This window comes from Cellulomonas wangleii (assembly GCF_018388445.1).
In the GTDB taxonomy this organism is placed as follows: Bacteria; Actinomycetota; Actinomycetes; order Actinomycetales; family Cellulomonadaceae; genus Cellulomonas; species Cellulomonas wangleii.
Genome location: NZ_CP074405.1, coordinates 2,235,860 through 2,292,035, shown reverse-complemented (window position 1 = coordinate 2,292,035; position 56,176 = coordinate 2,235,860). Strand labels below are relative to the sequence as shown.

Genomic DNA, 56,176 nt, shown 5'->3' with positions numbered 1-56,176 from the left:
TGGTCTCGATGCGGTTCGGCCTCACCGACGGTCAGCCCAAGACGCTCGACGAGATCGGCAAGGTCTACGGCGTCACGCGTGAGCGCATCCGCCAGATCGAGTCCAAGACGATGTCGAAGCTGCGCCACCCGTCGCGCTCGCAGGTGCTGCGCGACTACCTCGACTGAGACGCCTCAGGCACCACCGACGAGAGCCCGGCCCGCGAGGGCCGGGCTCTCGTCGTTCTGATCCCGTCATCCGTCAGCCTTGACCAACCGTTAGTCGTCGCTGACCGTTGCCATGTGACCGGGGCCGAGCAGGGGCGGACCGACGAGGCGTTGCGCGCCCTGGCCGAGCCGCGCCGTCGGGCGATCGTGCGGGTCCTGGCGGCCGGGGAGCTGCCCGTCGGCAGGCTGGCCGAGCAGTTCGACGTCACGCGCAGCGCGGTCAGCCAACACCTGCGCGTGCTCGAGGACGCCGGGCTCGTGACGCACCGCAGGGACGGGACCCGGAACCTGTACCGCACGCGCCCGGACGGGCTCGTGCCGCTGCGCAGGTTCCTCGAGGAGACATGGGCGGCCTCGCTGGACGCGGCGCGACGGGTCGTCGAGCAGGGGGCCGGGACGTCCGACGAGGAGGAGCACCATGAGCGACCTACGGGGTGAGGACACGCGCGGCGCGACTGGGCCTGTGAGGGAGGCACCCGAGCCGGTCCGGCAGGCCGTGACCGTCCGCGCCGACCAGGCCGCGACGTTCGACGTGCTCGTGAACGAGATCGGGGCGTGGTGGCCGGTGACCGGCTTCTCGCTCGGAGGCCCACGGGTCCGGGACGTCCACCTCGACGGCCGCGCAGGTGGGCTGCTCGTCGAGCGCTGGGACGACGGGACGCAGCACCCGTGGGGTGAGGTGCTCGTCTGGGACCCACCGCGCCGCCTCGTGACGTCGTGGCTGGTGACGGCGACCTCGACCGAGGTCGAGCTGCGTGTCCTCGCGCTGGGACCGGGGCTGTGCCGGGTCGAGGTCGAGCACCGCGGGTGGGAGGCGCTGGAACCGTCGCAGGCGCAAGCGGGACGTGCGTCCTACCGTGACGGCTGGCCGGTGGTGCTGGGTCGGCTGCGGGACCACGTCCAGGCCGGGTGACGTGGACCGTCGCGGACGGACGACGAGGGCCCCGGACCGTGCGGTCCGGGGCCCTCGTGGCTCGTACGGTGCTGAGCGGTCAGCCGGCCGCACCGGCGCCGGCGCCGTGCTCGGCGAGCAGGCGGTCGGTCTCGTCCTGGACGTGCGTCGCGACCGAGGCGAACTTCGGCGCGTGCTCACGCGCGTGGTGGGCACAGAACAGCAGCTCACCGACCGGGAGCACCACGCGGACGTACGCCTGCGCGTTGCAGCGGTCGCAGCGGTCGGCTGCCGTCAGCGGGGTCGTGGGTTCCGTCGTCGTCCCTGTCACATCTCCATACAACCATCCGGGCCGCAGATCCATCCCCTCACGGCCCCCCGGTTCGCTGTCTGCGTACAAGATCGTGACATCCAGGCGGTCCCGGCACGGCGGCACGGGGGCGCGGGCCGGGCGCGACTACGATCGGCGCCGTGACGACGACCTCCGCCCAGGCCGGCTACACCGCCCGCCACCTCTCGGTGCTCGAGGGTCTCGAGGCCGTGCGCAAGCGCCCCGGCATGTACATCGGCACCACCGACAGCCGCGGCCTGATGCACTGCCTCTGGGAGATCATCGACAACTCCGTCGACGAGGCCCTCGGGGGCCACGGCGACCGGATCGAGGTCGTGCTGCACGCCGACAGCTCGGTGGAGGTGCGGGACAACGGCCGCGGCATCCCGGTGGACGTCGAGCCCAAGACCGGCCTGACGGGCGTCGAGGTGGTGCTCACCAAGCTGCACGCGGGCGGCAAGTTCGGCGGCGGGTCCTACGCGGCCTCGGGTGGTCTGCACGGTGTCGGTGCCTCCGTGGTCAACGCGCTCTCGGCGCGTCTCGACGTCGAGGTCGACCGCGGCGGACGCACACACCGCATGACGTTCCACCGCGGCGAGCCGGGCGTCTTCGACGACCGCGGCGGCGTGGGCCCGGACTCGCCGTTCGAGCCGTTCGTGCAGGGCTCGGAGCTCGCGGTCGTGGGCAAGGTCGCCAAGGGGGTGTCCGGGACGCGGGTCCGGTACTGGGCCGACCGCCAGATCTTCCCCAAGTCCGCCGCCTTCTCCTACGACGAGCTGGTGACGCGTGCCCGGCAGACGAGCTTCCTGGTGCCCGGGCTCGCCATCACGGTGCGTGACGAGCGCGGGCTGGCCGGCACGCCCGGCGAGCACGGGCCCCACGAGGAGACGTTCCTGCACACCGGGGGGGTCGTCGACTTCGCCGACCACCTGGCGCCCGACGCACCCGTCACGGACACCTGGCACCTGACGGGCCAGGGCACGTTCACGGAGACGGTCCCCGTGCTCGACGACCGGGGCCACATGACGCCGCAGGAGGTCTCGCGCACCTGCGAGGTCGACGTCGCCGTGCGGTGGGGGACCGGGTACGCGACCGAGGTGCGCAGCTTCGTCAACATCATCGCGACGCCCAAGGGCGGTACGCACCTCGCCGGCTTCGAGGCCGGGCTGCTCAAGACGCTGCGCGCCCAGGTGGCCGCCAACGCCCGCCGGCTGAAGATCTCGGCGAAGGACTCGTCGTCCGAGCGCATCGAGAAGGAGGACGTGCTCGCCGGTCTGACGGCCGTCGTCACGGTCCGGCTGGCGGAGCCGCAGTTCGAGGGCCAGACCAAGGAGGTGCTCGGCACCGGCCCCGTGCGCGGCATCGTCGCGCGCGTCGTGGAGAAGGAGCTCGCGGCGCTGTTCGCCTCGTCCAAGCGGGAGCACAAGGCGCACTCGGCGCTGCTGCTCGACAAGGTCGTCGGCGAGATGCGGGCGCGGATCTCGGCGCGCAAGCAGAAGGAGATCTCGCGGCGCAAGAACGCGCTGGAGTCCTCCTCGCTGCCGGCCAAGCTCGCCGACTGCCGGATCGACGACGTCTCGCGCAGCGAGCTGTTCATCGTCGAGGGGGACAGCGCGCTCGGGACCGCGAAGCTCGCCCGCAGCTCGGACTTCCAGGCGCTGCTGCCGATCCGCGGCAAGATCCTCAACGTCCAGAAGGCGTCGATCAGCGACATGCTGAAGAACGCCGAGTGCGCCTCGATCATCCAGGTCATCGGCGCCGGGTCGGGCCGGACCTTCGACCTCGAGGCGGCGCGCTACGGCAAGATCGTGCTGATGACCGACGCCGACGTCGACGGTGCGCACATCCGCACGCTGCTGCTGACGCTCTTCTTCCGGTACATGCGCCCGCTGGTCGAGGACGGGCGGGTCTACGCGGCCGTCCCGCCGCTGCACCGCATCGAGGTCATCGGGTCGGGCTCGCGCAAGAACGAGTACGTCTACACGTACTCGGAGGCGGAGCTGGCGGCGACCCTCAAGAAGCTGGACCGCTCGGGGCGCCGGTACAAGGACGACATCCAGCGCTACAAGGGTCTCGGCGAGATGGACGCCGACCAGCTGGCGGAGACGACCATGGACCCGCGGTACCGCACGCTGCGGCGGGTGCGCATCGGCGAGGCCGAGCAGGCGGCGGCCCAGGTGGAGAAGGTCTTCGAGCTGCTCATGGGCTCCGACGTCGCCCCCCGCAAGGACTTCATCGTGGCCAACGCGCACGCCCTGGACCAGTCGCGCATCGACGCCTGAGCGTGCCGGCGGCCGGACGGCCCGGGACCGGAGGACGTGCCGCGCACATGACGTGCCGCGCACATTTCGCTGGACCCGTCGCAGGCGGCCCGCGAGGGTAGGTGCATGACCGACACGATCGCGCCCCTGGCGACCCGCGTGGCGGCGCCCGCGCAGGTCCCGCTCCCGGCACCTGGCCTCGGCCTGACCTGGCGTCCGGCGACGGTCGGCGACGCGGCCGCGATCACCGCGCTGCGCGTGCGCTCGCAGGAGGCGGACGGGCTGCCGTACCGGGCCTCGGTGCCCGAGACGACCGAGGAGCTCGCCCCACCCTGGCGCGACCTGGGGCGCGACACGCTCCTCGGTCTCGACGCCGACGGGACGCCGCGGGCGTGGGCGCACGCCGACTCCGCACCGGGTGACCAGCGCGTGGTGCGCGCGTTCGTCGAGGGCACGGTGGACCCGGCGTGGCGCGGGCGCGGCATCGGCACGGCGCTGGTGGCGTGGTCGCAGGCGCGCGCGCGGCAGCTGCTCGCCGCGTCCGGCAAGGAGCTGCCGGCGCGGATCGTGACGTTCGTCGACGGCGCGACCCCGGCCGTCGCGGTGCTGTACGAGGCCGCCGGCTTCCGGCCCGTCCGCTACTACACCGGGATGCGCCGTCCGCTCGACGTCCCGCTGCCGGACGTCCCCCGCGTCGAGGGTGCCCGCGTGGTGCCCTGGGACCCCCGTCTCGACGACGCGGTACGGGTCGCCCACAACGACGTGTTCGCCGACCACTGGGGGTCCGAGCCCCGGACGCCGGAGCAGTGGAGCCAGGGGCGGGCGATGTTCGCGCCCGAGTGGTCGTTCGTCGCGCTCGACGACGCGGACCGTGTCGTCGGCTACGCCGTCTCCGGGCGCTACGAGCAGGACTGGCCGGTCGCGGGGTTCACCTCCGGGTACACCGAGCTCCTGGGCGTCCGGCGGGAGTGGCGCGGACGTCGTCTGGCGGTGGCGCTGCTCGGCACGGTGATGCGGGCGTACGCCGCCGACGGCATGCAGTACGCCGAGCTGGACGTCGACACGGAGAACCCGTCGGGGGCCTACGGCCTGTACGCCGCGCTCGGCTACGACGTGGCCCACTCCTCGACGATGCTGACGATCGAGCTGTGAGATCCGCCGCCCCGGGGTCCGCCGGGGCCACCGCGTGGGCCGGGGGCCGTTAGGGTCAGTGCCCATGACCGACGTGCTCGACCTGCAGGACGTGACGATCCGCCGAGGGACGACGACGATCCTGGAGGAGCTGTCGTGGCGCGTGCGCGACGACGAGCGCTGGGTCGTCCTGGGACGCAACGGCGCGGGCAAGACCACGCTGCTGCAGGTGGCCTCCGGCCGCATGCACCCGACGTCCGGCACGGCGACGCTGCTGGGCGCGCGGATGGGTGCCACCGACGTCTTCGAGCTGCGTCCGCGCATCGGGCTGGCCAGCGCCGCCCTGGCCGACCGGATCCCGTCGGGGGAGACGGTGCGCGACGTCGTCCTCACCGCCGCCTACGGCATGACTGCGCGCTGGCGCGAGTCCTACGAGGCCGTCGACGAGTCGCGCGCCACGGACCTGCTGGCCGCCTTCGGGGTCGCGCACCTGGCCGAGCGCTGGTTCGGGACCCTGTCCGAGGGTGAGCGCAAGCGCGTGCAGATCGCCCGGTCCCTCATGAGCGACCCGGAGCTGCTCCTGCTCGACGAGCCGGCCGCCGGTCTCGACCTGGGCGGCCGCGAGGAGCTGGTCAGCGCCCTCGCCGAGCTCGCCCGCGACCGCCGCTCGCCCGCGCTGGTGCTGGTGACGCACCACGTCGAGGAGATCCCGCCGGGCTTCACCCACCTGCTGCTGCTGCGCGCGGGGCGCGTCTTCGCGGCCGGCCCGATCGCCGAGGTGCTGACGGCCGAGAACCTGTCGGGCACGTTCGACATCCCGCTGCGGCTCGACCACGTCGACGGCCGGTGGGCCGCACACGCCACGGACCGCCCGGCCGGGTGATCGTCACCCTTCCGTGACCCCTGGACCACGTCGTCGCAAAGCGATCGCCTAGGATCGGTCCCAGGACGACGGCGACCAGCGGAGGTGGCGGGCATGGGATGGCTCTGGTGGGTCGGGGGAGCGCTGACGCTCGGGATCCTCGAGATGATCTCGCTGGACCTCGTGCTCGTGATGTTCGCGGGCGGTGCGCTCGCCGGTGGCCTGGCGTACGCGCTGGGGGCACCGGTCGCCGTGCAGATCCTGGTGGCCGCCGTGACGTCGACGGTGCTCCTCCTCACGCTGCGCCCGTACCTGCTGCGTCACCTCAGGAGCCGCGTCGACCTGCCGGAGACCAACGCCGCCGCGCTCGTCGGCCGGCCGGCCGTGGTCGTCGCGACCGTCGACGGCACCGCGGGCCGCGTCAAGCTGGTCGGTGAGGTCTGGAGCGCGCGGACGGCCGACGGTGGGTCGCTGCCGCCCGGCACGGCCGTGACCGTCACCAAGATCGACGGCGCCACGGCCGTCGTCACCCCTGCGGCGGCGACCGCAGCCGGCGACACTGCCGCGCCCGGCGTGGCCCCCGCCTGACACCCGTTCCCGTCATCGGCCCGGGTCCCCGGGTCACCGTGGTCGTCCCGGTACGGGCGACATCACCTGCGGAGGTCCCATGAACGACGGCCCCGGCGCCGGTCAGATCGCGCTCATCGTCGTCCTGCTGCTCGTCCTCGTCTTCGTCGTCGTCGCGCTGGTGCGCGCGGTGCGGATCGTGCCCCAGGCGGTCGCGATCATCGTCGAGCGCCTCGGGCGGTACAACAAGACCCTGGACGCAGGCCTGCACCTGCTCATCCCGTTCGTCGACCGCGTGCGCGCGAGCGTCGACCTGCGCGAGCAGGTCGTCTCGTTCCCGCCGCAGCCCGTCATCACGTCGGACAACCTCGTGGTGAGCATCGACACGGTCATCTACTTCCAGGTGACGTCCCCCAAGGACGCGGTCTACGAGATCGCGAACTACATCACCGGTATCGAGCAGCTCACGGTGACCACGCTGCGCAACGTCATCGGGTCGATGGACCTCGAGCAGACGCTGACCAGCCGTGACCAGATCAACGGCCAGCTGCGCGGCGTCCTCGACGAGGCGACCGGCAAGTGGGGCATCCGCGTCAACCGTGTCGAGCTCAAGGCGATCGACCCGCCCGCCTCGGTGCAGGGCTCGATGGAGCAGCAGATGCGCGCCGAGCGGGACCGCCGCGCCGCGATCCTCACGGCCGAGGGCGTCAAGCAGTCGGCGATCCTCACGGCCGAGGGCGAGAAGCAGTCGGCGATCCTGCGGGCCGAGGGTGAGGCCCAGTCGGCGATCCTGCGGGCCGAGGGTGAGGCGCGCGCGATCCTCCAGGTGTTCGACGCCGTGCACCGTGGCGACGCGGACCCCAAGCTGCTGGCGTACCAGTACCTGCAGACGCTGCCGAAGATCGCGTCGAGCCCGTCCAACAAGATGTGGTTCCTGCCGGCCGAGCTCAGCGGGGCCCTGGGATGGCTGTCCAAGGGCTTCCAGGGCGGCGGCCCGAGCAGCGACGAGGACTACCCCTCGCGTCCGGCGGGCAGCTCACCGCTCTCGCAGGACGACCTGCCGCCCGTGTCGCTGACCGACCCGGGCGAGGCGCTGGCAGAAGCGCGACGCGAGTCGGCGGCCGCCACGGCCGACGCCACGAGCGCGGGCACGCTGTCGGGCGTCCCGTTCGACCCGGCGGCCGAGCGCGGTCAGCGCCCCGGCGCCGGACCTGCCGCGCCGCAGCAGCCGTCGTACGGCACGCCCGTGCCGCGCCCGGAGCAGCAGGACGTCCCGCCGCAGGGCGAGCAGCCGCCCGCTCCCTGACGACGCGCACCCGGTGACGCCGGCGCCCTCGACCGTTGGGGGCGCCGGCGTTGTCGTTCCGCCCACCGCGGAATGGTGGTGCGCACCCGCGGCGGGCGAGGCATCGTGTACCTGCTGCTGCACGGCCTGCTCCCGCCGAGCCGACCGCTGGTTCCGGTGGGCCCCGCCGCCCGCCGTCACGGAAGGGCGCCGCCCCCCCATGCTCATGCGACTGCTCCGCGAGCACCTGCGTCCGTACCAGGGTGCCGTGACCGCGGTCCTCGCCCTGCAGCTCGTGCAGGTGATCGCGACGCTCTGGCTGCCCAGCCTCAACGCGGACATCATCGACGACGGCGTCGCGCGCGGTGACACGGCCACGATCTGGCGCCTGGGCGGGGTGATGCTCGGGGTCAGCCTGGTGCAGGTCGTCGCGTCGATCGGCGCGGTGTGGTTCGGTGCGCGGACCGCGATGGCGTTCGGACGCGACGTGCGGGCGCGCCTGTTCGACCAGGTGCAGTCGTTCTCCCAGCAGGAGATGGGCCGGTTCGGCGCCCCGACGCTCATCACGCGGACCACCAACGACGTCCAGCAGGTCCAGATGGTCGTCTTCATGACCTTCGTGTTCCTCGTCATGGCACCGCTCATGCTCATCGGCGGCGTGGTGATGTCGCTGCGGGAGGACGTCGCGCTGTCCGGTCTGCTGATCGTCATCGTGCCGGTCCTGGTCGTCGTCATCGGCCTGATCGTGCGGCGCATGGTGCCGTGGTTCCGGCAGATGCAGCGGCGCATCGACGCGGTCAACCGGGTCATGCGCGAGCAGCTGTCCGGCGTGCGCGTGATCCGGGCGTTCGTGCGGGAGCGGCAGGAGCAGGCGCGCTTCGAGGTCGCCAGCACGAACCTGTACACCGCCTCCCTGCGGGCCGGGATGCTGCTGGCGCTGATGTTCCCCGTCGTCATGCTCGTGATGAACCTGTCGAGCGTCTCGGTGCTCTGGTTCGGCGCCCAGCGGGTCGACGCCGGCCAGATGCAGATCGGGTCGCTCATCGCGTTCCTCAGCTACATCATGTTCGTGCTCATGGCCGTGATGATGAGCTCGATGATGGTCGTCATGGTCCCGCGGGCCATCGTCTCGGCCGACCGCATCGGTGAGGTGATCGACACCCCGACGACCGTCGTGCCGCCCGTGCAGCCCGTCGCCTTCCCCACCGGCGCCGACGCGCGGCCGGGCCTGCTGGAGCTGCGCGACGTGGAGTTCCGGTACCCCGGTGCCGAGCACCCCGTGCTGCAGGCGGTGTCGTTCGTCGCGGAGCCGGGCCGCACGACCGCGGTGATCGGCTCCACGGGCTCCGGCAAGACGACCCTGCTGAACCTGGTGCCGCGGCTGTACGACGTCACCGGCGGTGCCGTCCTGGTCGACGGGGTCGACGTGCGCGACGCCGACCCGATCGCGCTCGGTGACCGGATCGGCCTGGTCCCGCAGCGCCCGTACCTGTTCACCGGCACCGTGCGCAGCAACCTGGAGTTCGGCCGGCCGGACGCGACCGACGAAGAGCTGTGGCACGCGCTCGAGGTGGCGCAGGCGCGGCAGTTCGTCGAGGAGCTGGCCGAGGGCCTGGACGCGCCGATCGCGCAGGGCGGGACCAACCTGTCCGGCGGGCAGCGGCAGCGGCTGGCCATCGCGCGGGCCCTGGTCCGGCGGCCCAGCATCTACCTGTTCGACGACTCCTTCTCGGCGCTGGACTACGCGACCGACGCCGCGCTGCGCGCCGCGCTCGCACCGGAGACGCGCGCGGTGACGGTCCTCGTCGTCGCGCAGCGGGTCGCGACGATCCGCCACGCCGACCGCATCCTCGTGCTCGACGAGGGCCAGGTGGTCGGCGACGGCACGCACGACGAGCTGCTGGCGACGAACGAGACGTACCAGGAGATCGTGTACTCGCAGCTGAGCGCGCAGGAGGCGGCGTGAGCACCACCACGAAGGACGACAGCTCCGCCGGTGCGCCGCAGCGTCCGCCCGGTCGGCCGCACGGCGGCCCCATGGGTATGGGGCTGGGCGTGCCGGGGCAGAAGTCCATGGACTTCCGCGGTTCGCTGCGGCGGCTGCTCACGGTGCTGCGGCCGGAGCGGGCCCGCCTCGCGGCCGTCCTGGTGCTCGGTGCGCTCTCGGTGGCCGCGGCCGTGGCCGGTCCCAAGCTGCTCGGCAACGCCACCGACGTGCTCTTCGAGGGCGTCGTGTCGCGGCAGCTGGAGCAGGTGGTGCCGCCGGGCACGACGCAGCAGCAGGCCGAGGACGCCCTGCGGGCCGCGGACCAGGGCACCCTGGCCGACCTGGTCGGCGGCATGCGCGACCTGACGGTCGGCGCCGGTGTCGACTTCGAGCGGCTGTGGTCGATCCTCCTGCTCGTCCTCGGGGTCTACGTCGCGGCGTTCCTGTTCGGCTGGTGGCAGGGGCGGCTGACGACGCGGGCGGTGCAGAACACCGTGCTGCGCCTGCGCTCGCAGGTCGAGGAGAAGCTCACGCGCGTCCCGCTGTCGTACTTCGACCGCCAGCCCCGCGGCGAGCTGCTGTCCCGGGTCACCAACGACATCGACAACGTCGCGCAGACCGTCCAGCAGACGCTGTCCCAGCTGGTCACGTCGGTGCTGACGGTCATCGGGGTGCTGGGCGTGATGTTCTGGATCTCGCCGCTGCTCGCGGTGGTGGCGCTGGTCACGGTGCCGTTGTCCGTGGTGATCGCCGCGGCCATCGCCAAGCGCTCGCAGCCGCAGTTCGTGCAGCAGTGGGCGTGGACCGGCAAGCTCAACGCGCACATCGAGGAGATGTTCACCGGCCACGCGCTGGTCACGGTGTTCGGTCGTCAGCAGCAGGCGGCGGCCACGTTCGCCGAGCGCAACGAGAAGCTGTACGAGTCGTCGTTCCGCGCCCAGTTCATCTCGGGCATCATCCAGCCCGCGCTCGGGTTCGTCGCCAACCTCAACTACCTGGTGATCGCCGTGGTCGGGGGCCTGCGGGTCGCGTCGGGCACCATGACGCTGGGCGACGTGCAGGCGTTCATCCAGTACAGCCGGCAGTTCACGCAGCCCATCACCCAGATCGCCTCGATGGCGAACCTGCTGCAGTCCGGCGTGGCGTCGGCCGAGCGGGTGTTCGAGCTGCTCGACGCCGACGAGCAGAGCCCCGACCCGGCGCAGCCGGCCGTGCTGCCGGAGCGCGTCCGCGGGCGCGTCGCCTTCGAGGACGTCTCCTTCCGCTACGAGCCGGACACCCCGCTCATCGAGCACCTGTCGGTCGTCGCGGAGCCCGGCCAGACGATCGCGATCGTGGGTCCCACCGGTGCCGGCAAGACGACCCTGGTGAACCTCGTCATGCGGTTCTACGAGGTCGACTCCGGGCGGATCACGCTGGACGGCGTGGACACCCGCGACCTGACGCGCGACGCGCTGCGCTCGCAGATGGGCATGGTCCTGCAGGACACGTGGCTCTACGAGGGGACGATCGCGGAGAACATCGCGTACGGCGTGGACGACGCGACGCAGGAGCAGATCGTCGAGGCGGCCGTCGCCACCCACGTGGACCGGTTCGTGCGGACCCTGCCGGACGGGTACGACACGGTGCTCGACGACGAGGGCGGCGCCGTGTCGGCGGGGGAGAAGCAGCTGCTGACGATCGCGCGCGCGTTCCTCGCGGACCCCGCGATCCTGATCCTCGACGAGGCGACGTCGTCCGTGGACACGCGCACCGAGGTGCTGGTCCAGCACGCCATGAACGCGCTGCGCGCGGGGCGCACGTCGTTCGTCATCGCGCACCGGCTGTCCACGATCCGTGACGCCGACGTCATCCTGGTGATGGAGCACGGGCAGATCGTCGAGAAGGGCAGCCACGAGGAGCTCCTCGCCGCGCACGGCGCGTACGCCCGGCTGTACGAGAGCCAGTTCGCGGCGGCGGTCGCACCGGTCGACTGACCGACCTGCACGACGTCCCCGAGCGCGCGTCGTGCAGGTCACACCCGTCGGGGGTGAGCCTCCCCGAAGGTCCCAGGCCCGCAGGAGGCCTGCGCCGTAGCGTCGAGGAGGACGACACCCGCGCCCCACGAGAGGGTCGACCCATCAGCTCCGCCACCGCCTCCGCCCCCACGCACCCGTCCCGCGGACGGGAGCGGCCCGACAGGCCGCCGCGCGCGGAGCGGCTGCGCCGGCCCAGCCGCCCCACGGTCGGGCTGGTCGTCGGCCCCGTGCTCGCACTCCTCGTCGGCTGGGTGGTGCCGGACATGCCGGCCGAGGTGGCCGGTGTGCCCGCCTACGCCGGTGCGGTGACCGCGGCGACGCTCGTGCTCATGGGCGTGTGGTGGATGACCGAGGCGCTGCCCCTGGCGGTGACGGCGCTGCTGCCGCTGGTGGTGCTCCCCGTCGCGGGCGTCGCACCCGTCTCCGACGTCGCCGCGCCGTACGCCAACAAGGTGATCTTCCTGTTCCTCGGCGGGTTCGTGCTCGCCGTCGCGCTGCAGCGGTGGGACGTGCACCTGCGGATCGCGCTCGGGGTGGTGCGCCTGGTCGGCACGGCGCCGCGGCGGCTCGTGCTCGGCATGATGGTCGCCACGGCGCTGCTGAGCATGTGGGTCTCCAACACGGCGACGGCCGTGATGATGCTGCCCATCGGCGTGTCGGTCCTCGCGCTGCTCGGACGTGAGCGCGGCGGCGTCGACGCGCGCCTGTCGGCTGCCCTCATGCTGGGCATCGCGTACGCGGCGACCATCGGCTCGTTCGGCACGATCATCGCCAGCCCGCCCAACGCGCTGCTCGTCGGGTACGTCTCGGAGACCTACGGCATCGAGATCAGCTTCGGCCAGTGGATGGCCGTCGGCCTGCCGCTGTCGATCGTGTTCCTGCTGCTGGCCTGGGTGATGCTGACCCGGGTGGTCTTCCGCGTCGACCCGGCGCCGCTGTGCGAGGACGACTCGGTGGTCCGTGCCGAGCTCGACCGGCTCGGGCCGATGGGCGCCCCGCAGCGGCGGGTCGTCGCGGTGTTCGCCCTCGCGGCCGTGTCCTGGATCGCGCTGCCGCTGGTCTGGCCCGGCACGCCCGTCACGGACGAGGTGGTGGCGGTGATCGTGGCGATCCTGCTGTTCCTGCTGCCGTCCGGCGACGACTGCGGCGGGCGGCTGCTCGACTGGTCGGACACGCGCGAGCTGCCGTGGGGCATCCTGCTGCTGTTCGGCGGCGGTCTGGCGCTCGCGTCGCAGATCACGGCCTCGGGGCTGTCGGTGTGGATCGGTGAGCGCGCGCACGGGCTGGACGGGCTTCCGACGTTCGTGGTCGTCGCCGCGGTGTGCGTGCTGACGGTCGCGATGACGGAGTTCATGTCGAACACCGCCACCGCCGCGACGCTGCTGCCGATCATGAGCACCGTGGGTGACGCCCTGGGCTACGGACCGCTGCTGCTCGCGGTGCCGGTGGCGCTCGCCGCCGGGTGCACGTTCATGATGCCGGCGGCGACCCCGCCCAACGCGATCGCGTACTCCTCGGGCTACGTGCGGGTGCCGGACATGATCCGGGCCGGGGCGCCCCTGAGCGTCGCGTCGGTGCTGCTCGTGACCATCACGGTCACGACGCTGGCGTCGTGGGTGCTCGGCATCCCGGCGTGAGGATGAGAGCCTGATCACCCTTGCCGTCGCCGGTGGTCCGTCCGACGTGGCCCGGCAGGGTGATGTGTTCGTCCAGCCCGTCCTGAGGAGCCGCATGACCGTCCAGCCGAGCTCGCCCACCGCCGTCGCGAGCGCCGCCGTCACCGACCCCGACGTCGCCCACCGCACCCGGACCCGCACCGTCCAGGTGATGGACGCCGCAGGACGGCCGGCGGCCGGTGCGCAGGTCACCGTGGAGCAGGTGGGGCACGGCATCGCGTTCGGCTGCATCGGGTTCGACGAGACCGAGCGCGCGTGGCGCCGGCTGACGGGCGCGACGCCGGACCCGGCGCAGGAGGCGCTGCTCGACCGGCTCGACGAGCTGTGGTTCGGCCTGTTCGACACCGCGACGCTGCCGTTCTACTGGGGCACGTTCGAGCCGCGGCAGGGCGCCGTGCGCACCGCTGCGCTGCGGGAGGCCGCCGAGCACTACGTGTCGCGTGGCGCCCGGGTCAAGGGCCACCCGCTGGTGTGGCACACGGTGGCGCCGCGGTGGCTCGAGCCCTACCCGGACGACGAGGTGCTGCGGCTGCTGCGCGAGCGCGTGCGGCGCGACGCGGGGGAGTTCGCCGGCCTGGTCGACACGTGGGACGCCATCAACGAGGTCGTCATCATGCCCGTGTTCACCAAGGACACGAACGCGGTCACCCGGGTCGCCAAGAGCGTCGGGCGCGTCGGCATGGTGCAGCTCGCGTTCGACGAGGCGCGCGCCGCGAACCCCGCGGCCACGCTGCTGCTGAACGACTTCGACATGTCCGCCGACTACGAGCACCTGGTCGAGGACTGCCTGGCCGCCGGTGTGCGCATCGACGCGCTGGGTCTGCAGAGCCACATGCACCAGGGCGCGTGGGGCCGTGACAAGACGCTCGACGTGCTCGAGCGGTTCGGCCGGTTCGGCCTGCCGCTGCACTTCACCGAGACGACGATGCTGTCCGGCGAGCTCATGCCGAAGCACCTCGACGACCTCAACGACCACCGGGTCGACGTGTGGCCCAGCACGCCCGACGGCCTGGACCGGCAGGCGGAGGAGATGGTGGCGCACTACCGCACGCTCGTCGCCGACGCGCGTGTGCAGGCCATCACCTACTGGGGCCTGTCGGACCACGGGATGTGGCTCAACGCGCCCGGTGGCCTGGTGTTCGCCGACGGCACCCCCAAGCCGGCGTACGACGCGCTGCGCGGGCTCGTGCGCGGGCAGTGGTGGCTCGCGCCGACGCGGGTGACGACCGACGAGCAGGGTCGCGTCGGGATCAGCGGGCTGCCGGGGCGGTACGTCGTCGAGGTCGACGGCACCCGGCACGAGGTCACGCTCGACGACGACGGGACGGACGTCGTCGTGCGATGAGCACGCCGGACGCGCCGGTCCGCCCTCGTCTGGTGCGCGACCGCACCACGGTCGGTCTCTACACGCCGTACGTCGCGTGGGGGTGGGTCCTCTACTCGTTCAACCCGTCGGTCCCGCTGCTCGCCGACGAGCTCGACATCAGCGGCGCGCAGGCGGGGCTGCACGGGACGGCGATGGCGGTCGGGTCACTGCTCGCCTCCGTGGCCGTGCCGCGGTCGGTGCGTGCTGTCGGACGTCGCGGCACGATCGTCGTGCTCGCCCTGCTCGTGGCGCTGGGCGTGGCCGGCCTGGTGCTCGCGCCGTCGCTGCCGTGGACGCTGACCTCGATCCTCGTGGCGGCGCTCGGCGGGTCGGGTGCCATCGCCGCCGTGCAGGTCGGGCTGGCCGACCACACCGGGCCCGCCGCGTCGGCGGCGATCACGGAGGCGAACGGCGTGGGCTCGTCCGTGGGGCTGATCGGCCCGCTCGCGGTCGGGGCGTGCGTGACCGCCGGCTGGGGCTGGCGTCCCGGGGTCGCGGTGGCGATCGTGCTCGGGGTGGTCGCCGCGGTCGTCGTCGCCCGGCTGCCGGTCTCCGCGGCGCTGCCCGCCGTGCGCCGGCGGGCGCACCCTGCGGCGTCCGAGCAGGCCACCGACGAGCAGGCCACCGACGAGCAGGCGCCCGACCAGGCGCCCGCCCCGGTGGCACCGGCGGAGCGCACCGCCACGGGCCCGCCCCGGCGTGCCGGTGCCCGGCGTCGGCTGCGTCCGTCGGCGCTGTTCCTCGTGGCGCTCGTCGCCGCCGTCGCGCTCGAGAACGCGACCACCTACTGGGCGGCCGACCTCGTCGTCACGCGGACGGACGCCGGCCCCGGCATCGCGACGGCCACCACCGCCGGCCTCGTGGCCGGCATGTCCGCGATCCGCTTCGTCACCGGGCCGCTGTCGCTGCGGGTCGCGCCGGTCCACGTGCTCGCGGCGTCGTTCGTCGTCGCCATCGGTGGGTGGGCCGTGCTGTGGACGGCGACGGACGCCCGGGTCGCCCTCGCCGGGCTCGTGCTCGCCGGCATCGGCTACGGCGCGCAGTACCCGCTGTCCATCGCCCTGCTGCTCGCGGTCACCCCGGGACACCGTGACCGCGCCCAGGCGCACGCGACGCTCGCCGGCGCGCTCGCGCTCGGCGTGGCGCCGTTCCTGCTCGGGGCGCTCGGCGACGCCGTGGGGCCGCACCTCGCGTTCCTCGTCGTCCCGGTGCTCGCGGTCATGGGCGCCGTGACGGCCGCCGCGGGTGGACGGCTCGCGCGCCGGGACGGGCCCCCGAGCGTCCTGACCCGTGCCTGACCTGCCGCCCGTGCGGACCCCTCGGGCGGCGGTGCGACGAACGTCACCGACGTCGGTCGTCCAGCCGGGGCCCTCGTCCGACGATGCTCCTCTCATGTCCTCCGTCACGTCCCTCGCGCGGCCGCGGCTCGTCCGCGACCGCCTCACGGTCGGCCTCTACACCCCGTTCATGGTGTGGGGCTGGCTGCTGTACTCGTTCAACCCGTCGGTCCCGCTGCTCGCCGACGAGCTCGGGGTGAGCGCGGCGCAGGCAGGGCTGCACGGCACGGCGATGGCCGTGGGCGGGCTGGTGGCCGCGCCGGTGACGCCGCGCGCCGTGCGGTGGGCGGGACGTCGCGGGGCCGTCGTGGGTGCCACGCTGCTGCTGGCGCTCGGGGTCGCGGCGCTGCTGCTCGGTCCGTCGCTGCCCTGGACGCTCGCGGGGATGTTCGTCACCGCGCTGGGCGGCAACGTCATGATCGCCTCCGCGCAGGTGGGCCTGTCGGAGCACACCGGCCCCGCGGCCTCCGCGGCGATCACCGAGGCCAACGGCGTCGGGTCGTCCGTCGGACTGCTGGGCCCGCTCGCCGTCGGGGCCTGCGTCTCCGCGGGGTGGGGGTGGCGCGCGGGCGTCGCCGTCACGATCGTGCTGGCCGTGGCAGCGGCGGTGGTCGTCGCCCGCAGCCCGCACACGACGGCGCTGCCGGCCCGCCGCCGGGCGCGCGCGGCGGAGCTCGCCCCCGTGGACGGCGCGACGACCGCGGCCACGACGGCCGACACGGTCGCGGGTGACGCCGTGGACGGCACGGGGAGGCGGACCGCGCGGCTGGCGGCCGGGCTGTTCCTCACGTCGATCGTGGCGGCCACGGCGCTGGAGAACGCCACGACGTACTGGGCCACCGACCTCGTGCTCTCCCGCACCGACGCCGGCCCGGGCATCGCCGCGGCGACCACCGCCGGGCTCGTCGCCGGCATGTCCGCCATGCGCTTCGTCGTCGGCCCGCTGTCGCTGCGGGTGCACCCCGCGCACCTGCTCGCGGCGTCGTTCGGCATCGCGCTCGTCGGGTGGGCCGTGCTGTGGACGGCCACGGACGTCGGCGTCGCGCTCGCCGGCCTCGTCGTCGCCGGGTTCGGGTACGGCGCGCAGTACCCGCTGTCGATCTCGCTGCTGCTCGCGGCGTCCCCGGGGCAGGGTGACCGTGTCCAGGCACGGGCGACGCTCGCGGGCGCGCTCGCCATCGGCGTCGCGCCCTTCCTGCTCGGCGCGCTCGCGGACGCCTTCGGCACGCACCTCGCGTTCCTCGTGGTGCCGGTGCTCGCGGTGCTCGGCGGCGTCGTCGCGTTCCTCGGGGCGCGCGTGGTGCGGTCGCCCGCCGCCCTCTGACCGTGCGCCGGCACCGGTGCCGCCTGGGAGGATGACGGCGTGTCCCACCCCGACGTGCAGCCCGTCACCGACCGCGACGACCCCCGGCTGACCGACTACGTCGGCCTCACCGACGTCGCCCTGCGCACCCGGGTCGAGGCAGCGAACGGCCTGTACATCGCCGAGAGCTCGACGGTGCTGGCGCGGGCGCTGCGGGCGGGCCACCGACCGCGCTCCGTGCTGCTCGCGCCGCGCTGGCTGCCGGACCTCGAGGCGATGCTCGCGGACGTGCCGGGCGAGGACCCCGTGCCCGTCTACGTGGCGGACGACCCTGTGCTCGAGGGGATCACCGGCTTCCACGTGCACCGCGGCGCCCTCGCGGCGATGCACCGGCCGGTGCTGCCGTCGGTCACGGACGTGCTGGCCTCCGCCCGCGGGGGTGCCGGGGCGCGGCGCGTCGCGGTGCTCGAGGACCTCGTCGACCACACCAACGTCGGCGCGGCGTTCCGGTCGGCGGCCGCGCTCGGCGTCGACGCCGTGCTCGTCACCCCGCGCTGCGCGGACCCGCTGTACCGGCGGTCGGTGCGCGTGTCGATGGGCACGGTGTTCCAGGTGCCGTGGACCCGCATCGACCCGTGGCCCGAGGGCGTCGCGACGCTGCGGGCGGCGGGGTTCGTCACGGCGTCCCTCGCGCTGTCCGACGACTCCGTGCCGCTCGACGACCTGGCCGCGGACCCGCCGGACCGGCTCGCGCTCGTGCTCGGCACCGAGGGCGACGGCCTCAAGCCGGCCACGATCGCGGCGGGGGACCTGACCGTGCGGATCCCGATGGCCGGGGGCGTCGACTCGCTCAACGTCGCGGCCGCCGCCGCGGTGGCGTTCTGGGCGGTCCGGGTCTGACCTGCGCGGAGCCGCCGTCCCCCGCGGGGGACGGCCGGTCCTCAGGACCCGTCGCGCAGGTCGCCCAGCCGGGTGGGGGTGAAGGCGATCCGGTCGAACGTCACCGCGCAGCCGTCACCGGTGGGGGACTGCCCCTCGAACCCGACGGTCACCGTGCCCGCGGGGTCCTCCAGCGTGAAGTGCCGGACGAGCTCCCACCGCTGCCCGTCGAGGGACGCGTGGTACGCGTAGGCCGCGCCGATACGGGACACCCGCAGCCACACCTGGTCGCGGTCGACCGCGAACCCGTTCGCGTCGTCGGAGACGCCCCGGGTGACGACGGAGACGACAAGCGGGACGCCGTCGGGCGAGTACTCGAAGCACAGCTTGCCCCAGTGCCGGTCGTCGACCCGCAGCAGCAGGACGCCGGCGTCGAACGTCGAGACGAAGCCGACGGTCACGCGGGCGACGAGCTGGAAGTCGCCGACCGGCGGGACGCCCATCAGCGTGGGGGCGTTGAGCACGCCCGCGGAGTCGTACGACATCCCGTCGCTCGGGTCGAGGAAGACGTCCGTGCGCGGCGGGGCGGTGATCCGGAGCGCGCCCGTCGCCTCGTCCACGACCCACGCCGACCCGTCCGAGGGAACCAGCGCGAAGGGGACGGCGGGCACGTGCAGCGGGGTGGTCATCGGGCTCTCCTGGCTCTCGTGCGTCGGCACGCCGCCCACGTCGGCGGATGCTGGGCCAGGATCGCACCGCCGCGGGGTGATCCCGCGGCGTGCGCTGCTTCCGCCGTTTCGCCCGTGTCGGGCGGGCTCACTGACCGATGCGGCCGTCGATGCGCTCACGCAGCAGGTCCGCGTGCCCCAGGTGGCGCGCGTACTCCTCGACCAGGTGGACGAGGACCTCACGGGCTGCTGACCGGTCATGTGCAACCCCGCGTGGATCGACCCTCCTTGCACGCTGACGGTGCGGCGGGTGCACGGCATCCGTGCGGGCGGCGGCGTCAGCCGATGGCGAGCCCGTCGACCACCTCGACACCCGGCGCACGCACCAGCAGGGCGCCGGGCAGGGCGATCTTGGAGCGGCGCACGCCGCTGCCGATGACGACCATGCCGCCGGCGGCCGGGTCGTCGACGGCGACGCCCGCGTCGGCCAGCACGCGGTACCCGGCGGGCAGTCCCAACGGCGTGATGCCGCCGTACTCCATGCCCGACTCGTCGGTGGCGCGGTCCATCGGCAGGAACGACGCCTTGCGCACGTCCAGCAGGCGCTTGACGGCGTTGTTGACGTCGGCACGGGTCGTGGCGCGCACGAGGCAGGCCGCGGTGCGCTCCTCGCCCGCGCGCCGGCCCGCGACGAGCACACAGTTCACCGAGGCCGACAGCGGCAGGGCGTACGCGTCGGTCATGGCCGCGGTGTCGGCGAGGTCGGGGTCGATGGCGGCGACGAGGACGGCGTCGGCCACGGTCGGGTCGACGACCGCCCACCCGCTGATCGCGGCGTGCGTGCTCGCGGCCAGCAGGTCGGGACGGTCGACGGCCCGCTCCCAGGTGAGCGTCCCGAGGGCGGTGGTGGTCATGCGCGGCAGGCTACCCCCGGGGCGTCGGTGACCCGCTCAGCGCTGGTACGTCCCCATGAGGACGGCGCGGGCGAGGGTGTGGAACACCAGTGCGCAGCTCGCGGCGCCCGGTGGCGTGTCCGGCGTCAGGCCGAGGTCCACGGTGTCGAGCGCGTGCACGACGGCGTAGTAGCGGTGCACCTGGTCCCCCGGGGGCGGTGCGGCGCCGACGTAGCCGGCCACGCCGTCGTCGCCGCGCAGGTGGTACGCACCGCTCGGCAGCCCGGAGCCGTCGGGGCGCCCCGCGTCGGTGTCGAGGGACGTGACGTCGGGGCCGAGGCCCAGCGCGGTCCAGTGCCACCACCCGGCGACCCCCGGCGCGTCCGGGTCGAACACGTTGACCGCGAACGCGGCGGTCTGCTCGGGGAAGCCGGACCACGCGAGCTGGGGCGAGGCGTTGCTCCCGGACGGGGTGTTGGTGTGCACGTCCGGGATCCGGGCGCCGTGCACCCAGTCCGTGCTGGTGAGGGTGAAGGCCGGGACGGGGGGCAGGAGCGCGTACGGTTCGGGGGCGACAGGACGCGTCAGGGACGTGGGCACGAGAACCTCCGGTCGGCCCGGCGCCGGTCGCCGGGGGTCAGCCCATCGTGGCGGTGTCCAGGGAGCGGCGCACGTGCGCGCGGGCGTGCGCGAGCGCGTCGTCCAGGTCGTCGAACAGGTGTCGCTCGTCGGCGAGCGCGGCGATGACTCCGAGGCTGTCCGCGAGCCGCTGGTGCTCGGGTCGCAGCCCCTTGAGCAGGACGACGATGCCGCGCCGGCGCAGGTCGTCGATGATCTCGACGAGCGCGTTGGCGCCGCTCGCGTCGAGCATGCGCACGTTGCCCAGCCGCAGCACGACGACGCGCACGTCGCTGACCAGGGCGAGCTCGTCGAGGAACCGGCGCACGTCGGCGAAGAACAGCGCACCGTCGATGCGGTAGACCGCGATGTGCTCGTGCAGCAGGGTGCGTCCCGTGTCCGCGGTGAGCTGCTCGTGGGACTCCTCCGCCTCGTGCGGCATCGGCTCGCGGTGCAGACCGCTGCTGCGGGCCATCGCGCGCAGCGCCACCACAGCGGCGACGGCGACCCCCACCTCGACGGCCATGACGAGGTCGAAGACGACGGTCACCGCGAGCGTCACGCAGAACACGAGCGCACCGGAGCGCCCGGACCGGCAGATGGCGCGCGCGGTCCGCAGGTCGACCATGCGGGCGGCGGTGACGAGCAGCACGCCGGCCAGCACGGACAGCGGGATGCGCCCGACCAGGGGCCCGGCGAGGTAGATGATCGCGGCCAGCACGAGGGCGTGCATGAGGGCGGCGACCCGGGTGCGCCCGCCGGCGCGGACGTTGACGGCGGTGCGGGCGATCGCCCCGGTCGCCGGCAGGCCGCCGAACAGGCCCGACGCGATGTTGGCCAGGCCCTGGCCGAACAGCTCGCGGTTGGGCCGGGTGCGCTCGATGTCGTCGGCCATGCCGTCGGCGACGCGCGCGGACAGCAGCGACTCCAGGGCAGCGAGCGCCGCCACCGCGAGGGCCGCGGAGAACAGCGCGCTGGTGGTGGCCAGGTCGACGACCGGCAGGTGCGGACCGGGCAGGGAGTCGGGCAGGACGCCGATGCGGTCGACGTCGAGCCGCGCGACCTCGGCGACGAGAGTGGCGAGCACGACGGCCACCAGGGAGGCGGGCAGACCCTTGTGCAGCCGGGGCAGCACGATCATGACGGCCACCACGAGGGCGACGAGGGCGAGCGGCGCGACGGCCTGCGCCCAGTCGGTGGCGCCCAGGGTGCGCAGCGCGACGAGGCCGGCGTTCTCGCCCTCCGCGCGGGGGGTGTCCAGCGCGAGCGGCACCTGCTGCAGCGCGATGACGACGCCGATGCCGCACGTGAACCCCTCGACGACCGGCCACGGGATGTACGCGACGAGGCGGCCGATGCCCAGGACCCCGGCCAGCAGCACGAGGCCGCCGGCCATGATCGCGACGACGGGCACGGCCTCGGCCCCGTGGCGGGCGACCACGGGCAGCAGGACGACCGCCATGGCGCCGGTGGGTCCGCTGACCTGCAGGTGCGACCCGCCGAACACGGCGGCCACGGCACCGGCGACCACCGCGGTGATGAGGCCGGCGGCGGCGCCGAGGCCGGAGGAGACACCGAACCCGAGGGCGAGCGGCAGCGCGACGATGGCGACGGTGAGCCCGGCGATCAGGTCGTGCCGCCACGAGCGCGGCAGGTCGGCGTAGTCGGAGCGGTGGGGGGCGAGTGCGAGCAGGCGTCGCCGGGCGGTCGGCAGGAAGGTCTCGAGGCTCATGTCAGGCGTCGGTGTCGGGGTCGGGGGAGGCGGGGTCGGACGACGTGGGGGCGGCGAGGGCGGCCGTCTCGTCGAGCCGGTCCCGGTGATGCGTCGCCGCGTCGACGAGGACGTCACGGGCGGCCGAGAGCATCTCGGCGACGGCGGGCAGCGCGAGCGCGTAGTGCACGGCGTTGCCGGTGCGGTGCGCGGTGACGACACCGGCCCGTCGGAGCACCGCCAGGTGCTGGGACAGGTGCGACGCCTCGAGGCCGAGCTCGGCGAGGAGCTCGCTGACCTGCCGGTCGCGCACGACGAGGAGCTCCAGGGTGCGCACCCGCACCGGGTGGGCGAGGGCCTTGAAGAGGTCGGCCTTGACGTCCGCGAGAGGACGGTCGACTCCGAGGGCGTGCAGGGGCACGAGGCCTCCGGATGGCGGTGTGATGAAACCATCAAATGGTAGCCGCGCCTCCGGTGAGGTCGGGACGGTGTTCCGGCATGCGCGACCGGCACCCTGGCGGCCCGTGCGCTCCTAGACTGCGCGCGTGCCATCTCCGCACGGGCGTCGTCGGTCGGTGCTGGCGCGTGCGTCCCTCGTCGGAGCCTGCCTGGCCCTCGGGGGTTGGCTCGTGGCGGTCGTCCAGGGCGTCCTGACGTACAACCGGCTGATGGTGATGGTGAGCGCACGCCAGGCCACGGAGCTGGAGCGGCTGCTGCTCGTGATCGGCGCCGTCCTCCTCGTCGTCCACCTGGTCCAGCGGCGCCGGTGGCGGGGGGTTCTGCGCGCGGGTGCGCGAGGCGACGACACGGCGACGTGGCTGGCGACGACGGCCGCGCTCGGCGCCGCCTGGTACGGCATCGCCGTCGTCCAGTGGTACCTCGTGGTCCGTCTCGCCTCGACCGGGCCGCAGGACCTGACCCGTGACCCGACGGTCCTGGAGCACCTGCTCCTGACCGGGGCGGGGATCGCGCTCGTCGCGCTGGCCGTGCGCCGCGTGAGTGGTCGGGCGTCCGAGGTGGCCTGAGGGCGGTCCGGCCGTCCTGGTCGGGGCGGCGCGACGTGGGCGCACGTGCTGCCCTCAGCCCACGTCCCCGCGACCGGGGCGGCGACGGTCGCGCTTGACCGACGCCCGCTGCTGCTTCGCCTCGAGGCGCCGCCGCTGTGATCCGCGCGTCGGTCGCGTCGCCCGTCGCGCCGGCCCGGGCGGGGCGAGGGCGTCGGCGACGAGCGCGGCCAGGCGTGCCCGGGCCGCGTCGCGGTTGCGCAGCTGGGAGCGGTGCTCGGAGGCGACGACGGTGAGCACGCCGCCCACGAGCCGCGACGCGAGACGCTCCAGCGCGCGCGCCCGTTGGTCCGGGGTCAGCACCGTGGAGGTCGCGACGTCCCACGACAGCTCGACGCGCGAGTCGGTGGTGTTGACGCTCTGGCCGCCGGGGCCCGACGAGCGTGAGAACCGCCACTGCAGCTCAGCGTCGGGTACCACGAGGGCGGGGGTCACCCGCAGCCCGGCGGACGGCGGGTCGGTCATGGTCCCATCCTCGCCTCTCGTCGGGGCGGTGCGGACTCCCGGCGCGGTCAGTCCTCCGCCGCGGCGGTCTCGGCGCGCAGCAGGGCCGCCGGCCGGACCGTGACGAGGCGCAGGACGCCCTCGGTCGTGTGGCCATCGGCGGTGATCGGGCGACGTGCGGGGCCGGCGCCGTTGCTGTCGGCCCACCCTCCCGGCAGCGGATTGACACCCCTCGAGGTGTCAGCGTCTACTGGCATCATCGAACATGTGTTCGATGATGCGGGACGGCGCGGATGTCCGTAACGCACCGTGGCGTGTCCTGCCCGTGACGGCGAGGGGCGCGGCGGCGGATCGCACGAGGGAGCTGACGTGGCAGGGACGAGCACCGTGGAGCGCGCGGCACGCGCGCGCGCCGCGCTGGTGGCCGCGGAGCGGCGCACCGGTGCGCGCACGGTGCTGACCGGCGCCCCCGGGGTGGTGGCGGGCGGGGCGCAGGACGCCTCGCCCGGTGCGGTGCACGACGTCCGACGCGACAGCGTGCCCGGCGGTCCGGCGACGGTGCACGCGGCGGCACCGGTCGCTTCGTCCGTCCCCTCGTCGGTCGCCCAGCGGCACGACGAGCCGGTGCCCGAGCCCGGTCACCGGCGCACGTCGCTGCTCACCAGCGAGCGTCCGCCGCTGCCCGTGCCGCCGGCGCTGGCCGGGCTCCTGCCCGACGGGCTGCGCCGGGGGGCGACCACCTCGGTGCTCGGGTCCACGTCGCTGGCCCTCGGCGTGCTCGCGCACGCGTGCGCGTCGGGGGCGTGGGCCGTGGCCGTCGGGCAGCCGCGGCTCGGCCTGCTGGCGGCCGCGCAGGCGGGGCTCGACCTCGCGCGGTTCGCGCTCGTCCCGGACCCCGGGGCCGACGCCGCCCTCGTGCTGGCCGCGCTGGTCGACGGGATCGACGTCGTGCTCGTCGGGCCGGACGCCCCGCTCGCCGAGGCCGACCGTCGCCGCCTGTCCGCACGTGCACGCGAGCGTGGGGCCGCGCTGGTGACGACCGTGCCGTGGCCCGGTGCCGCCGTCGTGCTCGACGCCGGACCGGTCCGCTGGTCGGGCGTCGGCGACGGGGACGGGCGGCTGCGCACCTGCGAGGTGCAGGTGCGCCGCACCGGCCGCGGCAGCGCCGCCGTCCCGACGTCGGCCGACGTCGTGCTGCCGTTCGCCCCGCCCGGTGAGCACGTGCCCCCGGGTCCCGAGCGCCGCCGTCCCCGGACGGCCGGCGGGTTGCGGCTGGTCGGATGAGCACGCGGACGACGGTCGTGTGGGTGCCCGACTGGCCCGTGGTCGCGGCGATGACCGCCGACGAGGTTCCCCTCGACCTGCCTGCCGCCGTGCACGACGGGCGACGGGTCACCGCCGTGTCGGCGCTCGCCCGCGCCGACGGGGTGCGGCGGGGCATGCGACGACGCCAGGCGCAGGGGGTGAGCCCCGAGCTGGTGCTGCTGCCCGCGGACGACGCGCGCGACGTGCGGCTGTTCGAGCCGGTCGCCGCGGCGACCGAGACGGTCGTCGCCGGCGTCGAGGTCGCGCGTCCCGGCCTGCTCCTGCTGCCCGCCGGCGGTGCGTCGCGGTACCACGGGTCGGAGGAGGCGCTCGCGGAGCGGATCGTCGACGCGGTCGCCCGCGCCACGGGCCACGAGTGCGGCGTCGGGACGGCCGACGGGCTGCTCGCCGCCGTGCTGGCCGCGCGCACCGGGGCCGTCGTCGAGCCCGGGGTGTCGGCGGTGTTCCTCGCACCGCACGGCGTCACCGAGCTCGTGCACGCGACCACCACGCCCGAGCAGGCCGCCGAGGTGATGCGGCTGGTCGACCTGCTGCACCGCCTCGGCCTGCGCACGCTGGGCGCGTTCGCGGCGCTGCCGGCACCGGACGTGCACGCGCGGTTCGGGCGCCTCGGCACGTGGGCGCGCACGCTCGCCCGCGGCCTGGACGAGCGGCCGCCCGCGCGGCGTCGCCCCGAGGCGGACCTGGAGGTGAGCGTCGACCTCGACCCGCCGGTCGACCGCGTCGACACCGCGACGTTCGCCGGGCGGCGCCTGGCAGAGGAGCTGCACGCCGACCTCGTCGCGCGGTCCGTGACGTGCGGGCGGCTGCAGGTCGCGGCACGCACCGACGACGGCACCGAGCTGGTCCGCACGTGGCGCACCGACCTGGGCGGGTGGGGTGCGCTCGCCGCCGCCCGCATCACCGACCGGATCCGCTGGCAGCTCGACGGGTGGCTCACCGCGTCGGCGGTCGCCACGGCGCGGGACCGGCGGCGCGAGGTGTGGGAGCAGGAGCGGGGCGTCGGGTCCGGGCGCCGGCCGGTCGACGTGCGGGCGCCCGGCGACGAGGACGACGTCGCCCCCGTCGCGCTGGTCCGCCTCACGCTCACGGCGCTCGACGTCGCCCCCGCGGGTGCCGAGGCCACGCAGCTGTGGGGCGGCCCGTCGGGCGGTGACCTGCGCGCGCACCGGGCGCTGGAGCGTGCGCAGAGCATCGTCGGCGGGCAGGGGGTCCTCACCGTGACCCTGCAGGGCGGGCGTGACGTGCGCGACCAGGTGCACGTGCGGCCCTGGGGCGAGCAGAGCGACCCACCGCGGCCGCTCGACCGTCCCTGGCCGGGCAGGCTGCCGGACCCGGCGCCGGCGACCGTGCTGGTCGACCCCGTGCGCGTCGAGGTGCGGGACGTCGACGGCGCACCCGTGCGGATCGACCGACGCGGCCGGTTGAGCGGGCGGCCCACCACCGTGCGCGCGGTGTGGTCCGACGTCGACGGCGGCGACCGGGCGCGGGCCGTCGCCGGGTGGGCCGGGCCGTGGCTGCTGTCCGACCGCTGGTGGACGCACCCCGGCGCCGCACCGCAGGTCCGCGGCCACCTGCAGGTCGCGTTCGACGACGGGGGAGCCGTGCTGCTCACGCACACCGACGGGGTCTGGACCTGCGAGGCCGACTATGACTGAGCGCCGCGTCCGGGGGCGGGGCGTGCACGAGGCCCGCACGGACTGGCCCCCGCGGTACGCCGAGCTGCACGCGCACTCCGCCTTCAGCTTCCTCGACGGTGCCAGCCAGCCCGAGGAGCTCGCCGCCGAGGCCGCCCGGCTGGGGCAGAGCGCCTTGGCGCTGACCGACCACGACGGCCTGTACGGCGTCGTGCGGTTCGCGCAGGCGGCGCGAGCCGTCGGGCTGCCCACGGTGTTCGGCGCCGAGCTGCACCTTCCCGCGCCCGATCCCCGCCGGCACCCGCGCGAGAAGCGCCCCACGCCGGGGCCGCCGGTGCTCGACGCGCCGACCGGCGTCCCCGACCCCCGTGCGAGCCACCTGCTGGTGCTCGCGCGCGGGCCCGACGGGTACCGGGCGCTGTCGCGCGCGATCGCCGAGGGGCACCTGCGCACCGGCCGCAAGGGCGCCGCGGAGTACCACCTGGAGGAGCTGGCGCAGGCGGCTGCCGGGCAGTGGCTCGTGCTGACCGGGTGCCGCAAGGGCGCGGTGCGGCGCGCGCTCGCGGGCGGTGACCCGTCGGGCGTGCTCGGGGTGGCTCCCGGCGGGCTGGAGTCCGCGCGCCGCGAGCTCGACCGGCTCGTCGCGCTGTTCGGGCGCGACAACGTGGCCGTCGAGACCACGGTGCACGGTGACGCGTACGACACCGACCGCGCGGACGCGCTCGCCGCCCTGGCGAGCGAGGCGAACCTGCCGCTGGTCGCGACCGGCAACGTCCACTACGCCACCGAGCGCGACGTGGACCTGGCGCAGGCGCTGGCGGCCGTGCGTGCGCGGTCCTCCCTCGACGACCTCGACGGGTGGCTGCCCGGCGCTCCCGTCGCCCACCTGCGGTCGGCGACCGAGATGCTCTACCTGCACCGCCGGCACCCCAGCGCCGTGAGCACGGCCGCGGATCTGGCCGCCGAGTGCGCGTTCGACCTGTCGCTCGTCGCCCCGAGCCTGCCGCCGTACCCCGTGCCGGACGGGCACACCGAGGCGACGTGGCTGCGCGAGCTCGTGCGCCGCGGCGCGCTCGAGCTGTACGGGCCGCCGGAGGCTGAGCGCGTGCCCGGTGCGTACGCGCAGCTGCAGCACGAGCTGCGCGTCATCGAGGACCTCGGGTTCTGCGGCTACTTCCTCGTGGTCTACGAGCTGGTCGACTTCTGCCGTCGCAACGGGATCATGGCGCAGGGGCGCGGCTCGGCGGCCAACTCCGCGGTCTGCTACGTGCTGCGCGTCACCGCGGTCGACCCCGTGAAGCACGGCCTGCTGTTCGAGCGGTTCCTCGCCCCGGAGCGCGACGGCCCGCCGGACATCGACGTCGACATCGAGTCCGCGCGCCGTGAGGAGGTCATCCAGCACGTCTACGCCATGCACGGGCGCACGCACGCCGCGCAGGTCGCCAACGTCATCTCCTACCGGCCGCGCTCGGCGGTGCGCGACGCTGCCCGGGCGCTGGGGTACGACGCGGGGCAGCAGGACGCGTGGAGCTCGTCGATCGAGCGGTGGGGGAGCCTGCGCGGGCAGGAGAAGCCCAGCCCGTGGTGGCACCTGACGCGCTCCGGGCCGGTGGCGCCGGAGACGCCGGGGCGTCCGACCGCTGACAACCACGACGTCGTCCCGGCGCACCTGCCGCCGGCCGCGGCGGACACCGAGGACATCCCCGAGCACGTCATCGACCTGGCCGAGCGGTTCCTGCGGCTGCCGCGGCACCTGGGCATCCACTCCGGCGGCATGGTGATGTGCGACCGGCCGGTCATCGAGGTGTGCCCGGTGGAGTGGGCGCGCATGGAGGGCCGCACGGTCCTGCAGTGGGACAAAGAGGACTGCGCCGACGCCGGCCTGGTGAAGTTCGACCTGCTGGGCCTGGGCATGCTCACCGCGCTGCGGCTGGCGTTCACCGAGGTCGAGAAGCACGAGGGCGTCGTGCTCGACCTGCACGGGCTGCCGCACGAGGACCCGGCGGTGTACGAGCTGCTGTCCGCCGCCGACACCGTGGGCGTGTTCCAGGTGGAGTCCCGTGCGCAGATGGGGACGCTGCCGCGGCTGCGGCCGCAGAAGTTCTACGACATCGTGGTGGAGGTCGCGCTCATCCGGCCCGGGCCGATCCAGGGCGGGTCGGTGCACCCGTACATCGAGCGCGCCCAGGGCCGGCAGAAGGTCACGTACCTGCACCCGTCGCTGGAGAAGTCGCTGAGCAAGACCCTCGGTGTGCCGCTGTTCCAGGAGCAGCTCATGCAGATGGCCATCGACGTCGCGGACTTCACGCCCGCCGAGGCCGACCAGCTGCGCCGCGCCATGGGGTCGAAGCGGTCCGTCGAGCGCATGGAGGCGATGCGGGCGCGGCTCATGGACGGCATGGCGGCCAAGGGCATCGGGCCGAAGGTGCGCGAGGAGATCTTCGACAAGCTCAAGGCGTTCGCGGACTTCGGGTTCCCCGAGTCGCACGCGTACTCGTTCGCGTTCCTCGTGTACGCGAGCTCGTGGCTCAAGGTGCACCACCCGGCCGCGTTCTACGCCGGCCTGCTCGCGGCGCAGCCCATGGGCTTCTACTCGCCGCAGTCGCTCGCTGCCGACGCGCGACGGCACGGCATCGACGTGCTGCGTCCGGACGTGCAGGCGTCCGACGTGCTGGCGGTCGTCGAGCGGGTGGGCCCGACACCGCCCGGCGGTGAGCCGCGCCTGGTGGCGCAGCCCAGCGGCACCGGTCCGACCCGGCCCGTGGGGGTGCGCACGGGCGAGGGGTCGGTGCGCTCGCTGGCGGTGCGGCAGGGGCTGACGCAGGTGCGGACCATCGGCGAGGACGTCGCGCGTGCCCTCGTCGACGCGCGCACCGCGCGCGGCCCGTTCGCCGACCTGCACGACCTGGTGCAGCGTGTGCAGCTCACCACCGCGCAGCTCGAGGCGCTCGCGACGGCCGGTGCGCTGGACTCCCTCGGGGTGGACCGGCGGGCGGGGCTGTGGGCAGCGGGTGCGCTCGCGCAGGAGGGACCGGACACGCTGCCCGGGGTGGCCGTCGGTGTGAAGGCCCCGACGCTGCCGGGGCTGTCGGACGTCGAGGTCGCGACCGCCGACGTGTGGGCGACGGGGGTGTCGGTCGACTCCTACCCGACGCAGTTCGTCCGCGAGGGTCTGGACGAGGCCGGTGTGCTGCGCGTCGAGCAGGCGTTCCGCACCGAGGAGGGCCGCCGCATCGCCGTCGCCGGCGTCGTCACGCACCGCCAACGCCCGGGCACAGCCGGGGGAGTGACCTTCCTGTCCCTGGAGGACGAGACCGGGCTGCTCAACATCGTGTGCTCCGCCGGGCTGTGGCAGAGGTTCCGGCGGACGGCCCGGACGGCGAAGGCGATGGTCGTGCGGGGGCGGCTGGAGAAGGCGGACGGGGCGACCAACCTCGTCGCGGAGCACCTCAGTCCGTTGTCGTTGAAGGTGCGGAGCAGGTCGCGGGACTTCCAGTAGGACCGCGCCTGCGGCCGGTGACCGCCCTGCGTCGAGCTGATCCAGTCAGCGTCGAGCGGATCCTGTCAGGAGGCGTGCTTCCGTCCGTACCGTTGCCGTGCGGCCTCGCCGCTCGTGCCGACCGCGGCGCCGATGACCTTCCACGGGGTGTGCGACTCCCGCGCCGCGGCGACGGCCTCCGCGATCTCACGCTCGGCAGCTGCGCGCTTGAGCGCAGCGAGCCGCATCTGCGTGACCGGCGAGACGGTGTCCCGGTCCTCCGGGCGCGGCTCGTACTCCTCGAACGTGTCGGCCAGGTCGTCGGCCTGAGCCACGATCTCCTCCAAGGAGCGGGGCATGGGCATCACCTCAGGAACGTCGAGCGAGCGGGCATCGCGTGCACCACGTGGAGGTCGCCGTACCGCTCGACGACACCGACCTCGATGAGACCACCGCTGTGGTCCGGACCGATGACCATCGTCATCCCGTCGCCCACGTCGAACAGGTCGACGTGGTTCTCCAGCGCGTGCCTCATCGACCCTCCGGGACACCGTGGCGAAAGGCGCTGTGGAGCACGATCAGCTCGTTGTCCACCTCGACAAGTGAGCTTTGCGACGTGCTCCGTGGGCAAGCATGCGACGACCTCTGCGCGCTGGACCGGCTGCGGGTCGGACAGCTGCCCCATTCGCGACCGCGTCCGGGGCTCAGGGTGCTGTCGAGCGAGCAGCCCTGCCCGCGGGACACACCGGTATCGCCTTGGCAGAGTCGGTGCTGCTGCGCTCACCAGGCTTCGGTGAGGTGTGCGAGGCGCTCGCGGATGCTCTCGACGTCGTCCACCCGGCCGGCAGCGACATCCATGATGAGGTCGTAGGCGTCGTCGTTCGTGGCGACGAGTCGTGTGCCGTTGACGCCGAGGAACACGATCGTGCCTGCGAGTGCCAGCCTCTTGTTCCCGTCCAGAAGTGCGTGGTTTCGGGTCAGTGAATGAAGGAGCGCTGCGGCCTTGGCGAGGAGGTCGGGGTAGGCGTCGGTCCCGCCGATCTGAGTCCGTGGTCGTGCGGCTGCCGACTCCACGAGGCCGATGTCACGCACGACCAGATCGCCGACGACGCGCCGCGCGACGACGAGCAGCTCTTCGGCGGTGAGGTAGATCATCGACCGAGTCGCTCGAGCGCCTCTGCGTAACGGGGGAGCTCGCTGTCCATCACGGCGTTGACGAGGTCCTCTCGTGAGGTGCGCTCGATGTAGTCGCGAACGGCTTGACGGGCTACGTCCTGCATCGAACGGTGCTCGACCTCCGCGCGGCGCCTCAGGGCCTCTGTCTCGGCCGTGTCGAGTCGAAGAGTCATTGCCATACGGCCAAGGTATCAGCCGCGGTATCAGACGCCGGCGACGCAGGCCGCGAGGGTGTATCTGCAACTGATCGCCTTGGCGGGCTCGGTGGGGTTGCGTGCACGGACCTGCCGCCGCGGCTGGCTGACGACTAGCCTGTCGCCATGATCCACGTCGACGAGCGCCAGTACCGCGCGCTGGTCGACCTGTGCGCGAGATTCGGGTTCGCCAGGCTCGACGTCTTCGGGTCGGTAGCTCGTGGCGAGGAGCGCGCGGACTCCGACATCGACGTGCTCTACGACCTGCTCCCCGGGCGGCATGTGACCTGGGAGATCATCGATGCCGCGGAGGAGATGTCGGAGATCCTCGGACGTCCGGTGGACCTCGTCTCACGCAGGGCGGTGCACCCGCTGCTGCGTGAGCGAATCGAGACAGAGGCTCGGGCGCTCTATGCGTCCTGACGTGCTGTTCGTCGCCGAGATGATCGACGCCGCGACACGCATCGTCACGTTGAGCGCCGACCGTGACGCGCACGCCGTCGACCAGGACGCGACGGTGCGTGAGGCGCTGCTGTGGAACTTCACCGTCCTCGGAGAGGCGGCGAAGCAGGTCTCCCAGGAGACGCGGGAACGGCATCCAGATGTGCCGTGGCGCCGCGCCGCGGGACTGCGCAACCGGATCGTGCACGGGTACTGGTCGACCGACACCGACGTTCTCGTCTCGACGGCGCATGACGTGATCCCGGCTCTGCTGGTCCAGCTGACCAGGGTCCAGGACTCGCTCGGCTGAACGTGCCCGACCGGGTGGGTCGACAACTGGTCGCCTCAGTGAGGGCGGATGTCCCTCACGGTCGGTGCTTGCGGGCGAGTGTGTCCGGAGCCGGGCGACCCTGCTGCTGACGCGCACGCAGCATCCGCATGGTGGCGATCGATGGTCGGATCGCGGAGTACAGCAGCATGTCCACCCGTCGCCCGCCGATCACCTGCCGGCTGCGCAGCAGCCCTTCGCGTTCGTAGCCGGCGTTCTCGGCGGTGCGGGTGGACGCCACGTTCCACGGCTCGATGAGGAGCTCGATGCGGTGCAGCTCGGGGATGGTCCACGCGAACGCGGTGACCGCCGTCAGAGCACGCGCCGCGACGCCTCGGCCGCGTTCGGTCGGTGCGACGCCGTACCCGGCGGTCGCGCGCCCGTGCTCGATGTCGGCGAGCCACAGCCCGACCTGCCCGAGGGCGCGGTCGTCGGCGGCGTCGGCGACGCAGAACGAGTACCCGGCACCCGTGACCAGGCGTTCGTGCTGCCGGTCGATCCACTCCTGGGCCTGCGCGGCCGTGGCATCGGCCACCAGCGTGCCGGTCAGGGGCGTGTACGGGTCCGTGGAGAGGTCCTGGACCATCCCGACGTCGCGGGGTCCGAACGCCCGCAGGCGGACGCCACCGAACGTCGGGGCGGGCGTCGGCAGCACGAGCATGCGGACAGTGTCGACGCACTGCCGAACCTCGTCCACGGCTCCGCGCTGGCGACTTCGTGCCTCGAGCATCCGCGCGGTGCCGCCGTGCGCGGAGCACTCCGAAGCGGAAGCGCGCACCTCGTGTCCCACCCGCAGGTACGAGCCGGTGGTCGCCCCGCTCCCTCCGCGGACCCGAACCCGCCCGTGGGCGTGGATCACGCTGGGTCTCATCGCCGTGGTCGCCGCGGGCGCATTCGTCGCGACAGGGCTCGAGGTCTGCGCTGCGCGCTACCGCGTGCGCACCGTGCTCCACGTCGCGCTGCGGCCCACACCGTCCACCTCGACCAGTCCGTCGTTCCTCAGCTCGCCGAGGACGAGCCGGATCGTCTGGTCGGAGACCCCGGGCAGCGCGGTCCGGGCATCGCTCATGCGGAACGAGCGCCCTGCGTGATGCAGCACGTAGGTGCGGACGCGCTCCTGCTTGCTCCGGCCGCTACGTGCCGTGGCGACGAGGGAGGAGAGCTGCTCGGAGCAGTCCGCCAGTGCCCGGACCAGGGAGTGCAGCCACGGCCACGGATCGTGCCGGGCGCCCTGCCAGTCCGCGGTCGAGTCGAGCAGTGCGGCGGCGTGCGCCTCGGCTGACCGCGCGATGGCCGCGTCGAGCGACACGTACCGCGCGACGTCGTACCCGGCATCGTGCAGCAGGCCCGGCGTCAGGGCACGCGCGAGCCGGCCGTTGGCGGTGGTGAAGGGGCGGATCGCCACGAGGTCGAGCACGAACAGGCCGGTGAGCAGGACGGGATGATGGCGGTCGGTGGCGAGCGCACCGCGGTAGCGCGCGATCAGCTCGTCGAGGTGGTGGGGGACGTCGGCCACCGCGACGGGTGTGAAGCGCTTGACCCGCGCGGCACGCGGGTCGCGGTCCAGGACGACGCTCTCGACCCGCCGGAGCCGTCCGCCCGGTGTCGGGGTGTGTGCGAGCAGCAGCCGGTGGACGTCCAGGACCAGGTCGACGTCCAGGGGCCCCCGGTCCTCCTGGGCGACGTGATCGAAGGCGTCGCGGCACCCGGCGAGCGTCTGCTCCTCGCGTCCCCGCAACCGATCGGCCTCACCAGCGACGATGTCCGCTGCGCGTCGCCGCGGGACGACGACCCCGTCGAGGGCTGCCGACGACTCGATGCTCGCGGGGCGTGCACGGTCGGCCAGGCTCGACAGGAGGCCGGGCAGGACGTCCGGGAGCAACGCCGCGCTGCCGCGCACCGTGTCCACGACGCGGAGGTCCGCGACGACGTCGAACGGGACGGACCCGATCAGGGAGTCGAGGTCCTCGAACGACTTCACGCTGTCACCAGGTCTCACCAATCGCTACAGAAGATGCCATCGATTGGTGAGTTTAGCTGCTGGTTAGCGATTTGACCGGCGTGGTGACGGCTGGTGCGCGCACGTCGCTGCCGAGGCTGAGGGCAAGGTCCTCGTGTGCACGGCCAGCTCGACGCACCGCGTGCGGAGGTACTCGTCGAACAGCAGCGGGTGGCCTTGGTGGCGCACGGCGGTCGGTGGGCTCCTGCGGGAGCCGGGCGCGCAGGCGGTCGAGCGCGGCGGCCACCTCGGTGGTGCGCCCTTCGACGCCCTGCGCTCGACCTGGAGCACACGCTGCGCGACAGGTGCGCCGGGAGCTCTCCGACGCTCATGCCGCCGAGCACGGACGGGTCGTGCCACGCGCGGGCCACCGCGTGGCTCGTCACGAGGTCCACGGCCGTGTCCGCCCCGGCGCGGTAGGCGTCTCGCGCTGCCGTCGCCATGGCCGCGAGTATGCCGTCGCGTCGTCAGGAGCCGGGGCGGTCCTCGTCGGGGGTGAGGTGTGCGGTCAGCTCGTCCATCGTCCTGCTGAACGCCGCGGACAGGTCGACCCCGTACGCGTCGGCGAGCACGAGGACCGACCACAGGCAGTCGGCGAGCTCGTGCGCGAGGGCGTCGTCGAGGTCGGCGCGGGGGCGTACGCCCGCCTTGCCCTGCACGAGCTTGGCCAGGTCACCGACGTCGCCGACGAAGCCGAGCATGATCTCCTCGGTCGTCCACGTCCGCCCGTACCGCGCGGCCTCTGCCCGCGCGTAGAGCTCACGCACCGCGACGGCGCGCCGCTGCAGCGCGGCGAGGTCGTCGCCGTCGCCGGTCACTCGGCCGGCCCGTCCGCCGGGAGCCCTGCCACCGGCTTGGTCCGCGACCGGCCCGTGGCGTCCTTGAGCACGACGTACTTGAGGTCCACGTGCGGCTCCAGCGCGCTGAACTTGTCGTTCGGCGCGCCGATGATCAGCTGGAAGCCCAGCCCGCGCCACGCGCCGATGGCGCGTCCGGTGAACCGGGCGTCGGCCTTGATGAGGGCCTCGTCGAGGAACACCGGCGCGTACCGGGGGCGCGCGGCACCCGCGTCGCCGAGCTGGTAGCGCAGCGCCGCGCCGACGATGAACGCCACGAGCTCCTGCGACTCCCCGCCGGACTTCTCGCCGATGTGGTCGTACAGCGCGACGTGGTTCCCGTCGAGGTCGACCTTCTCGGCCGACAGCCGCACGTGCCGGCGCACGTCCACGAGGTCGGCGAAGTCGGGGGAGGTGCGCCGGATGCGGTCGATGACCTTCGCCATCCGGTGGTACCGGCGCTCGCGCTCGGCGTCCGTCGCCTCGGTCGAGAGCACCTCGCGCAGGTCGCGCAGCTCCTTGCGGAACCGGGCGACGACGGTCGACTGGGTGTCGCGGGCGTCGATGCGCAGGCGGTGGTCGTCGTCCGCGAACGGCAGGTCCGCGAGGATGTCGTTGACCGGGCGGATGCGCTCCTTGATCTCGCGCACCGAGCGCGACAGCGCGCTGTGCAGGTCGGCCAGGTCGTTGCCGGACAGCCGCAGCAGGCTCTTGCGCCACTCGGCCTCGAGCTCGTGCAGGCCCTGGGCCTGCAGCTCGGTGAGGATCCGGTCGTAGTCGCCGTACGAGGCGTCGGGGTCGGTGCCGAGGTTCGGGTCGGGCCAGCGCTCGACGAACGTCTCGAACGTGCGGCGCAGGGCGTCGCGCGCGGTGGCGACGGTCTGCTGCGCGGCCTGCCGGTCGGCGCGCAGCAGGTCGGCGGCGCGCGACACGACGGCGTCGAACGCGTCGAGCGCTGCCGACGGGTCGGTGCGCGCGTCGTCGCCCGGCAGGTCCGCGGCGGTGCCGCCCGGCAGGTCCGCGGCGGTGCCGCTCGGCAGGTCCGCGGCGGTGCCGCCCAGCACGTGCTCGAGGTACGCCCGCTGCTCCGGGTCGAGCTGGGTCCCCGCGTCGTGCGCGGCGTCCAGCGCGCCCTGGGCGACGTCGACCGCGTCGGTCGTCGCCGACCAGCGTTCCCCGAGGTCGCCCGCGGCGCCCTTGGTGCGCCCGAGCTGCTCGGTGAGGTCCTGGATGAGCACCTCGAGCTCGACGGCCCGTTGCTGCAGGCGCACCACGTCGGGGTTGCCGGACGTGACCTCGTCGACGACGAACTGCCAGCGGTCGCGCTCGGCCTCGACGCCCGCGACGTCGACCTGGTCCCACGTGAGCTCGACCACGGCGGTGTACGCGCGCAGCGTCGCGTCGTGCCGGTCCCAGGCGGCCTCCGCCTCCTCGACGCGGGCCTCCGCGGACGTGAGCCGCGCCTCGGCGGCCTCGACCTGCCGCTCCAGGTCGCTCAGGCGGCGCGTGTTCGTGAAGCCGAGCACGTTGCGGGCGCCCTGCCCGCCGTGCGCGCCGCGACGCCCCTCGGAGACCTGGCCGCCGCGCGTCAGCGCCTTCTCGTGCTGCGCGAGCTCCCCGGGGGTGTCCACGCAGACGTACGCGAACCGTGACGCGAGCTCACCCTTCAGCCAGCCCGTGAACGGGCTCTGCCGGTAGTCCAGCCGGCCGGGCAGCGTGCGGCCGTCCATGCCGACGTCGTCGCGCAGGTCCGTGGGGACGCCCTCGAAGCGGATGCGCCGGCCCGTGCGGACCGTGTCGATGGCACGCCGGAACGCCTGCAGGTGGGCGATGTCGATCAGCAGGAGCGTCGCGAACCCGCCGAGCGCGAGGTTGAACGCGTCACGCCACGGCTCGTGCTCGGTGCGGACCTCGACCAGCTCGGCGACGAACGGCAGGTCCTCGGGTGCGAGGCCCGCTGCCTGAGCCAGTGCCGCGCGCGTCGCGTGCAGGTCGCCCGGGATGTTGTCGTGGCGGTGCCGCGCGTCGTCGTGGTCACGGCGCAGGACGGCCAGGTCGGCCGACGCCTCCTTGCGCTCGGACATCGCGTCGAACAGCGCCTGCCGGGCGCCGGCCTTGGCGTCGGAGTCGGCGAGCGCGTGCCGCGCACGGGCGACGAGGTCGGTGAACTCCTCGAGCGTCGTGACCGACGTGCCGAGCGTCGAGGTGAGGACCTCCTCGAGCCGGGCGCGAGCCCGGGTGACCTCGTCCAGCCGGGTCGCGACACCGCGCAGCTCCCGCTGCGCGGTGGCGAGCCGGTCGCCCCCGGACGCCCACAGCGTCTGCTTGACGCCGTCGAGCTCCGTGCGGGCGGCGGCGATGCGGGCGGAGGTCTCCGCGGCCAGGCGCTGGGCCTCGCGGTGCCGGCCCTGCAGGTCCGTCTCGACGTCCCGCAGCAGTCCCAGACGCCGCTCGTGGCGCCACAGCGCGGCCGGTGAGGTGCCGTCGTCGAACCCGCCGACGGCGTCGACGACGCGCAGCCGGGCCGCGGCCTGCTCGATCGCCGCACGGTGCTCCCGGATCGGCTCGAGCGCCTTGACCTGCTGCCGCGCCGTGATCATCTGCTCGCGCGTGCCCGTGAGCTTGTCGAACTGCTCGACGACCGCGTCGGCCGTGGCGAACGTGTCGGGCTCCTCGAGCACCATCGCCTTGTACAGCGCGTCGACGGTGGTGATCTGCTGCCCGGCCTGGATGCGCCCCAGCAGGGCCACGGCCTTGCCGCCGTCGCCCGCGGCGCCGATGCCGAGCGTCGAGTGCAGCCGCGCGGTGAACTCGCGGTCGGTGTCGAAGCAGGTGAGGCCCGCGGCGGCCACCGCGGAGCGCGTCAGGCGCTGTGCCGCTGCCTGCTCGAGCGCCCGCAGGTCGAACTCCGTCTCGCACGTCGCCCGCACGGCCGCGACGTCCTCGAGCGTGCGCGCCGACGACGGCACGTACCACCCGCGCACCGCGGTGAAGCGGGTGCCCGACTGGTCGGCCCACGTCATCGCGATCGCCGACCACGTGTCCTTGCCGTCGCCGCGCAGCACCCGCTGGCGGGTGCCCTCCTCGGTGCGGGACTCGTCGAGCTTGCCGCGCGCGTAGGACAGGATGTTGCGCTGGTCCTTGCCGCGCGGACGGCCCACGACCCCGCCGTTGGACGCGCCGTTGAAGGGCGTGGTGTGCGGCATGAGCAGCGCGATGTACGCGTCCATCAGCGTGGACTTGCCGGACCCCGACCCGCCGGACAGCAGCGTCGCGGTTGACGCCAGGCGCACCCGGTGGTGCCCGTCGTAGCCGCCCCAGTTGACCAGCTGCAGGTCCAGCGCCACCCACTGCTGACCCGTCGACGCCGCGGGGATCAGCCCGAACAGCGAGTCGACCATCGTCACGGTGCCGTCTCCTCGTCGTCGTCGGACGCCTGGTCCGCCAGTGCCTCGTCGATCGTCCCCTGGCCGGGGATCTCCTCGACCGGGCTGCCCGGGGCCGCCTCGCCCGGCGGCTCGGGCGCCTCGCCGGCGGTCGTCGGGTCGGTGCGGCCGTCCTGCTCCGCCGTCCCTGCGGGCTCGGTCTCCCCGTCCGTCCCGGCGTCCTCGACGTCGCTGTCGCCGCCCTCGGGGACGTCGGACTGCAGGGCGGGGGCGCCGGGCTCGTCGCCGCCCGGGGCGCCGCCGTCCGCCGCGTCGTCCTCGTCGCGCGTCCGCAGCCACTCGCGCAGCTCGGCGAGCCGCTCGTTGCTGAGCACGACCTCGACCAGGGGAGTCACGCGGTACCGGCCCTCGGACTCCTCGTCGATCACGCCGTCCTTGGCCAGCCGCGCGACCGCCGTGCGGATCTCGCGCTGGTGCGCGGCGACGTTGGTGTCGTCCGGGTCGAAGTACGTCAGTGCGGTGGCCTCGAGCTCCTCGACGTCCACGCGGGCGGAGGTCTCCCCGGCGCCGCGCTCCCGCTGGAACACCGTGCGCAGGTGGACGAGGACGAGGGTCTCGGCGCGCGTGTACGGCTCGTCGCGCAGCAGCACGGGCACGTCGAGCTCGGCCGAGCGCACCTGCCGCTTGTACGCGATGCCGCGGTCGTGGTCGACGACGAGGTGGACGAACAGGTCGTGCAGGCGCGACTCGACGACCTGCTGGTTCTCCAGCAGGGTGCGCCACTGCGCGGGGTTGCGCTCGGCCAGCAGGAACCGTCGCTGCAGCAGCCGCACGAGGACCCGGCGCACGTCGGCATCGAGCGTCCCGGTGTCCCCGGCGAACAGCTCGGCCGGGTCGTCCTCCATCGCGACGGGCGCGATGAACCCGCCCGCCTCCACGTCATCGTGCACGACGGTGTCCGTCATCGGTCCTCGTCCCTCGTCCTGGTCGTCGTCGCACCGAAGGCGAACCGGCGGCGCGTGCCGTCCGGTCGCACCGCGTCGACGAACGCGACCTCGTCGCTCTCGGTCATGCCGCGCTGGTGCGCGAGCTCCAGCAGGCCCAGCAGGTCCACCGGCCGGCGCAGCTCCTGCGGGGCGGCACGGAACGCCGCCGCCAGGTCCACCTCGGACGCGTCGACGCCGAACGCGCTCAGGTGCGCCTCGAGGTCCGCGTAGTGCGGCCCGCCCCAGGCGCGGGCGTCGGTGTCGGAGACGTCCGCCCCGTCGTCCCAGTCGGTCAGCGCGTCGGGCGCGCGCGGCGGGCGCAGGTCGCCGGGCGTCTGGCGCAGGTGCTCGACGTCCGCGACCGGTAGCCGGCGCAGCGGTGTCACGGCCTGCCCGCGGCGCGAGTCCGGGAGCCACGCCGCCATCCCCGTCATGACGTCGCGCAGCAGGTCGTCGACCTGCCGGTCGCGCAGCGGGTCGTGGTTGCGCACCTGCGCCGTGATCACGTACGACGCCTCGCGCTGGGCGGCGAAGACCTGGTCGAGCCCCTGCTCGATGCGCCGCACGATCTCGCGCAGCTCGGCGCGCTGCGCCGAGGGCAGCCGGGCGGCGAACCGGTGCCGCAGCACCGTGTCGAGCTGCACCGAGAGCTCGTCGAGCCGCTGCGGGTCGCCCAGCAGCCGCAGCGCACCGGCGAACGCACGCCCCTCGGGGGTCGAGTCCATCACCTGCTCGCCGCGCTGCAGGTACTCGCGCAGCACGTCACCGGTCGGGCGCTGGTCCTGGCGCAGGGCGGTGACCACGTCGCGCTGCATCGCCTTGATCGACTCCGCGACGCGTGCGAAGTCCGCGGGCAGCTCGCGCACGAGGTGCACGACGTTCTCGGCCTCCTCGAGCAGCTCCTCGTCGTCGACCTCGTCGACCTCGCCCGTGCGCTCGAGGCGCGCGATCTCGGCCTGAAGCCGCCTCACCTCGGTGTCGAGGCGGGCGATGCGGACCATGACGTCCGGGTCGGCGTCGAGCGCGAGCCGCTCGACGGCCTCGAGCAGCGTGCGCACCCGCGACTGCGACACCCGGGCGCGTGCACCGCCGGCACGCCCCGCGACCTCGAGGGCCCCGACCGCGTGCGCCGACAGCCGGTACACCTCGACGTCGTCGTCGAGCACCTGGCGCACGAGCCAGCCCGCGTCCGCCCACTGCCGGCACAGGTCGCGCGCCGAGCCGACCGGCAGGGCGTCGCCGTGGCCGGCGGCGCGCAGCTGGTCCAGCGCGTCGGCGACCTCCGTGTGCACGTCGGCGACCGGCACGGCGGGCCGCTCCGCCGTGAACACGAGCGACAGCAGCGAGACGACCAGGGGAGCGTGCCGCTTGTGCAGCAGGTCGAGCATGGGGTTCTGGAACGCCCGGACGGCTCCCAGGTACGCCCCTTCGGCACGAGTGATCATCGCGGGACAGCGTAGGTGGTGCGGCGGCGTCCTCCCGCCCGCGCGGCGTCGTGGTGCGCACGGCGCGCGGGCGGAGCACGGCCACCGCCGTGGTGCGCGGCGTCGTGCCCGGTACCGGCACGTCCCTCGCGCGGCGCCCGGCCAACCCGAGCCGGGGGCCGACCGGCTCGCCGCACGAACGACGAAGGCCCCGATCACCAGGATCGGGGCCTTCGTCGTCGCTGTCTCAACGAGTGTCCGGAGGGGGACTTGAACCCCCACGCCCTTTCGGGCACTAGCACCTCAAGCTAGCGCGTCTGCCATTCCGCCACCCGGACGGGTGGACGTCGGGGAGCCGTTTCCGGCCCCTCGGCGCGGCAGAGAACATACCACGGTGGGGTCGTGGTTCCCGCATCGGCGGCTTCGCTCGGCTCGCCGGTGGGTCACCGCGCAGGAGCCGCGCGCGAGGGGCAGACTGCTCGTGTCAACGCCACGGCGGAGCGGAGGTCGGCATGATCGAGGGGTCGGACGTCCGGTCGACCGCAGGTGCCGCCGGCCCCGCCGCCCGCAAGGTCGCCGGCGGTCGCCGCAACCCCGCGGTCGCGGGTCGCGACGACACGGCGCCCCGGTGGCTGCGGCGGTCGGCGGGTGTCTCCTGGCGCCTGCTCGTGGTCCTCGCCGCCGTGGTCGTCGTCTTCTTCGCGACGTCCCGCGTGACGTTGCTGTTCATCGCGGTCTTCCTGGCGCTGGTCTTCACTGCCGTCCTGCGCCCGCTGGTCGAGCTCATGTCGCGCGCGATGCCCCGGGGCCTGGCCACCGCCCTGTCGCTGCTGGGCGGGACGCTGTTCTTCCTCGGCATGCTCACGTACGTCGGCTACTCGATCGCCACGCAGTGGAACGACCTGAGCAAGCAGTTCGCCACCGGCATCAAGCAGATCACCGACTTCCTCGAGAGCGGGACGCTGCCGTTCACGATCACCAGCGAGCAGATCGCCGCGTGGATCGAGAACGGGGTGAAGTGGATCCAGGACCACGCGGGTGACCTGGTCGGGGAGGTGGCGGCGAGCGCCGGGTCCGTCGTGGAGGGCTTCACCGCGCTCGCGCTCGCGGTGTTCTGCACCGTCTTCTTCCTCGCCCGCGGCGCCCAGATGTGGACGTGGTTCCTCAACCAGCTCCCGGCCCGCAACCGCCCGACCTGGCAGACCGCCGGTGACGCCGGCTGGTACACGTTCTCCGGGTACACGCGAGGCACCGTCATCATCGCGATCACGGACGGTCTCCTCGCCTTCGTCCTGCTCACGGCCCTGCGGGTGCCGCTCGCCGCACCGCTCGCCGTGCTGGTGCTCATCGGTGCGTTCATCCCGCTGATCGGCGCACCGGCGGCGATGGTCGTCGCGATGATCGTGGCGCTCGCGGCGAACGGCCTGTGGTCGGCGCTCGGGGTGGGCGTCGGGATCGCCCTCATCGGGCAGCTCGAGGGGCACATCCTGCAGCCGCTCATCATGGGCAAGCAGGTGTCGTTGCACCCCGTCGTCGTGGCGCTGTCCGTCACCGCGGGGACGCTGACCGCCGGCATCCTCGGTGCGGTGATCTCGGTCCCGCTGGTCGCCGTGGCCTGGGCGGTCTTCTCCCGGCTGCGCACGCTCGACCCGCCCATGGACGAGGACGTGACGGCCGACGACGACGAGGAGGACGGTGGCCCCGGCCGCTCCGTCGAGCCCGGCGGGCGTGCGGGGGCGGCCCTCTCGACGCCGAGCGCGGAGCCGGACGCCGTGCGCTGAGCGGGCTACCGTGACGCCGTGGAAACGCACGGGGTCGACGTCGCCGCGCCCCGGCTGCAGCGTGGCCCCAGCCCGCAGCACCTGCTGACCACCGTCCTGGGGGAGCACCTCGACTCCGCCGACGCGGCGCTGCCGTCCGCGACGGTCGTCGCCGTTCTCAGGGAGTTCGGCATCAGCGCCGCGAGCGCCCGGGCGGCGCTGTCACGGCTGGTCCGGCGCGGCCTGATCGGCGTGCGCGCCAACGGCCGGACGCCGCTGTACCACGTGGCGCCGCAGGCGGTCGCGCGGCACCGCGAGACCATGCACCGGTTCCTCGCCTTCGGTGGTGTTCCGCGGGCGTGGGACGGGCAGTGGCTCACCGTCTCGTTCTCGTTGCCGGAGTCGTTGCAGCCGCAGCGGCACGCGCTGCGCAAGGCCCTCGGCTCCCTCGGCTTCGTGCGGCTGTACGACAGCGTGTGGATCAGCCCGGGCGACGACCCGGTGCCGGTCCGCGACAGGCTCACGCAGCTGCTGGGCGGCGTGCCCGGCGCGCGCTGGTCGGTCATGCGCACCCGCTTCGAGGACGAGGCCGGCCCGGGAGGACCGGCCGCGGCGTACGACCTGGACGCGCTGGAGCGCGCGTACGGGGACTTCGTCGAACGGCACGAGCCGCTGCTGCGGGACGTCCGGGCGCGGCGCGTCGGTCCGGCGCGCGCGCTGGTGGCGCGCGCGACGCTGATGGACGGGTGGCGACGCTTCGCCGCGGTGGACCCCGACCTCCCCCCGGACCTCCTGCCGCTCGGCTGGCCGCGGGAGCAGGCGCGCGCGACGTTCCTCGAGGCGCACACCGCGCTGGGACCCCTCGCGCACGAGCGGCTCGTGGACGTGATGTCGCCCACGTGGCCGGACGCCGCCCGGTGGGTCACGCACTACGTCGCGGCGGACGACCCGCGGGACCCGCCGCGCCGCGCGTCCCGCTGACCGGGAGGACGTCGCACTGCCCGGGGTCGCACGGTCGGGTGGCGGAAACGTTTCGGAGCCCCAGGTGGTCCGGGCAGTTCCTGGACATTTGTCGTGACTGCAGCGACGGTGAGTGTGCATCTGCTCGACCGGTTCGCCAGCGGCGCCGCCCGGTCGCGGGTACCGCCGCCCGCCGAGGCCACCGGGCCCGTGGCGGACGTCGCCCCCATCGGAGGTCCCCATGAGACGACGAACGTTCGCCCGCCCCGTCCTGGCCGCAGCACTGGCCGCCGGGGCTCTCGTCGGCACGGCCGTGCTGACGCCCGCCGCGGCCGCACCGGGCGGGTCCGGCCCCTACCCCGCCGACTACTCGACGACGAGCGCGCTGCCCAACCACACGGTGTACCGCCCGGTGAACCTGCCCGCGGAGCGCATGCCCGTCGTGGTCTGGGCCAACGGGGCGTGCTCGGCCGACGGGACGTCCGCCCAGAACTTCCTGCGGGAGATCGCCTCGCACGGGTTCCTCGTGATCTCCAACGGCCGCCCCGGAGGCGGCGGCAGCTCCAACGCGAGCTGGCTGACGCAGGCGATGGACTGGGCCACCGCCGAGAACTCCCGGCAGGGCAGCCCGCTGTACGGGCGGATCGACCCGGACAACGTCGGTGCCGCCGGGTTCTCGTGCGGCGGCATCGAGGCCTACGCCGTGTCGAACGACCCGCGTGTGCGCACCACCGGCATCTTCAGCAGCGGGCTGCTCAACGACGCCGACGACTACCAGCTGCGACGCCTCGACCACCCGATCGCGTACATCATCGGTGGGCCGAGCGACATCGCGTACCCCAACGCGATGGACGACTGGGGCAAGCTGCCCGCCGGGCTGCCCGCGTTCATGGGCAACCTCGACGTGGGGCACGGCGGCACGTACCACGAGACCAACGGCGGCCAGTTCGGTCGCGCGGCGCAGCTGTGGTTCCGCTGGCAGCTCAAGGGTGACCGGCAGGCCGGGCAGGCGTTCGTGGGCCAGAACTGCGGCCTGTGCACCTCGGGCTGGTCGGTCCAGCAGAAGAACCTGACGCTGGGGGCGGACCCGACGCCGACGCCCACGCCCACGCCCAGCGTGACGCCGACGCCGACCGTGACGCCCACGCCGACACCCACCCCGACGCCGTCCCTCACGCCCACGCCGCCCCCGACGGACGGCGGCGGCACGTCCGCCTGCACCGCCGCCTACCGGGTCGTGAACCAGTGGGGCGAGGGCTTCGTGGCCGACGTCACGGTCACGGCGCGGTCCTCGCTGACCGGCTGGCGGGTACGCGTCACGCTGCCCGGTGGTGGCGTGTCGACCAGCTGGAACGGTGTGGCGAGCGGCTCGGGCGGTGCGGTGACGGTCTCCAACGCGCCGTGGAACGGCGCGGTCGCCGCGGGCCAGAGCACGACGTTCGGGTTCCAGGGCACGGGCAGCGGGGCGGGTGCCACCGTCACGTGCGAGGCCGCCTGACCTCGCGCTCACGCGCCTGACGCGGCGGGCCGGTGCTCCGGCCCGCCGCGTGGCGCGTCCGGTGCCCGTCCCATGGCGGGCGGATCCGCCGGGGTCCGGTGGTCCGTGGCCGGCACCCCGCTCGAACACGTGTTCGACTAGGCTGCTGCCATGGCGGGCCCCACGATCCTGCACGCCGACCTCGACGCGTTCTACGCGTCGGTCGAGCAGCTGCTGGACCCCCGCCTGCGCGGGCGTCCGATCGCGGTGGGCGGCAGCGCGCGCGGGGGCGTGGTGCTCGCCGCGTCGTACGAGGCGAAGGCGTACGGCGTGGCCGGGGGCATGCCGGGCTGGCGTGCCGCGCGGCTGTGTCCCGCGCTGCAGTTCGTCCCCGGTCGGTTCCGGGAGTACCAGCCCCTCGCGGACCGCGTCATGGACATCCTGGGCGACGTCACCCCGGCCGTGGAGCGGATCTCGATCGACGAGGCCTTCCTCGACGTCTCCGGGTCGACGCACCTGTTCGGCCCGCCCGAGCGGATCGCGGAGCTCCTGCGGCGGCGGGTTCGCGAGGAGGTCGGTCTGCCGATCTCGGTGGGCGCCGCACGCACCAAGCACCTGGCCAAGATCGCCTCCCAGGTGGCCAAGCCGGACGGCCTGGTGGTCGTCGACCCCGAGCGGGAGCGCGAGTTCCTCGACCCGCTGCCGGTCGGGCTCCTGTGGGGTGTCGGACCGGTCGCCCGCGCCCGGCTCGCCGAGCGCGGCATCACGACGATCGGGGAGCTGGCCCGCACGCCGTCGAGCGCCGTCGAGCAGGTGCTGGGGCACGCGGTCGGTGCACGGATGTCGGCACTCGCGCACAACGAGGACCCGCGCCGGGTCGCCGGTGCGGGGCGGGCGCGGTCCGTCGGGGCGCAGTCCGCGCTCGGCCGGCAGCCCGTGACGCGCGAGCTGGTGCGCGAGGTGCTCACCCAGCTCGCCGACCGCGTCGCCGGCCGCCTGCGGGCCAAGGACCGTGCCGGGCGCACCGTGACCGTGCGGGTGCGGTTCCCCGGCATGCGGTCGGTCACGCGGTCGTCCACGCTGCCCGGGCCGGTGGCGGCGACCCTGACCCTCACCGAGGTCGCCGAGCAGCTCGTGTGGCAGGCGATCCGCGAGCAGCCGCAGCCTGAGCCCGAGGTGACGCTGCTCGCGGTCTCGGTGTCCGGGCTCGTCCCGCAGTCGGCGCTGCAGCTCGAGCTGCCGCTGGAGGCCGACGACCCGCGACGACCGGGGTCGGAGCACGGCGCCGCGCGGTGGGCCGTCGACCGGTCCGTCGACGCGGTGCGCGCCCGGTTCGGCACCCGCGCCGTGGGGTACCTGCCCGCCGCGATGCCGCGCGTGCGCACGGTGCCCGACGAGTTCCGGGAGCTCGCCGAGCACGACCTGTGACCCGGTGCCCTCCCGGCCGTTCTGCCGTCAGCAGATCGTGTTCCGCGCCGACCCCGACGGACCTAGGTTCGGTCCATGGACCACGACGTCGTCCCGCTCGCCCCGCTCGTGCCGCGACGCCCGTCGGCGTGGCGGCGGACCATCGGCGCGCTGCTGCGGGCGGCCAGGGAGGACCGCGGGCTGCGCCTGGTCGACGTGGCCGCCCGGGCGCGACTGTCGCCGCAGTACCTCTCCGAGGTCGAGCGAGGGCTGAAGGAGCCGTCGTCCGAGGTGCTGGCGGCACTGACGGACGCCCTCGGGCTGACGCTCGTCGACCTCGCCGAGGGCATCGCCGCGGTCCTCGGCCGCACGGCCGTGCGCGGGCGCGTGGGCGGGACGGTCCGGTCCCTGTCCGCGCTGCCGGGACGGGCGGACGGCCCCGCGGCACCGCGGCGTCCGGACGTCCTGCTGGCCGCCTGACGCCTGCGGGCCGCCCGCCGGCGTCGGTGCGGGGCCGCTCGCCCCGTCAGCGTCCCCGTGACCGCACCACGTGGTCGGCGATGCCGTACGCCACCGCCTGCTCGGCCGTCAGCACCAGGTCGCGGTCGGTGTCGCGGCGCAGGGTCGCCGTGTCCTTGCCCGTGTGGCGGGACAGCACCTCCTCGAGCTGGGCCCGCACCCGCACCACCTCGTCCGCGGCCAGGATGAGGTCGGGCACCGTCCCCTGCCCGCGGGTCGACGGCTGGTGCAGCACCACCCGACCGTGCGCGAGGATCGCGCGCCGCCCGGCGGCGCCCCCCGCCAGCAGCACGGCCGCGTCCGCCGCGGCCTGCCCCACGCAGGTGGTCTCGACGTCGGGGCGCACGTACTGCATCGCGTCGTAGACGGCGAGCATCGCCGACGTGTCGCCGCCGGGGGAGTTCACGTACAGCTGGATCGGCCGGTCGGGGTTGTCCGCCTCCAGGTGCAGCAGCTGCGCGACCAGCACGTTCGCCACCCCGTCGTCCAGCGGCGTGCCCAGGTAGACGATCCGCTCGGACAGCAGCCGGCTGAACACGTCCACCGACCGCTCGACGGTGCCGCGCCGCTCGACGACGTTCGGCACCAGGTAGCCGCTCATGCGCCGAACCCCGCGATCCCCACCGTGGCGCCCGGGTGCCGGGGGCGCACGTCGGCCAGGCCCGGGGTGACCGCGTCGACGAACCCGTACGCGAGCGCCTCCTGCGCCGTGAACCAGCGGTCGCGCAGCGAGTCCTCCCGCACGCGGTCGACCGGCTGGCCCGTGTGCTGCGCGATCAGCCCCAGCACGGTGTCGCGCGTGTGCCGCAGGTCGTCGGCCTGCAGCTCCACGTCCACGGCGGTGCCGCCGATGCCCGCCGACCCCTGGTGCAGCAGCACCCGCGCGTGCGGCAGCGCGTACCGCTTGCCGGGCGTGCCGGCCGAGAGCAGGAACTGCCCGGCGCTCGCGGCCATCCCGGCCGCCACGGTCCGCACGTCGTTGGGGATCAGCCGCATGACGTCGTGGACCGCGAGCATCGCGGGGACGGACCCGCCGGGCGAGCTGATCCACAACGTGATGTCGGTGCGCGGGTCGTCGGCCGACAGCAGCAGCAGCTGCGCGGTCAGGCGGTGCCCGGTCTGCTCGTCGAGCGCCGTGCTGAGCGCGACGACGCGCTCGTCGGCCAGCCGCGCGAGCAGCTCGTCGTCGTAGGGACGTGTCGGTGTGGTCATGACCCCACCCTGCGCCGGGCCCGGGACGCCCGGGACGGCGCGCTGCCGACGGCGGATCCGCCACGGGCAGCGCACACCGTCGGCCGTCGCCGGCGGGTCGCGGCACGGACCACGCCCTAGGCTCGGGCCCCGTGAGCACCAGCGCGCCGCCCGTCGTCAGCACCACCGTGGGGGAGTCCGGGCAGCCGGTCGTCTTCCTGCACGGGCTGTTCGGCCAGGGGCGCAACTTCACGCAGGTCGCCAAGGCGCTGGCGCCGGACTTCCGCTCGCTGCTCGTCGACCTGCCCAACCACGGCCGCTCGGGCTGGACCGAGGACGTCGACTACGCGGGGACCGCCGACCTGGTGGCCGAGCACCTGCGGGGCGGGTTCGCCGCGGACGGGCCCGTGCACGTCGTCGGGCACTCGATGGGCGGCAAGGTCGCCATGCTGCTCGCCCTGCGGCACCCCGATCTCGTGGACCGGCTCGTCGTCGCGGACATCGCCCCGGCGTCCGGAGGGTCGCTGGGGGAGTTCGCGCACCTGCTCGACAGCCTCGCGGCGATCGACCTGAGCACGCTGACCCGCCGCGGCGAGGCCGACGAGCGGCTCGCGGAGCGCGTCCACGACGCCCGGGTGCGCGGCTTCCTGCTGCAGAACCTGCGTGCCGACGGCGACGGGTTCCGGTGGCAGGCCAACCTCGACCTGCTGCGCCGCGACCTGCCCACGATCGGCGGGTTCCCCGACGTGGGGGACGCCACGTTCGACCACCCGGTGCTGTGGGTCGCCGGGGACCGCTCGGACTACGTGAGGCCCGAGCACGGTCCGGCGATGCGGCGCCTGTTCCCCCGCACGACGCTCGTGACGATCAAGGGCGCCGGGCACTGGGTGCACTCCGAGCAGCCCGAGGCGTTCGTGTCCGCGCTGCGCACGTTCCTCGGCGCTGCAGACCGCTGACCCCGGCGGGCCCGTCCGCCCGGCGGGGTGCGCACGGCCCGGTCGGTCGGCGCGCGCGCTCAGACGTCGTCGGCGCGCAGGCCGCGCTCCGCGTGCAGACCCCGGTACACGGCCGTGCGCAGCTCGATCGCGTACGCCTCGCGCTCGGGCATCCCCAGGTCCCGGGCCACCGCGATCTCGGCCTCGACGTCGTACGGCACCCGCACCACCTGCAGCGAGAACGGAGCCGACGCGTCACCACCCGGCTCGCCCTCGAGCACGACGTAGGAGGCGGTCGGCTCGTCGAGCGGGTTGCCCACGCTGCCGACGTTGAACAGCGTGCGACCGTCCTGCGTCTCGACGTAGGTGTCGTGGACGTCGCCGTACCCGACCATCGTCGGCACCGGGCCGTCACCCGTGAGCTCGGTGGTCGCGAACATCCCGGCGAACTCCTCGTCCGTGTGGTGGAAGTGCACGCGCACGTGGACGCTGCGCGCGGACGCGTGCAGCAGCCGGATCCGGCGGCCGCTGAGCTCGAGGTGGAGCACCAGCCGGCTCCCTCCGTCGTCGTCCGGCGAGGGTAGCGGGACGTCAGGCGGCTGCGGCCAGGGCGGGCGCGGGCCTGCGGGCCGCGAGCTCGTGCAACGCGTCCAGCAGCACCCGGTTGAAGGCGGCGGGGGCGTGGGAGTTGACGTCGTGGCCCGCGCCGGGGACGACGGTCAGGCGGGCGCGGGGCACCGCGCGCAGGTAGCGCCGCTCGTCGAGGCGCAGCGGGTCGCGCGCACCGTTGACGAGCCAGACCGGCAGCAGCACACGGCGCAGGTCGTTCAGCGGGGAGTAGCCGGCCATCGCGGTCAGCATGTCGGTCACGACGTGCCACGAGCCCTTGCCCAGGCCGAACCACCGCGTGACGTGGTGCGCCGCCCGGCGGTACAGCGACAGCGGCTTGCCCTTGATCTCCGTCGAGCAGCCCGCCAGCACGATGCCCGCGATGCGCTCCTCGTGGCGCCCCGCGTACGCCAACGCCGTGTAGCCGCCCAGCGACAGCCCGACCAGCAGCGGCTGCTGCGCGCAGGACCGCACCGCGTCGTCGATCGCGGCCAGGGCGCCGTCGAGCGTGAACCGCTCGTCGGAGCGCGAGCCGTGCCCCGGCAGGTCGATCGCCACCGTCGGGTGCCCGCTGCGCTGCAGCGCCCGGACCTGGGGCGACCAGATCTCCGAGGACGTGCGGGTGCCGTGGACGAGGACGATGGGGCGTGTGATGAGGGGCCTCCCGGGCGTGGGTCGATCGGTCGTCCCGGCCCGCACGGCGCCGGTGCCGTCGTCCGGGACATTGCGACGCTAACCCGCCGATCCGGGTGCCCGCCTGTCGTGCCCGGGTCCCTCACGAAGTTCTCACACGAGGACGTCGCGCAGCAGCGCCCGGGTCTGCGCGACGTATCCGCCGCCGAACAGCAGGGCGTGCACCGCGACCGGGTACAGCTGGTGCAGACCCACCCGGTGCCGCCGGCCCGGCAGCGGGTGCACCTCCTCGTACCCCCGCAGCACCTCGTCGAGGTGGGGCAGGCCGAAGAGCTCGAGCATGGCCAGGTCGGTCTCGCGGTGCCCGCCGTGCGCCGCCGGGTCGATCAGGGTCGCGCCCCGCGCCGTCCACACCACGTTGCCCTGCCACAGGTCGCCGTGCAGGCGCGCGGGCGGCTCGCCGTCGTCCCAGCGGCCCGCCCGCAGCAGGTCCGCGAGCCTGCCGAAGGCGTCGTCGTCCTGCGGGGTGGTCAGGCCCGCGCGGCGCAGGTCCCGCGCGACCGGCTCGATGCGGCAGTCCGCGAGGAACGGCCCCCACGCGTCGTACGACCCTGCCGGCATCGGCAACGGTGCGTCCAGGGGGCCGAACCACCCGTCCCCGGACCACCCGTCGGGCGGTGCTCCGAACGCCGCGGCCCCGGCGTCGTGCGTGCGGGCCAGGTCCCTCCCGAACGCCCGGGCCGCGGCGGCGTCCGGGGGGACGGGGAGCAGCCGCACCAGGTCGAGGTGGTCGTCAGCGACGTCGAGGACCTCGACGACCGGGACGCCCCCGGCGGCGGCCAGCCAGCGCAAACCCGCGGCCTCGCACGCGAAGAACCCGGCGGGCGCGTCCTGGCGGGACTTGCGGTGCACGGTCGACACACGGCCACGCTACCGACCGCCATCAGGTCGTCATGCGGGCGCAACGTCGCCGCAGGACACTGGACGGACCGCACCACCGCCCTCGGCCACAGGAGATCCGTCATGCAGGTCGGCGTCCCGCGCGAGACCAAGAACCGCGAGTACCGGGTCGCCCTGACCCCGGCCGGGGTGCAGCACCTCGTCGCGCGCGGGCACAAGGTCCTCGTCGAGGCCGGCGCGGGTGCCGGTTCCGCCGTGCCCGACGAGGACTACGCCGCCGCCGGCGCCCGCATCGTCCCCACCGCCGCCGACGCGTGGGCGGCCGAGCTGGTGTGCAAGGTGAAGGAGCCGATCGCCCAGGAGTACGGCTACCTGCGCGAGGACCTCACGCTGTTCACCTACCTGCACCTGGCCGCCGACCGGCCCACCACCGACGCGCTGCTGTCCGCCGGCACCACGTCGATCGCGTACGAGACCGTGCAGCTGCCCGACGGCTCGCTCCCGCTGCTCGCACCCATGAGCGAGGTCGCCGGGCGGCTCGCCACGCAGGTGGGTGCCTACCACCTCATGCGCAACGAGGGGGGCCGTGGCCTGCTGCTCGGCGGGGTGCCCGGCGTCGACGGCGCCAAGGTCGTGGTCCTCGGCGGCGGCGTCGTCGGGACGCACGCCGCTCAGATCGCCGCCGGCATGCGCGCCGACGTGACGGTGCTCGACCTGTCGGTGCCGCGGCTGCGCGAGCTCGACGACCTCTTCGGCGGGCGCGTGCGCACGATCGCGTCGTCGACCTGGGCGATCGAGCACGAGCTGCTCGACGCCGACCTCGTGGTCGGCGCGGTCCTGCTGCCCGGGGCGCGCGCGCCCCGCCTCGTCAGCAACGAGCTGGTGTCCCGCATGCGGCAGGGGTCGGTGCTGGTCGACGTGTCCGTCGACCAGGGCGGTTGCTTCGAGGACACCCGGGCCACGACCCACGACGAGCCGACGTTCCGTGTGCACGGCTCCGTGCTGTACTGCGTCGCCAACATGCCCGGGGCGGTCCCGGTGACGTCGACCCGCGCGCTGACCAACGCGACGCTGCCGTACCTCGCCTCGCTGGCCGACCTGGGGTGGCAGGGTGCCGCGGCGGCGGACCCGGCGCTCGCGGGCGGTCTGACGACGCACGGTGGCCGGCTGCTCAACGCGGCGGTCGCGCAGGCCCACGGCTACCCCTGGACGTCACCCGACGCGTTGCCGGCGGCGTAGGGCGACGCGCAGCGCCGAGCCACCGGCCGCACCGCGCCCCGCACGGCCCCGCACCGGAGGCGCGACGTGCGCGACGCGACGCCCCGGTGCGCCGGCGCGTGCCCGGCGGTGCCCGCGTCTGTGACGATGGCCCCATGACCTCCGACGCGCTGCCGCTCGACCCCGCCAACCCGTTCGCCCGGGCGTCCGACCTGCCCTACGGCCTCCCGGACTTCCGGGAGCTGCGCGAGGAGCACTTCCTCCCGGCGATCCGTGCCGGCATGGCCGAGCAGCGCGCCGAGGTCGAGGCCGTCGCCACCGACCCCGCCGAGCCCACCGTCGAGAACACGCTCGAGGCCCTGGAGCGCTCCGGAAAGCTGCTGTCGCGGGCCGCGTCGGCGTTCTACGTCCAGGCCGGTGCGGACTCCACGCCGGGCCTGCAGGCGATCGAGGAGGAGGTCGCGCCGCTGCTCGCCGAGCACTCCGACGCCATCTGGCTGGACGCCCGGCTGCACGCCCGCGTGGAGGCGCTCGCCGCGGCGCTCGAGGCCGAGGGCGCGCAGCTCGCGCCCGACACGGCGTGGCTGCTGCACCGCACCCGCACCCGGTTCGCGCGCGCGGGTGTCGGGCTCGGGCCGCAGGAGCAGGAGCGGCTGCGTGCCATCAACGCCGAGCTGACCACGCTCGACGCGACGTTCGGCCGGCGGCTCCTGGCCGCGACCAACGCGGCGGCCGTGCTCGTCACGGACGAGGCGGAGCTCGACGGGCTGCCCGAGGACGCGCGCGCCGCGGCGGCGCAGGCGGCCACCGCGCGCGGCCACGAGGGCGCCTGGCTCATCGAGCTGCAGCTGCCCACCCAGCAGTCCGTGCTGTCGCTGCTGCGCGACCGCGGGCTGCGGGAGCGGATCATGACCGCGTCGCTCGGCCGCGGGGCCGCCGGCGACGAGAACGACACCCGCAGCACCCTGCTGGGCATGGTGCGGCTGCGTGCCGAGCGGGCCCGCCTGCTGGGCTTCGAGCACCACGCCGCCTACGTCGCCGCGGACGCCACGGCGGGGTCGGCGCAGGCGGTGGAGGACATGCTGTCGCAGCTGGCACCCGCGGCCGTCGCCAACGCGCGCGCCGAGGCCGCGGACCTCGAGAACGCGCTGCAGGCCGACCACCCGGGGTCCTCGCTGGAGCCGTGGGACTGGGCGTACTACGCCGGGCGCGTGCGGCAGGAGCGCCGCGCCCTGGACGAGGCGGAGCTGCGTCCCTACCTGGAGCTCGAGCGCGTGCTCGCCGACGGCGTCTTCCTGGCGGCCAACCGCCTCTACGGCCTGACGTTCGCCGAGCGGCACGACCTGGTCGGCTACCACCCCGACGTCCGCGTCTTCGAGGTGTTCGACGCCGACGGCTCCGGCCTCGGGCTGTTCCTCGGCGACTGGTGGACGCGTCCCGCCAAGCGTGGCGGCGCGTGGATGAACTCCCTGGTGGAGCAGTCGACGCTGCTGCGCGACGCGCCCGTCGTGGTCAACAACCTCAACGTGCCCAAGCCGCCGCCCGGGGAGCCGACGCTGCTGACCTGGGACGAGGTCATCACGCTCTTCCACGAGTTCGGGCACGCGCTGCACGGGCTGCTGTCCGACGTGCGCTACCCGTCGCAGTCCGGGACCAACGTGCCGCGGGACTTCGTCGAGTACCCGTCGCAGGTCAACGAGATGTGGGCGTGGGACCCCGAGGTGCTGCGGTCGTTCGCGGTGCACCACGAGACCGGCGAGCCGATGCCCGAGGAGTGGGTGCGGACGCTGCTCGCGGGCCGTCAGGACGGCGAGGGGTTCGCCACCACGGAGTACCTCGCCGCCGCGCTGCTGGACCAGGCCTGGCACCGGCTGACCCCCCAGGAGGTGCCGGCGGACCCGGCCGACGTCGTGGAGTTCGAGGCCCGCGCGCTGCGCGCCGCCGGCGTCGACCTGCGCACGGTCCCGCCGCGGTACCGCACGACGTACTTCAACCACATCTTCTGCAGCGGGTACTCGGCCGGCTACTACGCGTACATCTGGTCCGAGGTGCTCGACGCCGACACCGTGGAGTGGTTCACCGAGAACGGCGGGCTGGACCGCGCCAACGGCGACACGTTCCGCGCCCGGTTGCTGGCCCGGGGCGGGTCGGTGGACCCGCTGCAGTCGTTCGCGGACCTGCGGGGTCGGGGCCCGCGCATGGAGCCGCTGCTCACGCGGCGCGGCCTGCTCGGGGCGGTCGCGCGGTGAGCGGCGGGGCCACCGCCGCGGACGAGGTCGTCGACCTGTGCCGCAAGCTCATCCGGTACGACACCACCAACCCGGGCGACGGCACGGGGCCGGGGGAGCGGGCGGCGGCGGAGTACGTCGTGGGTCTGCTGCAGGACGTCGGCCTGGAGCCGGAGCTGTTCGAGAGCGAGCCGGGACGGGCCAACGTCGTCGTGCGGCTGGAGGGCACCGACCCGTCACGGCCGGCCCTGGTGGTGCACGGGCACCTCGACGTGGTGCCCGCCCACGCGCCCGACTGGTCGGTGGACCCGTTCGCCGGCGAGCTGCGCGACGGCCTGGTGTGGGGCCGCGGTGCGGTCGACATGAAGGACATGGACGCGATGGTGCTCGCCGTCGTGCGGCAGATGGTCCGCGAGGGCCGGCGGCCGGCCCGTGACGTCGTCGTCGCGATGTTCGCCGACGAGGAGGCGGGCGGTCGGCTCGGCGCGCACTGGGCCGTCGAGCACCGACCCGAGCTGTTCGCCGGTGCCACCGAGGCGATCAGCGAGGTCGGGGGCTTCTCCGTCGACGTCGCCGGGCAGCGGGTGTACCTGCTGCAGACCGCGGAGAAGGGCCTGGCGTGGTTGCGGCTCGTGGCCCGGGGCCGCGCCGGGCACGGCAGCCAGGTCAGCACCGACAACGCGGTGACGCACCTGGCGGCGGCCGTCGCCCGCATCGGTGCGCACCCCTGGCCGCTGCAGCTCACGCCGACCGTGCGTGCGCTGCTCGAGGGGGTCGCGGACCTCACGGGGCTGCCGTTCGACGCGGACGACCCCGCGGGCGTCGAGGCGCTGGTCGAGGCGCTGGGACCGGTGTCGCGGTTCGTGGGGGCGACGCTGCGCCACTCGACCAACCCCACGCGTCTGGCCGCCGGGTACAAGGAGAACGTCATCCCCGGGGAGGCGACGGCCGTGGTCGACGGTCGGTTCCTGCCCGGTCGCTCGGCCGAGTTCGACGAGACCGTCGCCGGCCTGGCAGGTCCTCACGTGCAGGTCGAGGACCTCGTGCGTGACACCGGGCTCGAGGTGCCGTTCGAGGGTGCGCTGGTCGACGCCATGACCGCGGCGGTCCTCGCGGAGGACCCGGGAGCGCACGTCCTGCCCTACATGCTCTCGGGCGGCACCGACAACAAGTCGCTGTCGCGCCTGGGCATCACGGGGTACGGCTTCGCGCCGCTGCGGCTGCCCGCCGACCTGGACTTCGCCGGGATGTTCCACGGCGTCGACGAGCGGGTGCCGGTCGACGCCCTGCAGTTCGGCACGCGCGTGCTGGACCGGCTCCTGTCGACCTGCTGACGACGGTGCCGGGCTCCCGCCGCCGGGCGGCCCGGCACGCGTCGGCGTCCCCGGCCGGCCGGTCAGCCGAGGGTCTCGGCCAGCGTGGAGCGCACGCGGATGATCTTGCGGCGCAGCCACACACGTCGCTCGCCGCCCGCGTACAGCCGCAGACGGGCCAGCTCCCACCGCCCGTACTCGGCCTCGTCCGTCAGCAGACGGCGGGCGTCACCGCCCGAGGTCGTCGGTGGGATCCGCAGGACCCGGTACTCCCACTGGCCGCCCTGCGTGTCCCACTCGCTGCGCCGGTCGCGCA

Annotated in this window: 52 protein-coding genes, 1 tRNA gene and 1 pseudogene (2 of these 54 cut by a window edge); 30 read left to right on the top strand and 24 right to left on the bottom strand. The window is 74.3% G+C overall.

The annotated features are described in order from the left end of the window. The 3 genes from KG103_RS10555 to KG103_RS10545 all read left to right on the top strand — a co-directional run. Positions 1-167, top strand: the 3' portion of a protein-coding gene (locus tag KG103_RS10555) for an RNA polymerase sigma factor (protein WP_207341169.1). The gene continues 1,351 nt to the left of window position 1, outside the view; 167 of the gene's 1,518 nt are visible here — the last part of the coding sequence; its start codon lies off the left edge, out of view; the stop codon is at positions 165-167. A gap of 114 nt (positions 168-281) precedes the next feature. Then, positions 282-644, top strand: a complete 363-nt coding sequence (locus tag KG103_RS10550; protein WP_249670545.1) for an ArsR/SmtB family transcription factor — start codon at positions 282-284, stop codon at positions 642-644. Between the two features lie 25 nt (positions 645-669). Next, a complete protein-coding gene (locus KG103_RS10545; protein ID WP_249670544.1) occupies positions 670-1,119 on the top strand; it encodes an SRPBCC domain-containing protein in 450 nt (149 codons plus the stop codon). 79 nt (positions 1,120-1,198) lie between these two features. On the opposite strand, the gene KG103_RS10540 is transcribed toward KG103_RS10545, so the two are convergent. Beyond that, entirely contained in the window at positions 1,199-1,462 is a 264-nt protein-coding gene (locus KG103_RS10540) for a DUF7455 domain-containing protein (protein WP_207341171.1), read from the bottom strand. 107 nt (positions 1,463-1,569) lie between these two features. Between KG103_RS10540 and KG103_RS10535 the strand changes: the two genes are divergently transcribed. The 12 genes from KG103_RS10535 to KG103_RS10480 all read left to right on the top strand — a co-directional run bounded on the left by KG103_RS10535 (position 1,570) and on the right by KG103_RS10480 (position 18,122). Further along, a complete protein-coding gene (locus KG103_RS10535; protein WP_207341172.1) occupies positions 1,570-3,711 on the top strand; it encodes a DNA gyrase/topoisomerase IV subunit B in 2,142 nt (713 codons plus the stop codon). A 105-nt stretch (positions 3,712-3,816) separates the two neighbouring features. After that, the gene (locus KG103_RS10530; protein ID WP_207341173.1) at positions 3,817-4,842 is read left to right on the top strand and encodes a GNAT family N-acetyltransferase; all 1,026 of its coding nucleotides are present in this window, start codon (positions 3,817-3,819) and stop codon (positions 4,840-4,842) included. A 64-nt stretch (positions 4,843-4,906) separates the two neighbouring features. Continuing rightward, on the top strand, positions 4,907-5,704 hold the full coding sequence (locus KG103_RS10525) for an ABC transporter ATP-binding protein (protein ID WP_207341174.1): 798 nt from the start codon (positions 4,907-4,909) through the stop codon (positions 5,702-5,704). 93 nt (positions 5,705-5,797) lie between these two features. Next, positions 5,798-6,271: an NfeD family protein gene (locus tag KG103_RS10520; RefSeq protein WP_207341175.1), complete on the top strand. Its 474-nt coding sequence runs from the start codon at positions 5,798-5,800 to the stop codon at positions 6,269-6,271. 79 nt (positions 6,272-6,350) lie between these two features. Then, positions 6,351-7,556, top strand: a complete 1,206-nt coding sequence (locus KG103_RS10515) for an SPFH domain-containing protein (RefSeq protein WP_207341176.1) — start codon at positions 6,351-6,353, stop codon at positions 7,554-7,556. A gap of 199 nt (positions 7,557-7,755) precedes the next feature. After that, a complete protein-coding gene (locus KG103_RS10510; RefSeq protein ID WP_207341177.1) occupies positions 7,756-9,501 on the top strand; it encodes an ABC transporter ATP-binding protein in 1,746 nt (581 codons plus the stop codon). A gap of 71 nt (positions 9,502-9,572) precedes the next feature. Next, positions 9,573-11,498, top strand: coding sequence for an ABC transporter ATP-binding protein (locus KG103_RS10505; protein ID WP_207341277.1), 1,926 nt, complete (start codon positions 9,573-9,575; stop codon positions 11,496-11,498). A gap of 269 nt (positions 11,499-11,767) precedes the next feature. Then, positions 11,768-13,177 carry an SLC13 family permease gene (locus KG103_RS10500; protein WP_207341178.1) on the top strand — a complete coding sequence of 470 codons (1,410 nt, stop codon included), beginning with the start codon at positions 11,768-11,770 and terminating at the stop codon, positions 13,175-13,177. A gap of 94 nt (positions 13,178-13,271) precedes the next feature. After that, positions 13,272-14,561 carry an endo-1,4-beta-xylanase gene (locus KG103_RS10495; RefSeq protein ID WP_207341179.1) on the top strand — a complete coding sequence of 430 codons (1,290 nt, stop codon included), beginning with the start codon at positions 13,272-13,274 and terminating at the stop codon, positions 14,559-14,561. Then, on the top strand, positions 14,558-15,880 hold the full coding sequence (locus KG103_RS10490) for an MFS transporter (RefSeq protein WP_207341180.1): 1,323 nt from the start codon (positions 14,558-14,560) through the stop codon (positions 15,878-15,880). The genes KG103_RS10495 and KG103_RS10490 overlap by 4 nt, the downstream gene beginning before the upstream one ends. A gap of 94 nt (positions 15,881-15,974) precedes the next feature. Next, positions 15,975-17,243, top strand: a complete 1,269-nt coding sequence (locus KG103_RS10485) for an MFS transporter (RefSeq protein ID WP_207341181.1) — start codon at positions 15,975-15,977, stop codon at positions 17,241-17,243. A 39-nt stretch (positions 17,244-17,282) separates the two neighbouring features. After that, the gene (locus KG103_RS10480; RefSeq protein WP_207341182.1) at positions 17,283-18,122 is read left to right on the top strand and encodes a TrmH family RNA methyltransferase; all 840 of its coding nucleotides are present in this window, start codon (positions 17,283-17,285) and stop codon (positions 18,120-18,122) included. A gap of 41 nt (positions 18,123-18,163) precedes the next feature. Here the strand turns inward: KG103_RS10480 and KG103_RS10475 are convergent, their stop codons facing one another. The 6 genes from KG103_RS10475 to KG103_RS10450 all read right to left on the bottom strand — a co-directional run bounded on the left by KG103_RS10475 (position 18,164) and on the right by KG103_RS10450 (position 22,412). Then, complete coding sequence (locus tag KG103_RS10475; protein WP_207341183.1) at positions 18,164-18,790, bottom strand: DUF1349 domain-containing protein; 627 nt, start codon at positions 18,788-18,790, stop codon at positions 18,164-18,166. Between the two features lie 127 nt (positions 18,791-18,917). Further along, positions 18,918-19,142, bottom strand: coding sequence for a mycothiol transferase (locus KG103_RS10470; RefSeq protein ID WP_256439577.1), 225 nt, complete (start codon positions 19,140-19,142; stop codon positions 18,918-18,920). Beyond that, complete coding sequence (locus tag KG103_RS10465; protein ID WP_207341185.1) at positions 19,108-19,683, bottom strand: YbaK/EbsC family protein; 576 nt, start codon at positions 19,681-19,683, stop codon at positions 19,108-19,110. Before KG103_RS10465 ends, KG103_RS10470 begins: the two co-directional genes overlap by 35 nt. Before the next feature lie 36 nt (positions 19,684-19,719). Further along, positions 19,720-20,262, bottom strand: a complete 543-nt coding sequence (locus KG103_RS10460; protein ID WP_207341186.1) for a YbhB/YbcL family Raf kinase inhibitor-like protein — start codon at positions 20,260-20,262, stop codon at positions 19,720-19,722. A 37-nt stretch (positions 20,263-20,299) separates the two neighbouring features. Beyond that, complete coding sequence (locus KG103_RS10455) at positions 20,300-22,012, bottom strand: SulP family inorganic anion transporter (protein WP_207341187.1); 1,713 nt, start codon at positions 22,010-22,012, stop codon at positions 20,300-20,302. A gap of 1 nt (position 22,013) precedes the next feature. Next, positions 22,014-22,412: an ArsR/SmtB family transcription factor gene (locus tag KG103_RS10450; RefSeq protein WP_207341188.1), complete on the bottom strand. Its 399-nt coding sequence runs from the start codon at positions 22,410-22,412 to the stop codon at positions 22,014-22,016. A 124-nt stretch (positions 22,413-22,536) separates the two neighbouring features. Here KG103_RS10450 and KG103_RS10445 point away from each other — a divergent pair, with 124 nt between their 5' ends. Further along, entirely contained in the window at positions 22,537-23,016 is a 480-nt protein-coding gene (locus tag KG103_RS10445; RefSeq protein ID WP_207341189.1) for a hypothetical protein, read from the top strand. Between the two features lie 54 nt (positions 23,017-23,070). Here KG103_RS10445 and arfB read toward each other — a convergent pair whose 3' ends face one another. Continuing rightward, on the bottom strand, positions 23,071-23,520 hold the full coding sequence (gene arfB / locus KG103_RS10440) for an alternative ribosome rescue aminoacyl-tRNA hydrolase ArfB (protein ID WP_207341190.1): 450 nt from the start codon (positions 23,518-23,520) through the stop codon (positions 23,071-23,073). Between the two features lie 348 nt (positions 23,521-23,868). On the opposite strand from arfB, the gene KG103_RS10435 reads away from it, so the two are divergent. Genes KG103_RS10435 through KG103_RS10425 form a run of 3 tightly spaced genes read left to right on the top strand, consistent with a single transcriptional unit; the run spans position 23,869 to position 29,961 of the window. Beyond that, a complete protein-coding gene (locus tag KG103_RS10435) occupies positions 23,869-24,783 on the top strand; it encodes a hypothetical protein (RefSeq protein WP_207341191.1) in 915 nt (304 codons plus the stop codon). After that, positions 24,780-26,483 carry a DNA polymerase Y family protein gene (locus tag KG103_RS10430; protein WP_207341192.1) on the top strand — a complete coding sequence of 568 codons (1,704 nt, stop codon included), beginning with the start codon at positions 24,780-24,782 and terminating at the stop codon, positions 26,481-26,483. The genes KG103_RS10435 and KG103_RS10430 overlap by 4 nt, the downstream gene beginning before the upstream one ends. After that, positions 26,476-29,961 (top strand): error-prone DNA polymerase, encoded by a 3,486-nt coding sequence (locus KG103_RS10425; RefSeq protein ID WP_207341193.1) that lies wholly within the window; start codon positions 26,476-26,478, stop codon positions 29,959-29,961. Before KG103_RS10430 ends, KG103_RS10425 begins: the two co-directional genes overlap by 8 nt. Before the next feature lie 65 nt (positions 29,962-30,026). On the opposite strand, the gene KG103_RS10420 is transcribed toward KG103_RS10425, so the two are convergent. The 3 genes from KG103_RS10420 to KG103_RS10410 form a co-directional block, all read right to left on the bottom strand. Continuing rightward, positions 30,027-30,299, bottom strand: a complete 273-nt coding sequence (locus tag KG103_RS10420) for a hypothetical protein (protein ID WP_207341194.1) — start codon at positions 30,297-30,299, stop codon at positions 30,027-30,029. 5 nt (positions 30,300-30,304) lie between these two features. Then, on the bottom strand, positions 30,305-30,475 hold the full coding sequence (locus KG103_RS10415; protein ID WP_207801365.1) for a hypothetical protein: 171 nt from the start codon (positions 30,473-30,475) through the stop codon (positions 30,305-30,307). 245 nt (positions 30,476-30,720) lie between these two features. Further along, positions 30,721-31,095, bottom strand: a complete 375-nt coding sequence (locus tag KG103_RS10410; RefSeq protein ID WP_207341195.1) for a type II toxin-antitoxin system death-on-curing family toxin — start codon at positions 31,093-31,095, stop codon at positions 30,721-30,723. A 341-nt stretch (positions 31,096-31,436) separates the two neighbouring features. On the opposite strand from KG103_RS10410, the gene KG103_RS10400 reads away from it, so the two are divergent. Next, positions 31,437-31,733, top strand: coding sequence for a nucleotidyltransferase family protein (locus KG103_RS10400; protein ID WP_207341197.1), 297 nt, complete (start codon positions 31,437-31,439; stop codon positions 31,731-31,733). Then, positions 31,723-32,061, top strand: coding sequence for a HepT-like ribonuclease domain-containing protein (locus KG103_RS10395; RefSeq protein ID WP_207341198.1), 339 nt, complete (start codon positions 31,723-31,725; stop codon positions 32,059-32,061). Before KG103_RS10400 ends, KG103_RS10395 begins: the two co-directional genes overlap by 11 nt. A 55-nt stretch (positions 32,062-32,116) precedes the next feature. Here the strand turns inward: KG103_RS10395 and KG103_RS10390 are convergent, their stop codons facing one another. The 7 genes and pseudogenes from KG103_RS10390 to KG103_RS10360 form a co-directional block, all read right to left on the bottom strand. After that, positions 32,117-32,740, bottom strand: coding sequence for a GNAT family N-acetyltransferase (locus tag KG103_RS10390; RefSeq protein ID WP_207341199.1), 624 nt, complete (start codon positions 32,738-32,740; stop codon positions 32,117-32,119). A gap of 267 nt (positions 32,741-33,007) precedes the next feature. Beyond that, positions 33,008-34,060, bottom strand: a complete 1,053-nt coding sequence (locus KG103_RS10385; RefSeq protein ID WP_207341200.1) for a Fic family protein — start codon at positions 34,058-34,060, stop codon at positions 33,008-33,010. 485 nt (positions 34,061-34,545) lie between these two features. Next, on the bottom strand, positions 34,546-34,896 hold the full coding sequence (locus KG103_RS10380; RefSeq protein WP_227563154.1) for a MazG nucleotide pyrophosphohydrolase domain-containing protein: 351 nt from the start codon (positions 34,894-34,896) through the stop codon (positions 34,546-34,548). After that, positions 34,893-38,321, bottom strand: a complete 3,429-nt coding sequence (locus tag KG103_RS10375) for an ATP-binding protein (protein WP_207341201.1) — start codon at positions 38,319-38,321, stop codon at positions 34,893-34,895. The genes KG103_RS10380 and KG103_RS10375 overlap by 4 nt, the downstream gene beginning before the upstream one ends. Before the next feature lie 254 nt (positions 38,322-38,575). Beyond that, positions 38,576-39,265, bottom strand: a pseudogene (locus KG103_RS10370) (DUF4194 domain-containing protein); the annotation flags it as partial. Further along, positions 39,262-40,731, bottom strand: a complete 1,470-nt coding sequence (locus tag KG103_RS10365; RefSeq protein ID WP_207341203.1) for a DUF3375 domain-containing protein — start codon at positions 40,729-40,731, stop codon at positions 39,262-39,264. The gene KG103_RS10365 and the pseudogene KG103_RS10370, both read right to left, overlap by 4 nt. Before the next feature lie 234 nt (positions 40,732-40,965). Beyond that, positions 40,966-41,048: transfer RNA gene (locus tag KG103_RS10360), tRNA-Leu, on the bottom strand. Between the two features lie 174 nt (positions 41,049-41,222). On the opposite strand from KG103_RS10360, the gene KG103_RS10355 reads away from it, so the two are divergent. The 5 genes from KG103_RS10355 to KG103_RS10335 all read left to right on the top strand — a co-directional run bounded on the left by KG103_RS10355 (position 41,223) and on the right by KG103_RS10335 (position 46,794). Beyond that, positions 41,223-42,491, top strand: a complete 1,269-nt coding sequence (locus KG103_RS10355) for an AI-2E family transporter (protein ID WP_207341204.1) — start codon at positions 41,223-41,225, stop codon at positions 42,489-42,491. An 18-nt stretch (positions 42,492-42,509) separates the two neighbouring features. After that, a complete protein-coding gene (locus tag KG103_RS10350; RefSeq protein WP_207341205.1) occupies positions 42,510-43,451 on the top strand; it encodes a PaaX family transcriptional regulator in 942 nt (313 codons plus the stop codon). Between the two features lie 220 nt (positions 43,452-43,671). Continuing rightward, the gene (locus KG103_RS10345) at positions 43,672-44,928 is read left to right on the top strand and encodes a cellulose binding domain-containing protein (protein ID WP_207341206.1); all 1,257 of its coding nucleotides are present in this window, start codon (positions 43,672-43,674) and stop codon (positions 44,926-44,928) included. A 150-nt stretch (positions 44,929-45,078) separates the two neighbouring features. Next, positions 45,079-46,335: a DNA polymerase IV gene (dinB, locus tag KG103_RS10340; protein ID WP_207341207.1), complete on the top strand. Its 1,257-nt coding sequence runs from the start codon at positions 45,079-45,081 to the stop codon at positions 46,333-46,335. Between the two features lie 75 nt (positions 46,336-46,410). Beyond that, entirely contained in the window at positions 46,411-46,794 is a 384-nt protein-coding gene (locus KG103_RS10335; protein ID WP_207341208.1) for a helix-turn-helix domain-containing protein, read from the top strand. A 46-nt stretch (positions 46,795-46,840) separates the two neighbouring features. On the opposite strand, the gene KG103_RS10330 is transcribed toward KG103_RS10335, so the two are convergent. Together KG103_RS10330 and KG103_RS10325 are read right to left on the bottom strand one after the other, a co-directional pair. After that, positions 46,841-47,434, bottom strand: a complete 594-nt coding sequence (locus KG103_RS10330) for a ClpP family protease (protein ID WP_207341209.1) — start codon at positions 47,432-47,434, stop codon at positions 46,841-46,843. Then, positions 47,431-48,045 carry a ClpP family protease gene (locus tag KG103_RS10325; protein WP_207341210.1) on the bottom strand — a complete coding sequence of 205 codons (615 nt, stop codon included), beginning with the start codon at positions 48,043-48,045 and terminating at the stop codon, positions 47,431-47,433. Before KG103_RS10325 ends, KG103_RS10330 begins: the two co-directional genes overlap by 4 nt. A 131-nt stretch (positions 48,046-48,176) precedes the next feature. Between KG103_RS10325 and KG103_RS10320 the strand changes: the two genes are divergently transcribed. After that, positions 48,177-48,980 carry an alpha/beta fold hydrolase gene (locus KG103_RS10320; RefSeq protein ID WP_207341211.1) on the top strand — a complete coding sequence of 268 codons (804 nt, stop codon included), beginning with the start codon at positions 48,177-48,179 and terminating at the stop codon, positions 48,978-48,980. Positions 48,981-49,039: 59 nt separating this feature from the next. Here KG103_RS10320 and KG103_RS10315 read toward each other — a convergent pair whose 3' ends face one another. The 3 genes from KG103_RS10315 to KG103_RS10305 form a co-directional block, all read right to left on the bottom strand. Then, entirely contained in the window at positions 49,040-49,507 is a 468-nt protein-coding gene (locus KG103_RS10315; protein WP_307860944.1) for a metallophosphoesterase family protein, read from the bottom strand. Between the two features lie 43 nt (positions 49,508-49,550). Beyond that, positions 49,551-50,267: an alpha/beta fold hydrolase gene (locus KG103_RS10310; RefSeq protein ID WP_249670542.1), complete on the bottom strand. Its 717-nt coding sequence runs from the start codon at positions 50,265-50,267 to the stop codon at positions 49,551-49,553. A gap of 87 nt (positions 50,268-50,354) precedes the next feature. Next, on the bottom strand, positions 50,355-51,122 hold the full coding sequence (locus KG103_RS10305) for a fructosamine kinase family protein (RefSeq protein WP_207341212.1): 768 nt from the start codon (positions 51,120-51,122) through the stop codon (positions 50,355-50,357). A gap of 102 nt (positions 51,123-51,224) precedes the next feature. On the opposite strand from KG103_RS10305, the gene ald reads away from it, so the two are divergent. The 3 genes from ald (at position 51,225) to KG103_RS10290 (ending at position 55,881) form a co-directional block, all read left to right on the top strand. Further along, entirely contained in the window at positions 51,225-52,340 is a 1,116-nt protein-coding gene (ald, locus tag KG103_RS10300) for an alanine dehydrogenase (protein ID WP_207341213.1), read from the top strand. Between the two features lie 134 nt (positions 52,341-52,474). Next, positions 52,475-54,568, top strand: a complete 2,094-nt coding sequence (locus KG103_RS10295; protein WP_207341214.1) for a M3 family metallopeptidase — start codon at positions 52,475-52,477, stop codon at positions 54,566-54,568. Then, on the top strand, positions 54,565-55,881 hold the full coding sequence (locus KG103_RS10290; RefSeq protein ID WP_207341215.1) for a M20/M25/M40 family metallo-hydrolase: 1,317 nt from the start codon (positions 54,565-54,567) through the stop codon (positions 55,879-55,881). Before KG103_RS10295 ends, KG103_RS10290 begins: the two co-directional genes overlap by 4 nt. A 62-nt stretch (positions 55,882-55,943) precedes the next feature. Here the strand turns inward: KG103_RS10290 and KG103_RS10285 are convergent, their stop codons facing one another. After that, on the bottom strand, positions 55,944-56,176 hold the 3' portion of the coding sequence (locus tag KG103_RS10285; protein WP_207341216.1) for a DUF5703 family protein. Its footprint extends 16 nt past the window's final position; 233 of the gene's 249 nt are visible here — the last part of the coding sequence; its start codon lies off the right edge, out of view; it ends in the stop codon at positions 55,944-55,946.

What these genes read in the sequence shown, in the direction of transcription:
- KG103_RS10410 (WP_207341195.1), bottom strand. Translation starts at nt 31,095, where the DNA reads ATGATCTACCTCACCGCCGAAGAGCTGCTCGTCGTCGCGCGGCGCGTC.
- KG103_RS10455 (WP_207341187.1), bottom strand. Translation starts at nt 22,012, where the DNA reads ATGAGCCTCGAGACCTTCCTGCCGACCGCCCGGCGACGCCTGCTCGCA.
- KG103_RS10520 (WP_207341175.1), top strand. Translation starts at nt 5,798, where the DNA reads ATGGGATGGCTCTGGTGGGTCGGGGGAGCGCTGACGCTCGGGATCCTC.
- KG103_RS10415 (WP_207801365.1), bottom strand. Translation starts at nt 30,475, where the DNA reads ATGAGGCACGCGCTGGAGAACCACGTCGACCTGTTCGACGTGGGCGAC.
- dinB (WP_207341207.1), top strand. Translation starts at nt 45,079, where the DNA reads ATGGCGGGCCCCACGATCCTGCACGCCGACCTCGACGCGTTCTACGCG.
- KG103_RS10510 (WP_207341177.1), top strand. Translation starts at nt 7,756, where the DNA reads ATGCTCATGCGACTGCTCCGCGAGCACCTGCGTCCGTACCAGGGTGCC.
- KG103_RS10335 (WP_207341208.1), top strand. Translation starts at nt 46,411, where the DNA reads ATGGACCACGACGTCGTCCCGCTCGCCCCGCTCGTGCCGCGACGCCCG.
- KG103_RS10295 (WP_207341214.1), top strand. Translation starts at nt 52,475, where the DNA reads ATGACCTCCGACGCGCTGCCGCTCGACCCCGCCAACCCGTTCGCCCGG.
- KG103_RS10355 (WP_207341204.1), top strand. Translation starts at nt 41,223, where the DNA reads ATGATCGAGGGGTCGGACGTCCGGTCGACCGCAGGTGCCGCCGGCCCC.
- KG103_RS10540 (WP_207341171.1), bottom strand. Translation starts at nt 1,462, where the DNA reads ATGGATCTGCGGCCCGGATGGTTGTATGGAGATGTGACAGGGACGACG.
- arfB (WP_207341190.1), bottom strand. Translation starts at nt 23,520, where the DNA reads ATGACCGACCCGCCGTCCGCCGGGCTGCGGGTGACCCCCGCCCTCGTG.
- ald (WP_207341213.1), top strand. Translation starts at nt 51,225, where the DNA reads ATGCAGGTCGGCGTCCCGCGCGAGACCAAGAACCGCGAGTACCGGGTC.
- KG103_RS10395 (WP_207341198.1), top strand. Translation starts at nt 31,723, where the DNA reads ATGCGTCCTGACGTGCTGTTCGTCGCCGAGATGATCGACGCCGCGACA.
- KG103_RS10420 (WP_207341194.1), bottom strand. Translation starts at nt 30,299, where the DNA reads ATGCCCCGCTCCTTGGAGGAGATCGTGGCTCAGGCCGACGACCTGGCC.
- KG103_RS10345 (WP_207341206.1), top strand. Translation starts at nt 43,672, where the DNA reads ATGAGACGACGAACGTTCGCCCGCCCCGTCCTGGCCGCAGCACTGGCC.
- KG103_RS10465 (WP_207341185.1), bottom strand. Translation starts at nt 19,683, where the DNA reads ATGACCACCACCGCCCTCGGGACGCTCACCTGGGAGCGGGCCGTCGAC.
- KG103_RS10485 (WP_207341181.1), top strand. Translation starts at nt 15,975, where the DNA reads ATGTCCTCCGTCACGTCCCTCGCGCGGCCGCGGCTCGTCCGCGACCGC.
- KG103_RS10325 (WP_207341210.1), bottom strand. Translation starts at nt 48,045, where the DNA reads ATGACCACACCGACACGTCCCTACGACGACGAGCTGCTCGCGCGGCTG.
- KG103_RS10425 (WP_207341193.1), top strand. Translation starts at nt 26,476, where the DNA reads ATGACTGAGCGCCGCGTCCGGGGGCGGGGCGTGCACGAGGCCCGCACG.
- KG103_RS10530 (WP_207341173.1), top strand. Translation starts at nt 3,817, where the DNA reads ATGACCGACACGATCGCGCCCCTGGCGACCCGCGTGGCGGCGCCCGCG.
- KG103_RS10475 (WP_207341183.1), bottom strand. Translation starts at nt 18,790, where the DNA reads ATGACCACCCCGCTGCACGTGCCCGCCGTCCCCTTCGCGCTGGTTCCC.
- KG103_RS10330 (WP_207341209.1), bottom strand. Translation starts at nt 47,434, where the DNA reads ATGAGCGGCTACCTGGTGCCGAACGTCGTCGAGCGGCGCGGCACCGTC.
- KG103_RS10495 (WP_207341179.1), top strand. Translation starts at nt 13,272, where the DNA reads ATGACCGTCCAGCCGAGCTCGCCCACCGCCGTCGCGAGCGCCGCCGTC.
- KG103_RS10490 (WP_207341180.1), top strand. Translation starts at nt 14,558, where the DNA reads ATGAGCACGCCGGACGCGCCGGTCCGCCCTCGTCTGGTGCGCGACCGC.
- KG103_RS10525 (WP_207341174.1), top strand. Translation starts at nt 4,907, where the DNA reads ATGACCGACGTGCTCGACCTGCAGGACGTGACGATCCGCCGAGGGACG.
- KG103_RS10400 (WP_207341197.1), top strand. Translation starts at nt 31,437, where the DNA reads ATGATCCACGTCGACGAGCGCCAGTACCGCGCGCTGGTCGACCTGTGC.
- KG103_RS10365 (WP_207341203.1), bottom strand. Translation starts at nt 40,731, where the DNA reads ATGATCACTCGTGCCGAAGGGGCGTACCTGGGAGCCGTCCGGGCGTTC.
- KG103_RS10390 (WP_207341199.1), bottom strand. Translation starts at nt 32,740, where the DNA reads ATGCTCGTGCTGCCGACGCCCGCCCCGACGTTCGGTGGCGTCCGCCTG.
- KG103_RS10515 (WP_207341176.1), top strand. Translation starts at nt 6,351, where the DNA reads ATGAACGACGGCCCCGGCGCCGGTCAGATCGCGCTCATCGTCGTCCTG.
- KG103_RS10430 (WP_207341192.1), top strand. Translation starts at nt 24,780, where the DNA reads ATGAGCACGCGGACGACGGTCGTGTGGGTGCCCGACTGGCCCGTGGTC.
- KG103_RS10505 (WP_207341277.1), top strand. Translation starts at nt 9,573, where the DNA reads ATGGGTATGGGGCTGGGCGTGCCGGGGCAGAAGTCCATGGACTTCCGC.